The organism is Paenibacillus sp. FSL R10-2788, assembly GCF_038003885.1.
In the GTDB taxonomy this organism is placed as follows: Bacteria; Bacillota; Bacilli; order Paenibacillales; family Paenibacillaceae; genus Paenibacillus_AQ; species Paenibacillus_AQ odorifer.
In genome coordinates this window covers 5,823,258-5,880,928 of record NZ_JBBOQA010000001.1, presented here as the reverse complement: position 1 = coordinate 5,880,928, position 57,671 = coordinate 5,823,258, and the positions used below count along the sequence as shown (strand labels likewise).

At 44.6% G+C, this 57,671-nt stretch carries 58 protein-coding genes, 2 riboswitches and 1 other annotated feature (2 of these 61 cut by a window edge); of the genes, 38 read left to right on the top strand and 20 right to left on the bottom strand.

The window, feature by feature from the left end:
* The 3 genes from NSQ50_RS26155 to ylbJ form a co-directional block, all read right to left on the bottom strand.
* Positions 1-630: the 5' portion of a copper amine oxidase N-terminal domain-containing protein gene (locus NSQ50_RS26155; protein WP_076224542.1), read on the bottom strand. The gene continues 555 nt to the left of window position 1, outside the view; the window shows 630 of its 1,185 coding nt (coding positions 1-630); its start codon is at positions 628-630; the stop codon falls past the left edge of the window.
* A gap of 146 nt (positions 631-776) precedes the next feature.
* Positions 777-1,580, bottom strand: a complete 804-nt coding sequence (locus NSQ50_RS26150; RefSeq protein WP_076105311.1) for an NAD kinase — start codon at positions 1,578-1,580, stop codon at positions 777-779.
* 74 nt (positions 1,581-1,654) lie between these two features.
* Complete coding sequence (gene ylbJ, locus NSQ50_RS26145; protein ID WP_076224540.1) at positions 1,655-2,917, bottom strand: sporulation integral membrane protein YlbJ; 1,263 nt, start codon at positions 2,915-2,917, stop codon at positions 1,655-1,657.
* 412 nt (positions 2,918-3,329) lie between these two features.
* On the opposite strand from ylbJ, the gene NSQ50_RS26140 reads away from it, so the two are divergent.
* Positions 3,330-3,713, top strand: a complete 384-nt coding sequence (locus NSQ50_RS26140) for a globin domain-containing protein (RefSeq protein WP_038573207.1) — start codon at positions 3,330-3,332, stop codon at positions 3,711-3,713.
* A gap of 36 nt (positions 3,714-3,749) precedes the next feature.
* Positions 3,750-4,466 carry a DUF2225 domain-containing protein gene (locus tag NSQ50_RS26135; RefSeq protein ID WP_038573205.1) on the top strand — a complete coding sequence of 239 codons (717 nt, stop codon included), beginning with the start codon at positions 3,750-3,752 and terminating at the stop codon, positions 4,464-4,466.
* Between the two features lie 79 nt (positions 4,467-4,545).
* On the opposite strand, the gene NSQ50_RS26130 is transcribed toward NSQ50_RS26135, so the two are convergent.
* Both NSQ50_RS26130 and NSQ50_RS26125 read right to left on the bottom strand, forming a co-directional pair.
* Entirely contained in the window at positions 4,546-4,776 is a 231-nt protein-coding gene (locus tag NSQ50_RS26130; RefSeq protein WP_036685307.1) for a hypothetical protein, read from the bottom strand.
* Positions 4,773-4,964 carry a YycC family protein gene (locus tag NSQ50_RS26125; protein WP_038573204.1) on the bottom strand — a complete coding sequence of 64 codons (192 nt, stop codon included), beginning with the start codon at positions 4,962-4,964 and terminating at the stop codon, positions 4,773-4,775. Before NSQ50_RS26125 ends, NSQ50_RS26130 begins: the two co-directional genes overlap by 4 nt.
* Positions 4,965-5,082: 118 nt before the next feature.
* Between NSQ50_RS26125 and NSQ50_RS26120 the strand changes: the two genes are divergently transcribed.
* Positions 5,083-6,882 (top strand): M3 family oligoendopeptidase, encoded by a 1,800-nt coding sequence (locus NSQ50_RS26120; protein ID WP_038573202.1) that lies wholly within the window; start codon positions 5,083-5,085, stop codon positions 6,880-6,882.
* 613 nt (positions 6,883-7,495) lie between these two features.
* Positions 7,496-7,906 carry a hypothetical protein gene (locus NSQ50_RS26115; RefSeq protein WP_036685297.1) on the top strand — a complete coding sequence of 137 codons (411 nt, stop codon included), beginning with the start codon at positions 7,496-7,498 and terminating at the stop codon, positions 7,904-7,906.
* 153 nt (positions 7,907-8,059) lie between these two features.
* On the opposite strand, the gene NSQ50_RS26110 is transcribed toward NSQ50_RS26115, so the two are convergent.
* Together NSQ50_RS26110 and NSQ50_RS26105 are read right to left on the bottom strand one after the other, a co-directional pair.
* On the bottom strand, positions 8,060-8,290 hold the full coding sequence (locus tag NSQ50_RS26110; protein WP_036685295.1) for an alpha/beta-type small acid-soluble spore protein: 231 nt from the start codon (positions 8,288-8,290) through the stop codon (positions 8,060-8,062).
* A gap of 201 nt (positions 8,291-8,491) precedes the next feature.
* A complete protein-coding gene (locus NSQ50_RS26105; protein WP_038573199.1) occupies positions 8,492-9,466 on the bottom strand; it encodes an aldose 1-epimerase in 975 nt (324 codons plus the stop codon).
* Positions 9,467-9,600: 134 nt separating this feature from the next.
* Positions 9,601-9,840 (top strand) — a binding site (T-box leader).
* A 63-nt stretch (positions 9,841-9,903) separates the two neighbouring features.
* Here NSQ50_RS26105 and trpS point away from each other — a divergent pair.
* Complete coding sequence (gene trpS / locus NSQ50_RS26100; RefSeq protein WP_036685592.1) at positions 9,904-10,890, top strand: tryptophan--tRNA ligase; 987 nt, start codon at positions 9,904-9,906, stop codon at positions 10,888-10,890.
* A gap of 1 nt (position 10,891) precedes the next feature.
* Here trpS and NSQ50_RS26095 read toward each other — a convergent pair whose 3' ends face one another.
* Positions 10,892-11,080, bottom strand: a complete 189-nt coding sequence (locus tag NSQ50_RS26095; RefSeq protein ID WP_038573198.1) for a hypothetical protein — start codon at positions 11,078-11,080, stop codon at positions 10,892-10,894.
* A gap of 104 nt (positions 11,081-11,184) precedes the next feature.
* Positions 11,185-12,186 (bottom strand): metal-dependent hydrolase, encoded by a 1,002-nt coding sequence (locus NSQ50_RS26090; protein ID WP_076105306.1) that lies wholly within the window; start codon positions 12,184-12,186, stop codon positions 11,185-11,187.
* 232 nt (positions 12,187-12,418) lie between these two features.
* On the opposite strand from NSQ50_RS26090, the gene cyoE reads away from it, so the two are divergent.
* Together cyoE and NSQ50_RS26080 are read left to right on the top strand one after the other, a co-directional pair.
* The gene (gene cyoE, locus NSQ50_RS26085; protein WP_036685285.1) at positions 12,419-13,351 is read left to right on the top strand and encodes a heme o synthase; all 933 of its coding nucleotides are present in this window, start codon (positions 12,419-12,421) and stop codon (positions 13,349-13,351) included.
* A gap of 23 nt (positions 13,352-13,374) precedes the next feature.
* Complete coding sequence (locus tag NSQ50_RS26080) at positions 13,375-13,992, top strand: SCO family protein (RefSeq protein ID WP_094902247.1); 618 nt, start codon at positions 13,375-13,377, stop codon at positions 13,990-13,992.
* A gap of 96 nt (positions 13,993-14,088) precedes the next feature.
* On the opposite strand, the gene NSQ50_RS26075 is transcribed toward NSQ50_RS26080, so the two are convergent.
* Both NSQ50_RS26075 and NSQ50_RS26070 read right to left on the bottom strand, forming a co-directional pair.
* Positions 14,089-14,436 carry a DNA primase gene (locus tag NSQ50_RS26075; protein ID WP_076224560.1) on the bottom strand — a complete coding sequence of 116 codons (348 nt, stop codon included), beginning with the start codon at positions 14,434-14,436 and terminating at the stop codon, positions 14,089-14,091.
* 133 nt (positions 14,437-14,569) lie between these two features.
* The gene (locus NSQ50_RS26070) at positions 14,570-15,757 is read right to left on the bottom strand and encodes an MFS transporter (protein WP_038573195.1); all 1,188 of its coding nucleotides are present in this window, start codon (positions 15,755-15,757) and stop codon (positions 14,570-14,572) included.
* 270 nt (positions 15,758-16,027) lie between these two features.
* Between NSQ50_RS26070 and NSQ50_RS26065 the strand changes: the two genes are divergently transcribed.
* The 13 genes from NSQ50_RS26065 (at position 16,028) to NSQ50_RS26005 (ending at position 30,442) form a co-directional block, all read left to right on the top strand.
* Entirely contained in the window at positions 16,028-16,465 is a 438-nt protein-coding gene (locus NSQ50_RS26065) for a hypothetical protein (protein ID WP_036685280.1), read from the top strand.
* Between the two features lie 63 nt (positions 16,466-16,528).
* Positions 16,529-17,674 carry a transglutaminase domain-containing protein gene (locus NSQ50_RS26060; RefSeq protein WP_036685274.1) on the top strand — a complete coding sequence of 382 codons (1,146 nt, stop codon included), beginning with the start codon at positions 16,529-16,531 and terminating at the stop codon, positions 17,672-17,674.
* Between the two features lie 173 nt (positions 17,675-17,847).
* Positions 17,848-19,923, top strand: coding sequence for a peptidoglycan D,D-transpeptidase FtsI family protein (locus NSQ50_RS26055; protein WP_256717076.1), 2,076 nt, complete (start codon positions 17,848-17,850; stop codon positions 19,921-19,923).
* 31 nt (positions 19,924-19,954) lie between these two features.
* On the top strand, positions 19,955-22,060 hold the full coding sequence (locus NSQ50_RS26050; RefSeq protein ID WP_036685271.1) for a peptidoglycan D,D-transpeptidase FtsI family protein: 2,106 nt from the start codon (positions 19,955-19,957) through the stop codon (positions 22,058-22,060).
* A 76-nt stretch (positions 22,061-22,136) separates the two neighbouring features.
* Positions 22,137-22,904, top strand: a complete 768-nt coding sequence (locus NSQ50_RS26045; protein WP_036685270.1) for a Cof-type HAD-IIB family hydrolase — start codon at positions 22,137-22,139, stop codon at positions 22,902-22,904.
* A gap of 58 nt (positions 22,905-22,962) precedes the next feature.
* Positions 22,963-23,448: a DUF456 domain-containing protein gene (locus NSQ50_RS26040; RefSeq protein WP_038573189.1), complete on the top strand. Its 486-nt coding sequence runs from the start codon at positions 22,963-22,965 to the stop codon at positions 23,446-23,448.
* 26 nt (positions 23,449-23,474) lie between these two features.
* Positions 23,475-25,103, top strand: a complete 1,629-nt coding sequence (locus tag NSQ50_RS26035) for a putative polysaccharide biosynthesis protein (protein WP_038573188.1) — start codon at positions 23,475-23,477, stop codon at positions 25,101-25,103.
* Positions 25,104-25,181: 78 nt separating this feature from the next.
* Positions 25,182-25,526, top strand: coding sequence for a thioredoxin family protein (locus NSQ50_RS26030; RefSeq protein ID WP_036685265.1), 345 nt, complete (start codon positions 25,182-25,184; stop codon positions 25,524-25,526).
* A 102-nt stretch (positions 25,527-25,628) separates the two neighbouring features.
* Positions 25,629-26,612, top strand: coding sequence for a COX15/CtaA family protein (locus tag NSQ50_RS26025; RefSeq protein ID WP_076224536.1), 984 nt, complete (start codon positions 25,629-25,631; stop codon positions 26,610-26,612).
* 155 nt (positions 26,613-26,767) lie between these two features.
* Complete coding sequence (locus NSQ50_RS26020) at positions 26,768-27,502, top strand: Cthe_2314 family HEPN domain-containing protein (RefSeq protein ID WP_036685261.1); 735 nt, start codon at positions 26,768-26,770, stop codon at positions 27,500-27,502.
* Between the two features lie 102 nt (positions 27,503-27,604).
* Positions 27,605-27,740, top strand: a riboswitch (SAM riboswitch).
* Positions 27,741-27,842: 102 nt separating this feature from the next.
* Complete coding sequence (locus tag NSQ50_RS26015; protein ID WP_036685258.1) at positions 27,843-28,859, top strand: methionine ABC transporter ATP-binding protein; 1,017 nt, start codon at positions 27,843-27,845, stop codon at positions 28,857-28,859.
* Positions 28,860-28,888: 29 nt separating this feature from the next.
* Positions 28,889-29,518 carry a methionine ABC transporter permease gene (locus NSQ50_RS26010; RefSeq protein ID WP_370510610.1) on the top strand — a complete coding sequence of 210 codons (630 nt, stop codon included), beginning with the start codon at positions 28,889-28,891 and terminating at the stop codon, positions 29,516-29,518.
* Positions 29,519-29,575: 57 nt separating this feature from the next.
* Entirely contained in the window at positions 29,576-30,442 is an 867-nt protein-coding gene (locus NSQ50_RS26005; RefSeq protein ID WP_036685252.1) for a MetQ/NlpA family ABC transporter substrate-binding protein, read from the top strand.
* 158 nt (positions 30,443-30,600) lie between these two features.
* Here NSQ50_RS26005 and NSQ50_RS26000 read toward each other — a convergent pair whose 3' ends face one another.
* Positions 30,601-30,849 carry a NifU family protein gene (locus NSQ50_RS26000; protein WP_036685249.1) on the bottom strand — a complete coding sequence of 83 codons (249 nt, stop codon included), beginning with the start codon at positions 30,847-30,849 and terminating at the stop codon, positions 30,601-30,603.
* Positions 30,850-30,930: 81 nt separating this feature from the next.
* Here NSQ50_RS26000 and NSQ50_RS25995 point away from each other — a divergent pair, with 81 nt between their 5' ends.
* Positions 30,931-31,185: a YuzB family protein gene (locus NSQ50_RS25995; RefSeq protein ID WP_036685247.1), complete on the top strand. Its 255-nt coding sequence runs from the start codon at positions 30,931-30,933 to the stop codon at positions 31,183-31,185.
* 411 nt (positions 31,186-31,596) lie between these two features.
* Here NSQ50_RS25995 and NSQ50_RS25990 read toward each other — a convergent pair whose 3' ends face one another.
* Together NSQ50_RS25990 and mqnE are read right to left on the bottom strand one after the other, a co-directional pair.
* Positions 31,597-32,658 (bottom strand): NAD(P)/FAD-dependent oxidoreductase, encoded by a 1,062-nt coding sequence (locus NSQ50_RS25990; RefSeq protein WP_036685238.1) that lies wholly within the window; start codon positions 32,656-32,658, stop codon positions 31,597-31,599.
* A 51-nt stretch (positions 32,659-32,709) separates the two neighbouring features.
* Positions 32,710-33,816, bottom strand: a complete 1,107-nt coding sequence (gene mqnE, locus NSQ50_RS25985; protein WP_036685236.1) for an aminofutalosine synthase MqnE — start codon at positions 33,814-33,816, stop codon at positions 32,710-32,712.
* Between the two features lie 458 nt (positions 33,817-34,274).
* On the opposite strand from mqnE, the gene NSQ50_RS25980 reads away from it, so the two are divergent.
* Both NSQ50_RS25980 and NSQ50_RS25975 read left to right on the top strand, forming a co-directional pair.
* On the top strand, positions 34,275-34,634 hold the full coding sequence (locus tag NSQ50_RS25980; RefSeq protein ID WP_036685235.1) for a HesB/IscA family protein: 360 nt from the start codon (positions 34,275-34,277) through the stop codon (positions 34,632-34,634).
* Positions 34,635-34,735: 101 nt separating this feature from the next.
* Positions 34,736-35,188 carry a GNAT family N-acetyltransferase gene (locus tag NSQ50_RS25975; protein ID WP_036685234.1) on the top strand — a complete coding sequence of 151 codons (453 nt, stop codon included), beginning with the start codon at positions 34,736-34,738 and terminating at the stop codon, positions 35,186-35,188.
* A 451-nt stretch (positions 35,189-35,639) separates the two neighbouring features.
* Here the strand turns inward: NSQ50_RS25975 and NSQ50_RS25970 are convergent, their stop codons facing one another.
* Entirely contained in the window at positions 35,640-35,849 is a 210-nt protein-coding gene (locus NSQ50_RS25970) for a hypothetical protein (protein ID WP_036685233.1), read from the bottom strand.
* Between the two features lie 333 nt (positions 35,850-36,182).
* Between NSQ50_RS25970 and NSQ50_RS25965 the strand changes: the two genes are divergently transcribed.
* Together NSQ50_RS25965 and NSQ50_RS25960 are read left to right on the top strand one after the other, a co-directional pair.
* Positions 36,183-36,845, top strand: coding sequence for a YheC/YheD family protein (locus NSQ50_RS25965; RefSeq protein ID WP_036685231.1), 663 nt, complete (start codon positions 36,183-36,185; stop codon positions 36,843-36,845).
* A 315-nt stretch (positions 36,846-37,160) separates the two neighbouring features.
* On the top strand, positions 37,161-37,304 hold the full coding sequence (locus tag NSQ50_RS25960; protein WP_036685584.1) for a sporulation histidine kinase inhibitor Sda: 144 nt from the start codon (positions 37,161-37,163) through the stop codon (positions 37,302-37,304).
* 132 nt (positions 37,305-37,436) lie between these two features.
* Here NSQ50_RS25960 and NSQ50_RS25955 read toward each other — a convergent pair whose 3' ends face one another.
* A complete protein-coding gene (locus tag NSQ50_RS25955; RefSeq protein WP_036685581.1) occupies positions 37,437-38,411 on the bottom strand; it encodes an NAD(P)/FAD-dependent oxidoreductase in 975 nt (324 codons plus the stop codon).
* A 331-nt stretch (positions 38,412-38,742) separates the two neighbouring features.
* Between NSQ50_RS25955 and NSQ50_RS25950 the strand changes: the two genes are divergently transcribed.
* Both NSQ50_RS25950 and NSQ50_RS25945 read left to right on the top strand, forming a co-directional pair.
* Positions 38,743-39,936: an NAD(P)/FAD-dependent oxidoreductase gene (locus NSQ50_RS25950; protein ID WP_036685230.1), complete on the top strand. Its 1,194-nt coding sequence runs from the start codon at positions 38,743-38,745 to the stop codon at positions 39,934-39,936.
* 1 nt (position 39,937) lies between these two features.
* On the top strand, positions 39,938-40,216 hold the full coding sequence (locus NSQ50_RS25945; RefSeq protein ID WP_036685228.1) for a hypothetical protein: 279 nt from the start codon (positions 39,938-39,940) through the stop codon (positions 40,214-40,216).
* 65 nt (positions 40,217-40,281) lie between these two features.
* On the opposite strand, the gene hemQ is transcribed toward NSQ50_RS25945, so the two are convergent.
* Positions 40,282-41,040 (bottom strand): hydrogen peroxide-dependent heme synthase, encoded by a 759-nt coding sequence (gene hemQ, locus NSQ50_RS25940; protein ID WP_036685226.1) that lies wholly within the window; start codon positions 41,038-41,040, stop codon positions 40,282-40,284.
* Positions 41,041-41,413: 373 nt separating this feature from the next.
* Here hemQ and NSQ50_RS25935 point away from each other — a divergent pair, with 373 nt between their 5' ends.
* The 3 genes from NSQ50_RS25935 (at position 41,414) to dnaI (ending at position 44,464) form a co-directional block, all read left to right on the top strand.
* On the top strand, positions 41,414-41,710 hold the full coding sequence (locus NSQ50_RS25935; protein ID WP_036685224.1) for a YuiB family protein: 297 nt from the start codon (positions 41,414-41,416) through the stop codon (positions 41,708-41,710).
* Positions 41,711-41,950: 240 nt separating this feature from the next.
* The gene (locus tag NSQ50_RS25930; RefSeq protein WP_036685221.1) at positions 41,951-43,489 is read left to right on the top strand and encodes a DnaD domain protein; all 1,539 of its coding nucleotides are present in this window, start codon (positions 41,951-41,953) and stop codon (positions 43,487-43,489) included.
* Positions 43,490-43,507: 18 nt separating this feature from the next.
* The gene (gene dnaI, locus NSQ50_RS25925; protein WP_036685219.1) at positions 43,508-44,464 is read left to right on the top strand and encodes a primosomal protein DnaI; all 957 of its coding nucleotides are present in this window, start codon (positions 43,508-43,510) and stop codon (positions 44,462-44,464) included.
* A gap of 474 nt (positions 44,465-44,938) precedes the next feature.
* Here dnaI and NSQ50_RS25920 read toward each other — a convergent pair whose 3' ends face one another.
* Positions 44,939-45,097 (bottom strand): YqzM family protein, encoded by a 159-nt coding sequence (locus tag NSQ50_RS25920; RefSeq protein ID WP_094902239.1) that lies wholly within the window; start codon positions 45,095-45,097, stop codon positions 44,939-44,941.
* A gap of 354 nt (positions 45,098-45,451) precedes the next feature.
* Here NSQ50_RS25920 and trxA point away from each other — a divergent pair, with 354 nt between their 5' ends.
* Together trxA and uvrC are read left to right on the top strand one after the other, a co-directional pair.
* Positions 45,452-45,769 carry a thioredoxin gene (trxA, locus tag NSQ50_RS25915; RefSeq protein ID WP_036679814.1) on the top strand — a complete coding sequence of 106 codons (318 nt, stop codon included), beginning with the start codon at positions 45,452-45,454 and terminating at the stop codon, positions 45,767-45,769.
* Positions 45,770-45,890: 121 nt separating this feature from the next.
* On the top strand, positions 45,891-47,843 hold the full coding sequence (gene uvrC, locus NSQ50_RS25910) for an excinuclease ABC subunit UvrC (protein ID WP_306068397.1): 1,953 nt from the start codon (positions 45,891-45,893) through the stop codon (positions 47,841-47,843).
* A 98-nt stretch (positions 47,844-47,941) separates the two neighbouring features.
* Here uvrC and NSQ50_RS25905 read toward each other — a convergent pair whose 3' ends face one another.
* On the bottom strand, positions 47,942-49,618 hold the full coding sequence (locus tag NSQ50_RS25905; protein WP_076224534.1) for a CPBP family intramembrane glutamic endopeptidase: 1,677 nt from the start codon (positions 49,616-49,618) through the stop codon (positions 47,942-47,944).
* Positions 49,619-49,938: 320 nt separating this feature from the next.
* Positions 49,939-50,116, top strand: a riboswitch (cyclic di-AMP (ydaO/yuaA leader).
* Positions 50,117-50,178: 62 nt separating this feature from the next.
* Here NSQ50_RS25905 and NSQ50_RS25900 point away from each other — a divergent pair.
* Both NSQ50_RS25900 and NSQ50_RS25895 read left to right on the top strand, forming a co-directional pair.
* Positions 50,179-51,537, top strand: a complete 1,359-nt coding sequence (locus tag NSQ50_RS25900; protein WP_235219432.1) for a TrkH family potassium uptake protein — start codon at positions 50,179-50,181, stop codon at positions 51,535-51,537.
* A gap of 13 nt (positions 51,538-51,550) precedes the next feature.
* Positions 51,551-52,222, top strand: coding sequence for a potassium channel family protein (locus tag NSQ50_RS25895; protein ID WP_036679808.1), 672 nt, complete (start codon positions 51,551-51,553; stop codon positions 52,220-52,222).
* A gap of 523 nt (positions 52,223-52,745) precedes the next feature.
* On the opposite strand, the gene NSQ50_RS25890 is transcribed toward NSQ50_RS25895, so the two are convergent.
* The gene (locus NSQ50_RS25890; protein ID WP_036679806.1) at positions 52,746-53,648 is read right to left on the bottom strand and encodes a LysR family transcriptional regulator; all 903 of its coding nucleotides are present in this window, start codon (positions 53,646-53,648) and stop codon (positions 52,746-52,748) included.
* Between the two features lie 402 nt (positions 53,649-54,050).
* Between NSQ50_RS25890 and NSQ50_RS25885 the strand changes: the two genes are divergently transcribed.
* The 4 genes from NSQ50_RS25885 to NSQ50_RS25870 form a co-directional block, all read left to right on the top strand.
* Entirely contained in the window at positions 54,051-54,716 is a 666-nt protein-coding gene (locus tag NSQ50_RS25885) for a succinate dehydrogenase cytochrome b558 subunit (protein WP_036679804.1), read from the top strand.
* A gap of 45 nt (positions 54,717-54,761) precedes the next feature.
* Positions 54,762-56,504, top strand: a complete 1,743-nt coding sequence (gene sdhA, locus NSQ50_RS25880; protein ID WP_036679802.1) for a succinate dehydrogenase flavoprotein subunit — start codon at positions 54,762-54,764, stop codon at positions 56,502-56,504.
* Positions 56,505-56,579: 75 nt separating this feature from the next.
* Positions 56,580-57,344, top strand: coding sequence for a succinate dehydrogenase iron-sulfur subunit (gene sdhB / locus NSQ50_RS25875; RefSeq protein ID WP_036679800.1), 765 nt, complete (start codon positions 56,580-56,582; stop codon positions 57,342-57,344).
* A 210-nt stretch (positions 57,345-57,554) separates the two neighbouring features.
* A protein-coding gene (locus NSQ50_RS25870; RefSeq protein WP_051491089.1) for a DUF3891 family protein crosses the window boundary here: on the top strand, positions 57,555-57,671 show its 5' end (the start). Its footprint extends 675 nt past the window's final position; the window shows 117 of its 792 coding nt (coding positions 1-117); its start codon is at positions 57,555-57,557; its stop codon lies off the right edge, out of view.

Here is a 57,671-nt window from a genome sequence, read left to right as displayed (position 1 = left end):
TGAAATATCAATGATTTCCAAACTCTCAATAGTATTTTTTATATCAAAAATCTCAAAGGATGCATTGAGATCCGCCACTGACTCCGCATTAGAGGATTCTGAATCCATAAGGGAATAGAAGCTAATTGCTTTTTCTTCATTAAAATACTTATTAGACAAACGGATTAATGCTGTAATCGCTGCTTCGTCCTTATCTTTGGATACTGGGGTGGTAATTTGCACGCTTCTGCTGGTTGAATTCCAGACGGCTGTGCCTCCGGTTGCCTCTGCGATAAAACGTAAAGGAATGTATGTAGTGCCAGCTGAGGAGACTGGTGCGGTGGTCAGTTTTTTCACGGTTCCGTTAACGGTTGCACGGTTGCTGCCAATTTTCAGGCTGATCGCCAGATTTGAACTTTTACCTGTTACTGTTCCAGTCTTGGCATCCCAAAGCACCTGCAGTCCAGGCTTTTCGAAGATGACCCGGAAAGGGACAAGTACAGAATTGTTCGCTAAGTAAGGGGTTCCTGCGGTAAAGGAAACCTTACTGCCGTTGATATAAACATCAATCGGTTTTGAAGCAGCAAAAGCCGGGACCGCCAGTATCAGGGCCAGAAGACTTATGCTCAAGAGGGATAATAATTTTTTCAACAGTACTCTCTCCTTTTATGTAACTCTTTGTAAAATAGCCTCATTATACCATTTGATTTCTCTCTATGTCTATCAATTGGTGTTAGTTTTGTCACACCAAAAAGAGCCGGAGATATTGAAATCTCCAGCTTTTTGATCCCCTGATCTCAGACTAAGAAAGCTTCACGGACACGGTTCCAGAACGGAAACGGACGATATCTTGCGAAGCTGACTTTTTTGTCTGAAACTTGACAGCGTACTGAAATCAGGTCATCAACAGGAATGTTGTTATGATCTACGGTGAGCAGCAAACGCTGGTCTTTACATGAAAAAATGTCACAATGATGATGCTTTGGCAGTAGTAGCGGCGAGCCCATTGTCCGGAATACACGGTTGTTAATAGACGCGATTTCGGCAATCTGCAGCGCTTCTATTGAAGGGTGAACCATAGCGCCCCCTAGGCTTTTGTTATAAGCTGTACTGCCAGAGGGAGTTGAAATACAAAGTCCATCGCCCCGGAACATTTCGAAGGTGACATCGTTGATGTCGATTTGGATCATTATAGTTCCATCCACCCCTTTAAGGGTAAATTCGTTGAGGGCAATGTGAGACGAAGATCCCGATTTTTTGTGAATCTCCAGCTCTATTAATGGATATTTCACAATACGCGGTTTCTGCGGCTCAGATTCACCGGTTCCGCACATATAATCGATTAAGGTGGGCAGCTCTTCTGCTTGCCAGTCCGCATAGAAGCCGAGGTGTCCTGTGTGCACACCTACAAAGGCTAAGTTGGGAATCTGGTCGATAAAGGTATGAAAAGCGTGCAGCATTGTGCCGTCTCCACCTATCGAGATGACGATTTCCGGAGACTCGGCATCCAGTTGCAAATCCCGCTCCGCCGCCAGCTTGTGAAATTGCTCGGCAAGTTTGATTGACAGCTCATCACCGCGGTCCAGAACATAATATCTCAAGATGTACAAGCTCCTTTATATAATTCCGTCATACACCGATCATAATCAATCTTGCCCCGGAACACAATATGTAATCAACTTCGGCGCATCAATCGGAGCATTGCCATAAAGGCAGGGATAAGCAGTGACACTAGAAGAGCAGCGGCTAGTATAAGACTCAGTAGAGCTAGACTGGCAGTGACACCTGAGGCTGAAGGTGTAAAGGCAGTGGAGGCAGGCAGAGAGACCCAGGCAGAAGACAATCCTGATCCCATCACAGGCTTCCATAGCAGCACCACGAGACCTGCTGCGAGTATGGCATGTATTAGTCGTGCAGTTAAGAACGGCAGATAACGCAGCCCGGTACCGTTCAAAATACTGGCGACTTGGGCATGTACAGATAATCCGCCCCAAGAGAGAATAAAGGCAGCTGCTGCGACCTTGAATTGAAGCGGGATGGAAGAAGCGGCTTCACCAGCAGAACGAGCACCTATGGTGACCTCGAACAATCCGCTGATCAAGGCCTGAGCTAATTCGGGAGGCCCTCCAACAAGGGAGACGAGAGATCCGGCCAGGCTAAATAGTGAGGGCAGGATTCCGGCACGGGCAAGCAGCTCCATTAGCACGTTGAAGAATACAACCAGACCCCCTACGACAATAATAAGCTGTAGCGAGGATTGGATCGCTCCTTTTAACAGTTCCCCGAAGCTCCGTCCATCCTTGCGCCGGGCTTCGGACATCGCAAGGAGTGCGGCATGTATTCTGCCGAATCCTTGTTTTGCTGGAGCAGAGGGGGCGTCAGAACTACTTTTTGTTGGGTCTTGGGTGGGAGTCTTTTGTTCCTTACGTCCATGAAATGACATTAGGAGACCAACCATTAAGCCACTTCCGTAGTGGGCTAGTGCCAATATTAGCCCCAAAGAAGCATCGCGAAAGAACCCAACGGATACCGCCCCTAGTAGAAAAATAGGATCGGAGGAGGTTGTAAATGCTACAAGGCGTTCACCTTGGATTCTGCTGATCAGCTTCTGCTCCCGCAGCTTAGCGGTTAATTTGGCTCCAACGGGATATCCTGATACATATCCCATGGCCGCGACAAAACCACCGCTGCCAGGTATACCGAAGAGGGGGCGCATCAGTGGATCAAGTAAAGCGCCGAAGAGATGGACAATGCCTAAGCCTAGCATGATTTCAGAAATGACGAAGAAGGGAAACAGTGAAGGGAAGAGCACGTCCCACCAGATGGCCAGGCCACGTAAGGCTGCGGCAAGAGATGCTTCAGGATGAAGTAACATCAGCAGCATACAACCAGCCAATATGAATCCCAGCAGCGGGCCGCCAATCTTTTTAAAAGTCATAATTAACGCCTCCTGGTCTATGGTTAGATGTATGCAAAAAGAGGGACAAAAAGCACAAAAAAATGGAGAAAGCGGTTACAATTATCTGTGCTTTTTCGCAGGAATTATGATATTATGTAATAAATAAATGCACCCTCTGTTACACGATTAAATGGGATGGAGTGATGGCGATGAGCGTTATAGCCGGAGTTCTCGTTTGTGCTTTTGTATATGTAATCCGGGTCTCTCTCGTCCCTCCTGGTGATGAGGAATTTAGGACCTACTAACCTTACTCTTCAGGCGCTGAACTATAGTTTAGCGCCTTTTTTCTGTAGTTTAGAGAGCACTTTCGACGGATATCCGTGTTATGCTTATCTTTGGTATAATAAAATAAGTAACGTTTCATTAATATGGAAGAAGGCTGGTAACCTCAATGAATCCAAATGAGAGTATATATGACAATCTAGGGGGGGCTGAAGCACTACATCGGTTGGTGGAAGTGTTCTATGCCAAGGTACAGCTTCATCCGCAGCTGGGACCCTTGTTCCCTGAAGATATTACTCCAGTTCTGGAGAAGCAATATCAATTCCTGACACAGTTTTTTGGCGGGGGTCCGCTTTATTCGGAATTACATGGACATCCCATGATGAGAGCAAGGCATATGCATATTCCTATTACACCAGAACGTGCTGATGAGTGGCTACAATGTATGAAAGAGGCACTGGTGGAGACTGGAGTCGAAGAACCACTGCGTTCATTCGTGCTTAGCCGCCTTGCAGGTCCTGCACATCATTTTGTTAACATGCCCCAGGAATAACAAGGGACAGGTTGATCCTGAAAGGAATGAGAGTACTTGACAGAGTTAATACCCCTATATTCTATTAAGGTCAAGTGTTGCAACTGTGAAAATGAATTTTCAACCTCGCGGGTACGTCCTAGTCTAAAAAAGGCTATTCGGCGTGATGCTGATTTCTGCGCGTATTATAAAAATGAGAATCCGGATTATTATGTTGTACGGGTCTGCCCCAATTGCGGGTTTGCCTCCACAGAAAATTCGGCTGACAAGCTGACGGAACGTCAGCGTAAGGCATTTAATGAGCAGGTAGGGAAACGCTGGAAGAGCCGTGACTTTGGGGAGAAAAGAGACTGGGAAACTGCGCTCGAGACCTATAAGCTGGCGCTTTTATGTGCTCAGAGTATTAACGATAAAGATCGGATTATTGCAAGTCTGCTGCATCACATTGCTTGGCTCTATCGCTACCAAGGGGAGACTGAGCAGGAGAAGCGTTTTTTACGTTATTCTTTGGACGAGTATGTTAAGGTCTATGAAAAAGATGGCATTGCCGGCAATGATGCCCGGCTCATGTACCTGATCGGCGAACTTAATCGGCGCATCGGAGAATACTCAGTGGCTGTGATGTGGTTCTCCCGTCTGATTAATGATCAGAAGATTATGGATGCGGCGATGATTCGAGCGGCACGTGAGCAGTGGGTTATTTTACGGGAGCAAATGCGTGCTGAGGCTGTAGAGGTTGAGGTTGATGTCGAAGGCTTGTCTTCAAGTTCATAACGATTTGCGAACAACAAAAAGCGCAGAAGAGAATTTAATTCTCCTCTGCGCTTTGTAGAAAGAAAATGTTAGGATTTGCTTATCTGACAGCTCGATCGAACAAAAGGTAATCGCCGTCATTATCTATAACTGTAGGACTGGCGCTGCAGCAGGGGAAGACAAGCAGTTTTTTCTTGCCGTCACGAACGATTTGTAATTCTTTTGGCTTCATAGGCAGAAGCACATTCTCTGAGTTGCAGAATGGACAGTATTGCACATACATATCGCCTAGAATGATGTCATAAGGCCAGGTATGACTAAAAGGAATCATTGTGAGTCCTTCCCAGAAGGAGTCTGTTCATTTTCGCCCTCAGTTTGTGGGGGATTTTGTTTTTTGGATAGCTCCGCTATTTTTTGTAGTAAAATATGTTGGGGCATATGCATCAAGTGTTCCAAAGGAACGCCTAGTTGCTTGGATAACGTAATGGCTGTTTCCGGTGAAATTTGTAGTGGCTTCATATGAATGCCCTCCTAAAGTTTATCGGCTATAAATGTTCAGATATCGTTATTCACTTTACCATGGTGTTAAGACAATTACAAAGAAAGTCAAATGAAAGCAAAGGAATGGTGAGTACAAATGAAACAACCGTTATCACTGACTTGGGAACTGGATACTATTTTTCCGGGGGGGTCTTCGTCTGCAGAACTAGAAGGTTTCTTGAGCAAGCTTGAAAAAGATATTTTATCCTTACAGGGCTTTGTGAAGGATGCTGTGGCACCAACGGATGTTGCGTCTACAAAAGCATTGGATGAGGTTATAGCATTGCTTCAGAGCTGTTCAGGAAGACTTGTGGAGGTCACTTCCTTCGCAGACTGTCTAGGCGCTCAGAATCAGATGGACAAGGGTGCGGTAAGACTGGCAGCCAAAGTGACAAGCATGCGCGCCGGATTCGAAGGGATCAGCTCGCAATTTAGCAATGTACTGCGTCAGACTACGGACAAGGTATGGGCTGAGTGGATGGCTCGTCCAGAGATTGCTCCTTTAACGTTCGTACTGAGCGAGAGCCGTGATTTGGCCCGTGAGAAGATGAGCCCTGAGCTGGAAAGCTTAGCGTTGGAATTAGCTGTTGACGGATATCATGGATGGAGCGGACACTATGATACGATTGTAAGCTCAATCAAGATCCCATTTGAGGATGAAGAAGGAACAAAGCTGCTTTCTGCAGGTCAAGCTTTTAATAAGCTGGATGATCCAGATCCAAAAGTGCGTCAAGCGATGTTCCATAAATGGGAAGAGGCTTGGACTGAAGCGGCAGATAATTGCGCAGATACTTTAAATCACTTAGCAGGCTTCCGCCTGAAGCTCTATAAGGGCAGAGGCTGGGACGATGTTCTAAAAGATCCGCTCAGCATCAATCGTATGACACAGGACACCTTAAATACGATGTGGGACGTAATTACGAAGAGCAAACCTGTACTCGTGTCCTACCTTCAGCGCAAAGCCAAGCTGCTGGGGTTGGATTCCCTCTCATGGGTCGATGTCGAAGCTCCTGTAGGCAAATCCTCCGGCAAAATCCCTTATGATCAAGCTGCGAAGGATATCGTCACACAGTTCCGTAAATTTAGTCCTAAGATGGCTGAGTTTGCAGAGCGTGCCTTTGATAATAACTGGATCGAGGTTGAGGATCGTAATGGCAAACGTCCTGGTGGATTCTGTACTTCCTTCCCTGAGAGCAAAGAATCACGGATATTCATGACTTACAGCGGCACACCTTCCAATGTTTCAACATTGGCCCATGAGCTGGGACATGCCTATCATTCCTACTTGCTTGATGATCAACCTGTATTTAATCAGAATTATGCAATGAACGTTGCAGAGACCGCTTCAACCTTTGCAGAAGTGATTGTATCTGATGCTCAGGTTAAAGCTGCGGGCAATGCAGAGGAGAAGCTGGCACTGCTTGAAACGAAGATACAGAACAGTGTGGCATTCTTTATGAACATTCACGCTCGATTCTTGTTCGAGACTCGCTTTTATGAAAAACGTAAGGAAGGCCTTGTAAATGCTGAGGAACTGTCTGCTCTGATGGTGGAAGCACAGAAAGAAGCTTTCTGTGGTGTGCTTTCTGAATACCATCCTCACTTCTGGGCGTCGAAGCTGCATTTCTATATCACAGATGTACCTTTCTATAATTTCCCGTACACTGTTGGTTATATGTTCAGTACAGGCTTATATCGTCTGGCATTACAAGAGGGAGCTTCCTTTGCAGACAAATATGATAGCTTGTTGCAGGATACCGGCGTGATGACATTGGAGGATTTGGTGCTCAAACATTTGGGTGTGGATCTGACTAAGCCAGATTTCTGGCAAGGGGCTACAGATTTGATCGTGGCTGATATCAACGAGTTCTTGGAGATGACTGAGCATTTAGCATGAAATGTCTAAAATAAGACAAATTTCAGTGCGCTAAAAATAACGGAATTTCAGTGTGAACACGCAAAGACCCCGGTTAAGGGGTCTTTTTTTAATGGTTAAATGTCGAAAACTCCCGTTTTATAAAAATTAATATACGAATGATCTATGAATTTTGCGCATTACTAGGGATAATAACCCAATTTTGTAGAATAATGTTGTTTGGCGTATTTAAGGGGTCTATAATGAGCCTTGAGCCTTATATAAGGCTTGCAAGGAAGACTAATGAGCTTAGCTCAAAAAGCTTAAGTAAGCGCATACTAAGCCGATTTGTACGAAGTAAACTCGAAGTAGCTAAGCTCACAAACAATATAAATCGAACCAGAAACTTGGGAAAAGGGGAAGGAGTGGCGGAGGGGAATTTTGGAACTGTAAGAGCGGGAGCGACCGCCTTTGTCTCCGAATTTCACCCGCTGTACGCGTAAGAATTCAAGAAATTTGGAGACAACAGCGGCTGGAAGTCCAAACATTCCCCGCAGTAGCGACGGATCCTTAGCCTAAATATTTAGGGTTCGATTTATAAAAGACGAAGTGAACTCGAAGAAGCTAAGCTCACAAAACTTTTAGGAGGAAAGATATGCTTAAGACAGAACAGCTATCCTTAGCAAGACAGATGGATTTGGTGTTTAGGGAACTGCAAGAGGAATTATCGGGACTATCTTCCGGTACGGTATTTGTGCAAATACGAAATAATACCATTGGCAAATTCGGCATACGTCATCACCCTCTAGCCGGTCGGGGTGGTGGATTCACAGAAGTAAAGGAAGGAATAACGGAGAGTCAGCAGTCTTCTTTTCGTCTAATGGCACTGGAGAGTCTGAAATACAAACGGCGCTGGACTCATGGTGAGATCAGCTATGAATTCGCTATAAGACAGGGGAAGCTAATCGTAGATGCTACGCTGGAGTCCAATTATAATATGGCAAATCTGATGATTCGATCTCCCCGTAATGCTTACGCCGAGAGTGCTGATCAATTTTTAAGTTAAACGTTTTACATAAAGATTGCATGCAGCTCGGATTATAGGGTATAAATTAGAAAAACCTCCCACAGCTTCTGGAAGAAGTGTGAGAGGTTTGAAAGCTAGTCGGCAATGGGCTTTTTAAGACCTCAGCCGGATAAAACACTTAAGATAACGATGTTACTGACGACCGGACAGTTGTTGTTCTGCCAGTTGTACTAGACGTTTAGTGATGTAACCTCCCAAAGAACCAGTTTCGCGGGAAGTGTAGTTCCCGTAATAACCGTCAGCTGGGATCGTTACTCCAAGCTCTTGTGCTGCTTCATATTTCAATTGTTGCAACGCTGCATTTGCTTGAGGAACTACAAGGTTATTGGAACGGCTGCTACGACCTTGACCTGCTTGACCCATGTGTGTCACCTCCTTCGCCCGTTGTGAAGATAGTATGAGCGCTAAGAGGCTAATTCATGCATGCTATCGAAAGGTTTTAAGGATGGTAATTATTAGTCGATTAAAAGTAAGGGTAGGAAAGCCTAAATAACTAAGCTCGCACAAAAAATCGGCCTTCTCTTACGTAAACGCAAGGGAAGACCGATATAATGTATATCTGCTTTAATTCTCGGGATAGATCATTTCCAGCATAGTGGACAGCTCAAGGCTTTGACCTGGTTCTACCTTCAGCAAGCCAGTGAAGGAAGGATCGTCGGAAACGTTAGGAGCATCCGGGAGCCAGGTATAAGGTTCGATGCACAGAAATTGATCGGCTGGTCCTTTGGTATACAGGACCCAGTGGCGAAAAAGATTCTCGTCGGCCGTATAACGAAGACCATAACCATCATCGCGTAATAACAATGCTTCTACGGGCTGCTTGTCACCAATACGCAGAGCGGTATCAAAATTAGTTCCCTGTAGGTTAATTCCAGAATTTAGAGAATCTAGATCACCGAGTGGAATTAGATTGCCGCTAGGGAGCAATTCATCGTTTAGTTCATAAATGCTGTTTACGGGCAATTTGAGATTCCAGCGTTCAGGTTCTCCATCGATCATAAACCAGGTGTGATAACCGATCCCAAAGGGAATACGATGATCGCCGAGATTTGTAACCTTTAAAGTCTGGCTGAGCCGGGCATCCTGAAGCCTGAATGTCATTTCGAATTTGAGTGGAATGGGAAATTGCTCCATCCAGTGTGGATCATCTTCAGTAAGGAATTCAGTAGTGACTGCACAACCGTCCTCGTCTTCTTCAATATCGCTGACACACCAGGATTGAGTCCGGTGTAGACCATGGATATGATTGTCACCAGCGGTATTCTGGTCAAATTGATAACTTGTACCCTCGAATTGAAATTTTCCTTTACGAATTCTTCCGGGTGGAATTAAGAGCGGGATGCCAAAATGGTAAGGTTTTTGCATAAAGAAAGCTTGATCGCTTTCATCAGGCCGCCGCAGAATTTCCCGTTGTTCCTTTACATCAAACAATGAAATCACGTTGTTTCCTAGTCGCGGCAAAAGCGTGACTTCCAGTTCGCGGCTGTGCAAAATATAAGTATCATAACCGCCCCACTGCCCTTTGGTCACCTGTTTCATGAGATATGCTCCTTTATCGTAACTGTAATCGAATAGAACATGGATAACCTTATCATAACAGATTTATACGGAAGTGGTTAAGTGATTTGACAACTTCTCTTTATGGTTCTATGATGAAGGCATTAAATTATGATGAGAATGTGATGACGGGGACAAGTAGGCAGGAAATGTACCTTCAGAAAGCCGGTGGTTGATGCGAACCGGTAGGACACTCTTGATGAATGGACCCCTGAGCGCCGCGCTTGAACGGGAGCAAGATACCCTAGTAGACCGGCCGGATCTTCCCCGTTAACGGAAGACTAAGGCTGTTTCCTTTTGACTATACAAAGGTTTAGCAGCGAATAAGGGTGGCACCACGGTCTCACGTCCCTTGCGGATGAGGCTTTTTTTGCGTTCTCGGAAATTGGAAATCACATCTAACGGAGGTCTATATTATGTTGAAAAAAGTAATGTCAGGCATACAACCGAGCGGTTCTCTAACTTTGGGTAACTATATCGGAGCGCTGAAAAATTTTGTGAAGCTGCAAGACGATCATCAATGTTTCTTTATGGTTGTCGATATGCATGCGATCACCGTTGCTCAAGATCCTGCGGCACTGCGTGAGCAGTCTGAAGCTGTAGCTGCACTCTTTATCGCGGCAGGAATTGATCCTGTGCGTTCGAATGTATATATGCAGTCCCATGTGCCTCAGCATGCGGAATTGGGTTGGATCATGACTACGCTAACGGCAATGGGCGAGCTTGAGCGTATGACACAGTTCAAAGATAAATCATCAGGTAAGGATTCGGTTGGCGCGGGCCTATTCGTATATCCTTCTTTAATGGCAGCAGATATTCTTGTTTATAATGCGGATCTTGTGCCAGTAGGTGAAGATCAGAAGCAGCACTTGGAGTTGACCCGTGATTTAGCTGGCCGATTCAATAACCGTTTTGGCGAATTCTTTACGATTCCTGAACCGTATATCCCTGAAGTGGGCGCACGCATTATGTCTCTGGATGATGGCACTAAAAAAATGAGCAAGAGCAGCCCAAATGCAGGCAGCTATATTGCCCTGTTGGATTCGCCGGATGTGATCCGTAAAAAAATCAGCCGCGCAACGACTGATTCTGGACGTGAAGTTATCTTTGATCCGGCTAATAAGCCAGAGATTAGTAACTTGATGAGTATTTACTCGGAATGTTCTGGAATGTCCCTCCAGCAAATTGCCGATCGTTATGAGGGACAAATGTATGGTGGCTTTAAGAAGGATCTTGGGGAAGTGGTTGTGTCCACACTTGAGCCTTTGCAACAAAGATATCATGAAATTCGCAGTTCAGGTGCGATCACTGATATTCTTGCCGAAGGTGCTGAACGCGCACGTATTGTTGCAGCTGAGACATTGAATGGCGTAAAAGAGCGGATGGGCTTTCTGCCAGCTCGTTAATCTAATCAGAGCTTAAACTTTCCTGTTTGCGTCTAATTCTGGCTTTGAGGATAAATCCCCAGCCAATATTCAATACGCAGAGAAAACCAAGCAGAAGTGCTAGCCAGAAGCTATAGCTGATCGCGATTGAAGCGGCAGTGAGAATAAGAATAGAAGAACAAGCGAACCAAAGTGAGAGTCCTTTACCCATTAAGAGCCTTCCTTTCCGTGTCTGCTAAAATGAATCCCGGAGTATTATAAATACTCCGGGATTTTTTGTGATTATAGAATAGTTCTCTCAGTAAGTCTACAGTTTCATCGTAAAGAACCAGGGTCGATGGAAAATCGTTTGTCGAGCTTATCGCTGCTAAGCCAGCCTACATAAGTATTTAAAGGTTTATATTGGTTATCCATAACTAATACAGCCACAAAAGGGTATTGTTTGCGGTGTAAATAACGAACGTCTCCCCAGCGCACCATATATCCTGAAGGAAGCTCCTCCACTTCGGCCACCGCATAAGAGGTGAAATATAAAAAGGACTGAATATCTGGATGCGACTTGGATATTTCCACAGCGGGATGATTCGAGCAGACCGCATGTTTGAACCATTCCAGACGGTTGTTCAGTAGCTGCCCAACGTCATAGCTGCCGTCTTTTTTCACTTTAACTACGTTCCAGCGTTTAAGTGAAATTGTAGGGATTACAATATAACGTTCGCCAGCAGTATGGTGTATATCTTTAAGCTTGATGTTTCGTGTAAGGCGGGCATGAACAATCGTTCTCCAAATATAATAAAGAATGGTACAGGCATAAAGCGTAATAAATAAAGGTTTAGGCGGAACAATCCCAGTGATCCAGAGCAGAATAGCTGCGATATGGCTGCCAAAAATAAATGGATCGAAAATGTGGATGATATTCCAGGCGATCCATTTCTCAGTGAATGGACGGGCCGCCTGAGTTCCATAGGTGTTAAACAGATCAGAGAAGACGTGCACGCCTACACCTATGAAACCCCAGAGTGCAACATGGCTTAAAGCTGCCAAATCAGTAAACCCAAACAGAGGCCCTAAGACTAGGGCAATCAGAGCGGGCCACAAAATTAGAAAAGGCAAGGAGTGTGTGATTCCACGGTGATTACGAATATATATTGCATTGTCCTTTAGTCGTAATGCGGTATCGGCATCAGGAGCCTGTGAGCCTAAAATCGTTGCCAGCATAACGGCCCCGGCCAGTTTAGGGTCAGAAGCAACGACGGGATCGACGAAAGAAAGTCCGGCTAACCCTATGCCCATAACTAAATGTGTAGCGGTGTCCATTGGTCAGTTCTCCTTTGTTGTTCGGAAGTACATTATTAATAATTACCCAAATACGGCTTAGGTTATTAAGGGGCTGAAAATAAATATTGTCACGTAATTGTCAAATTCATGAACATACTGTGCCATGACTGTCAAAGTCTCCTCGGGTTTGATATGATAAAGTTAACAGCGAAGTCTATTTAGTGCTTCGGCTAGAACGTTAGAAGTTTGTTTAGAAGGAGGATCATTTGGTGTGGATAATCATATAACATTTCAAGCTTCTTCCGATTCTGCAGCTATGTCTGCAAAATCTCCACCGGAAGGTGCAAGTTGGCGTGATTTCATTACCGTAACAAAACCCGGTATTATCCGATCTAACCTCATCGCTGCCTTTGCAGGATATTGGCTGGCTTCAGGTTGGGATGTTCAATACGGCAGATTAGTTCTGACTCTGCTCGGTACAATGCTGGTTATGGCTTCGGCCTGTGTTTTTAATAACTATTTCGACCGTGATCTGGATATGAAGATGGAAAGAACGCGCGATCGTGGGCTTCCTACAGGACGATTGAAACCCAAAACCGTATTGCTGTATGCTATTGGGCTTGGGATTGCGGGTTTGATTGTGCTGTTTGCTTTTTCCGGAGTTTTAGCCGGTCTGTTCGGGATTGTAGGGATGTTCGTTTACGTTGTAGTATACACCCTTTGGTTGAAACGGACATCAACATGGAGCACTTCAGTAGGTGCGATCTCTGGAGCTATGCCACCGGTAATTGGCTACGTTGCAGTTACGGGAACAGTTGATCTAGGGGCTTGGCTGATGTTTGCGATGTTGTTTCTGTGGCAACCTCCCCATTTCTGGGCGCTCGGGATTAGACGTAAAGAAGAATATAGAGCCGCAGGTTTCCCACTGCTGCCTGTAGTCAAAGGAACACGTCGTACGAAGTTTCAAATGATTCCTTATGTAGCACTGTTACTGCCTATTCCAGTGTTAATGTACGCCTACGATTATGCAGGCATTTTTTATCTGGTGATTTCAACAGCGCTGTCCCTGGCTTGGTTAATCATAACCTTGATGGGCTTTGCAGCAAAAGATGACGAAGTCTGGGCGAAGAAGAACTTCCTCTTCTCCATTAACTACCTAACGGTAAGTTTGATCGTACTTGTATTAAATACGATTCACGGTTAAGAAGAGGGAGGGTATTATTGTCCGTGCAGACCTTTAAGCGTTATAAATGGACCTGGATTCTACTATTGCTTGCTTTGGTAATGGCTGGTTATCTGGCAGTTAATTCTTTGAATTTAGGAAAAGAAAAACTGCCGGTAATCGGAGAAGTGCAGGACTTTTCACTTGAAAATGTGGATGGAGACCAGATTACTCTGGCTGATACACAAGGTAAGGCACGGCTGGTATACTTTTTTTTCACGCAATGTCCGGATGTATGTCCTATAACTACGTTCCTGTTATCCCAGACACAGAAGATTCTGGTCGACGAGGGCAGCTTTGGAAAAGATACGGCGTTCGTCTCCATTTCTTTTGATCCAGAGAATGATACACGTGAAGCCATTAAGACCTTTGCGGACCGTTTCCAGGCAGATTATAAGGGTTGGTACTTCTTACGGGGGGATCAGGAAGTGATTCGTAAGCTGGCAACTGATTCTTTTAAAGTACTAATTGCAGGGAATAGTAAAGAAAATTTCGTACATGCCAATCGCATAGCATTGGTTGATCGGGACAATCGTCTCCGTGCATTGTATGACGCAGGAGATACGGATAACGTAACGCCTGAATTTCTTGCCGATAGGCTGAATGAATTGGCTCGTGAATAGAACATAACCGCATAACAGAAACGCCTTTTTCGAATCCCGTTTATTGAAGGGATAACGAAAAAGGCGTTTTTAATTTCTTAGGCAATATATCGCGAATCAAAAAGGAATGGGTTCAGGGTAAATGATGAACTCTTCCAGACCCGCTTTTTCAAGCTGATTAATATTGTATTCATCTGGAGTGCCCTCCACTCCGGCATAACCCCGGCGCGTATAGATGTGACCAGCATCGGGAAAGGCATCGCGGAGAATCCCGCGTATTTTTTTGCCTGAACTGTCGTTATCCATATAAAGATATACTTCTCCATCTCCTACTTTTTGTCGCAGGGACTCGAGTTTGAGCGTATTTAATGTACCAAAGGTACAGAGGATTTCGACTTCCGGTACCAGCACGCGTCGTAATCTGCTGTGATCGTTTTTGCCTTCGACAATAATCGTAATGGACATTTGCTGACAATCACCTCCGGAAATGAAGCCTGAACTTTCAGACTCATTATAGTTTACCGAAGGAGGAGCAGTTTTAACAACTGTTTCTACAGGAAAATCTTCATTCCCCGGGAAATGTCGTAAAAACAATAAATCATGCGGCCCGCCCATTCCATTTGGAAGAGTAGGTGGACAGCTTGGCTGAATTTTTTGGCGGAAGCAGTAATAGTGCAACCATCAGCAATAGAAAGGCAATGAAATAAGGCGAAACAACGTCTCTTAGTTGTCCTGCGGCCACAGGCCCTGCGAATGCACCTAGTGACATGGCTATCGACTGCATGGAGAAGGTGCGTCCCATACGTCCTGGTCCACCTAGACTAATAAAGAGCGAAGCCATTGCAGGAAATAATATTCCTTTGGCTGCACCCAGCATAAAGAGAATAACGGAAGCGGGAATGCTGTGAAGTGAGGCGAGCGCAAAAAAACAAAGGGCCATTCCTAGCAAGGCCACGGCTATTCTTCCTCCTGGGGAAAAGCGGTTCAGGAAGAACAAACTGAGTGTTACCAAAGCCCCTAAGCTAAGGAGCGATAAAAGAATACCTGTGGAAACAATGCTATTACTTCCGGTCTGAGATAGAGGAAGCTCAAAGAACAGAACCCCTTGTGAACAAGAAACGAAAAAAGGCAGCAGATAATAACGTTTGGAAACTGGATTGGGATCGGATATAGGGACCGAAGGAAGATCCTGATTTTTTAAAGGAGGTGCTGCTGAGTTTACAGGGCGTACTAAACGCCGGGCAGGCGCCGGTACACTGAAAAAAGCCATGATTCCTGTAGCGATAAGCAGCCATCCCAATGTGGTGAAGGTGCCGGAATAGCCAGCTTTAGCTACGATAAAGGCACCCGCTGCTGGGGATACCACTGAAGCTAAGGTATGAACGATACCATGTCCGGACATATATTTCCCCTGCTCAGTGGCATCAGATGATAATGAAGCCAGCAAGGTCATGCACGCCGGAGAGAGGAAGGCGAGCGCGAACCCGCTTGCTGCTCGTAGCATCAGCAAATGCCACGGAAGCTGAGCGTGAGCCTGCAGCAATAGAATGGCTCCCGCAGTAACAAGGCTAAAGACGATGTAGCGGCGGCTGCCATTACGATCGACGAGTACGCCTGCGAGCAAATTGCCAGGAAGATGGGTCAACGAATACATGCCCATCATCCAGCCAATAAAGGCGGGTCCCGCACCAAGAGAGATGGCAAAGGGCGTTAGAATAGGATACTGTGCATGTAAATCAAAAAACGCCAGAAAAAGAAACAGGTACAGCCATAGCGCAGTTTTCACAGGGAAACACCTCCGAGAGCCATCTACAATAAAGGTTAATGCAGGAAGGCGTATTTTAAGAAGATCAAATTTAAGCAACTACTTGTACTTTACGTGGGACAGAGAGGGCTTATACCGCTTTTTTAATTCCTGTAAGCAGGTATACCTTTCTCTGACTGTGGAACCATGAATTATGATGGGCATTCATGTATAATAATTAATATTGGCGTCATGTCTATGGAGGAGATAATCCTTAGGACGAAACTAGGCGATAGGGGTGTTGTGAGGTTGATGGATCCAGAGGTGTGGTCACAGTTTATTAGAGAGAATTGGTTAGTTATTGTTATTGCGCTTGTTCTGTTGTTCGCGGTTGTTAATTTGGTCAAAACGATGTTGAAATGGGCGATTGTCATTATTATCGTTGTAGGTCTATTCATCTATAGTGGTGTGACAATGGACCAAATTGGTAACGCTGTGAATAAGGTGGCAGATGGAACGGTAAGCACGCTGAAGAAGGAAGCACAAGAGGTCATGCTTAAAGAGGCGCAGGATGCGAAGTACACTTCAAATGGTGACGGAACATTTACGATCACAACTCCGAATATTGAAGTGAAAGGTACTACTGGTGAAGATAAGGTAGAGGTTACTTTCCGCGGAGTTAGTCTTGGGAAGTGGAGTATTACAGATACCACACAAACATTTATCGAGGAAGCTCGGAAACATCAATAAACGGCCTCAGTTTAAATGATTATCAAAAACAAGCAAGCGGGCGGCTGAAAGGGGAGATTGGATATGATAAACGGTTGGTTGACTAGTCTGAGTGATGCAAATATCATCTCCATCGCCCTCCTGCTGGTAGTAGTCTTTTCACTATTGCAAGGCTGGAGCAGAGGGTTCTCAAGTGCTACCGGAAGATTATTCGGTCTGCTGGGAACAGGACTGTTTACAATAGCTTCTTTGGTGCTGGCCATTCCTGCTGCGGCGTATCTCAATCCTCATGTTCAGACTTGGGCAGCAGGAATAAGTCTGCCTGATAAACAGCTGACCCAGTGGCAGCAAATTTATTATACGGCTGTGTCTGTGCTGGCGGAATCGCCGCTGGTGCGGTTTCTATTGTTGTTATTGCTCTCTTATATCTTAATTCGCATGCTTCTGGGATTGTTGTCTATGCTGCTTCCATTCCACCAGCTACGGCGCACCAAGACATTTAAGGACAGAAAGATTACGCAAGTAAGCCGTATGGGTGGAGCTATCATAGGATTAATTATAGGCTTGACTCGTGGTTTAATTATTGTGCTCGCTCTCTTCATTTGTGTTGGCCTAAATCCAGAAAGTCAATTTAGCCGATATGTGGAATCTTCTCCGATCTACAGTCAAAGCGCTGCCGCTGTATTTGAACCCTTTGTTGGGGAGACAGTGCAGAAAAAGCTGCCTATTCTGACGAAGACCGTTGCAGCTGAGATGAATGATATTCTGCGCAGAAAATATGAAGTTATCGATCATGACATTCCACAAGATATTGTGGGAGCTGCTGAAGATATTATTGGACAAGCGCAAGGAGACGAGAAGAAAGCCAGACTACTGTATGATTGGGTAGGAACACGAGTAACTTATGATTACGCCAAAGCGGAAAATTATGAAAAAAATAGAATTTGGCATGAACAGACCCCGCAGGATACCTTCGACACACGCATAGGGGTATGTATTGATTATGCCCGTCTTTACGCTGTTATGGCCCGCTCTCAAGGGTTACAGGTGCGCGTTGTAACGGGGCAAGGCTATGATGGTCGAGGCGGGTATGGCGCACATGCCTGGAATGAAGTTTATATAAGTGACCGGCAAGCTTGGATTCCATTGGATCCCACTTGGGCGAGCAGCGGAGATTGGTTTAATCCGAAGGATTTTGACGATACGCATATTAGGGAGAACGCACTCTGAGTGAGGGCGCTGCACTCCTTCCGTGTGGTACAATAAACTCATACCAACTGCTCTAACATAAATGCGAGTGCAATGCTCACAATCAGCTTCTTAGAAATCACCTTCATTATAAGAGCAATGTCGCTGGCTAAGGCAATTCAGACATTATTTTTATATAGAAGGGAAGAAAGCTGGTGAGCTTTGGGAAGCAGCTCCCGCCTACGGACGGGAAATCTTCGAAACATTCTGTAGGTCTGAGATTGAATCTGTTTTTCTTTGGCACCTTTTTTATTTTTTGTATCATTATTGTGCGTCTTGCAGGTTTGCAGTTTACTGAGGGAGCTTTGCTGACAGAAGAAGAGATTAAACGGGATACGAAGTTTGTTCCGCTGGCAGCCATGCGAGGGATTATTTTTGCTGCCGGGGGTGAGCAGATAGCCTATTCTACACCTGTTGAGTCGCTCTATCTTACCCTAAATAAGGAATATACAGCTAAAACTACCGATAAAGTAACGGGTGAAACCTCACTAACGGAAAAAGCGAAAAATAAGTCTAATGACCTTGCAGCAAGATTAGTAGCGGAGTTTGAGAAATATGGAAGTGCAGATGCCCCCAAGTTAACGCAGCAGGACGTGCTGGATTTACTTGATCTGGACTTTAAAAAGTATCTGGGTTATGTACCGCGTCGTATAAAAGCAGGGCTAACTTCAGAAGAAATAGCTTATTTCATGGAACATAAGGATGAATATCCAGGTATTACCATTGTGGAAGAAAGTATACGCCACTACGATAAAGATACGGTAGCTGTGCAGACGGTGGGTTTTGGCAAACCTTTTAAATCAACCGAAGACATAGCGATGTACAAAAATATTCGTAGTGCAATGAAAGACAATTCTTCACCGGGACTTATGTATAAAACGGAAGAATATGTGGGGTTTGATGGTCTGGAAATGCAGTATCAACGCGAACTGCGCGGAGAAAATGGTTATCAGGTCATTTCGGTCACTCCTCAAAATATGGCGGAGAAGGTAGAACAGACCGTTCCCCCTGTAAAAGGCAATAACATTTGGATGACTATTAATAAGAATGTTCAGATGAAGACTGAACAGGCCATATTAGATCAGATTAAATGGCTGCACACCAATGCTGTGCAAGGCGAAACTCATCCAGATGCTTTAACAGGTTATGCAGTAGCAATGGAAGTAGAGACTGGTAATATTGTCGCTATGGCGAGTATGCCGGATTACGATTCGAATGTATGGACAAAGGACTCGTTGCCTACATCCGTCTGGAATAAAATTATGAACAATCATCTGAATGGTACAATTACCTCGAATTCTTCCGGGAGATCGGGTCATGATTTTAGCTCTCTTGTATTCATGGGATCGACCATCAAACCGTTAAGTGTATTAATTGGTCTAAATGAAGGTTTTTTTAGCACCTCGAGCACCTATCCAGATGTGGGGATTACCTATTTCGGTAAGGATGATAAATCATCGGTTAGAAATTCATCAGGTCACGTCTATGGAAAACTGTATCCGGCTGATGCTATCAAGCAATCCTCTAACGTATTTATGGTGGATATGGTCGGAAAGCAACTTTATAAGAAATACCTGGGGGATAAAGGCGTAGAGGTCTGGGACCAATATATGAAAAAGTTCGGACTGGGTGTGTCAACACAAAGTGGTCTTCCCGGTGAATCACCAGGTCAGATTAACTATACAGATTTCAAGGCTGCAGGGAGCTCGCAGGCCGCGCTCGTCTACGCATCTTTTGGCCAGCAAGGCAGTTATACTACGTTACAGCTTGCCCAGTATGCTACTACACTTGCAAATGAAGGTGTGCGAATTAAACCACAGCTTATAAGTAAGATTACGGATGCGCAAGGTAAGGTGGTTAAGGAATTTAAAAAAGAAGTGCTTAATAAAGTAACCTTTGATAAATCGTTCTGGAGAGAAATCAAACAGGGAATGAGCAGTAAAGTTAGTGCTTTTGACGATTTTCCTTATGATTTTGCCCGTAAGACAGGAACCTCTGAAAAAACGGACAGAAAAAATATAAACCGTGATAACGGGGTTTTTATTGCCTTTGCTCCACGTGAGAATCCGAAGCTGGCTGTAGCGGTTGTGATTCCGGAGGGCGGCTTTGGCTCAAATAGTGCAGCTCCGGTTGCCCGTAAGATTTTTGATGCTTATGATTGGGAATATGGGCTGGATGGGGTTCCAAAGAAGAATATTCCTCCTGTGGCAGATCCCGTTCAAGAACAATAAGCTTAAATTAGAGAAAAAGGAGAGACAAACTGTGAGTTTTTTCCGTAAGCAGGCCTCACCTCCTGACGAGACCAGCAGCAAAAGTTCCATCGGCCTGCGACTCAACGTGTTTTTCTTTAGCACGTTCGTTATATTTTGCGTAATCATCATCCGACTAGCTGTTCTGCAATTCGTGGAAGGTCCAACTTTAACTGAGGTAGAGACGAGTAGAGATACTAAAAATGTACCGTTAGCTTCCATGAGAGGGGTTATATACGCTGCAGGCGGTGAGAAGCTAGCTTATTCCACTCCTGTTCAATCGCTGTATATCACACTCAATAAAGAGTATACGGCTAAGGAAACAGATAAAGACACCGGTAAAACAACGCTGACCCCAGAGGCTAAGGTCAAGTCTGATGCCTTGGCAGCCAAGCTGGTAGCTGATTTCAATAAATATGGTGATCCAAATGCAGAGAAGATGACGGAGAAAGATGTAATTGATGCGTTGGATTTATATTTTCGTAAATCACTTGGCTTTATGGCACGGCGAATTAAGGCTGATCTGACTACTGAAGAAGTAGCTTATTTCATGGAACATAAAGGAGAATATCCGGGGCTTGAGATTGTCGAGGAGAGCATTCGTCATTACGATAAAGATACGGTTGCTGTACAGACGATTGGATATATCAAACCCTTCAAATCCGCGAACAGTCTTAATATTTATAAAAACATTCTTAGTGCTATGAAAAACAATCCGGAGCCAGGGCTAACGTATAAGGATGATGAATTTGTTGGATTCGATGGGCTGGAGCTGAAATATCAGCGTGAGCTTCGCGGGCAAAACGGATATCAGGAAATTTCCGTCAATCCACAGAATATGGCGGAGAAAATTGAGCGTGTCGTTCCGCCTGTCAAAGGAAATGACATCTGGACAACGATTAATAAGAATGTTCAGATGAAGACAGAACAGGCGATAACAGATCAGCTCAAATGGTTGCACTCTAATACCGTACAAGGCAGAACGCATCCGAATGCTTTAACGGGATATGCAGTAGCGATGGAAGTAGATACTGGTAATATTGTCGCTATGGCGAGTATGCCTGATTATGATACGAATGTTTGGACATCAGGTTCTTTGTCTTCAGATGTCTGGAACAGTATTATGGATAATTATCAGAACGGAACGATCACTCCTATTTCTTCGGGAACCTCAGGGAACGGACTAAGATCTGTACTGCTTCTAGGTTCAACGATTAAACCTTTGAGTGTACTCGTGGGTCTGAATGAAGGGTTGTTTTCAACTTCTTCTTATTATCAGGATAAAGGTTTTGCGACTTTTGGTAAGTCTGGGCATGAAACGAAGGTAAGAAACTCTTCTAACCACGTATATGGTTCTTTGGATCCTGCTAGAGCCATTGAGAAATCCTCGAATGCATTTATGGTCGATATGGTCGGTAAAAGATTGTATGACAAATATAAAAGCAAGGGGATAGACATCTGGGATGTCTATATGAAAGAGTTCGGCCTTGGTGTATCTACGGGAATTGACCTGCCTAATGAATTCTTGGGTCAAAGAAACTATACCAATATAGAAGCTGCTGGTAGTGCGCAGTCCGCACTGGTCTATGCCTCTTTCGGACAACAAGGAAGTTATACAGTAATGCAGCTTGCACAGTATGTTACTACACTTGCTAATGAAGGACAGCGGATTAAACCTCAACTGGTTAGCAAGATTACTGACGCAGATGGAAATATAATCAAAGAGTTTAAACGTGAGGTGCTTGATGAAGTAACAAACTTCGATAAGTCCTACTGGAATGAAATTAAGCAGGGGATGCGAAGTGAAGTTAGTGCTTTTTCTGATTTCCCTTATGACTTTGCACGTAAGACGGGAACCTCTCAGCAAGTAGCTAAGGGTGAAATTCGCGATAATGGGGTATTTATTGCATATGCTCCACGTAATAATCCTAAGTTGGCTGTGGCGGTTGTAATCCCTGAAGGTGGCTTTGGTTCACAAAGTGCGGCACCAGTCGCACGTAAAATATTTGATGCCTATGATTGGGAATATGGGCTTGATGGAGTTCCAAAGAAAAGTCTCCAGTCTGGCAATAATACTAATGATAATGCGAAGGAGGGAGAGACTACAGGTACCGAGTAACTCTGACCCTATGGCTAAGATTTAAAAAAATAAACAGCTTCTCAATAGAGAGCATACAAGAATGGAGGGGTGGCAAATGATTGCCAAATACCGCCTGCTTGCATTGGATATGGATGGAACCCTACTGAATGATGAACAGATAATTACACCCACAACGGTGGAATGGATTCAAAAGGCGGTCAACGCAGGCGTTCATGTCTGTCTGTCGACAGGCCGGGCATTTGTAAGTGCCTTACCCTATGCAGAGCAGCTAGGTTTAGAGACACCGATGATCACTGTGAACGGCAGTGAGGTGTGGAGAGCGCCACATGAAATATACCGGAGATCGCTAATGGATCCCAAGCTGGTACAAGAAATGTATGATCTTGCAAAAGCAGATGACATCTGGTTCTGGGCTTATTCTCTGGACGAAGTTCTCAAACAGGATAACTGGGATGGGGATGTAACGGGTAGAGAATGGCTTAAGTTCGGTTATCACACTGAAGATGATGAGCTTCGCCATAAGCTGTTGCTTCGTCTTCAAGATATGGGTGGACTGGAGATTACGAACTCTTCTCCGCACAATCTGGAGATTAATCCTCTAGGCGTGAATAAGGCAGCAGGAATAAAGGAAGTCTGCAAGCTGCTGGGAATAGAAATGTCGCAAGTTGTAGCTGTGGGCGACAGCCTTAACGATCTGGCGGCGATCCAGCAGGCTGGACTTGGGGTTGCCATGGGCAACGCGCAAAAGACGGTTAAACAAGAGGCTGATGTTGTGGTGGCGACCAATAATCAAGACGGGATTGCCGAGGTCATCCAAAAGTATATCTTTACCGAAGCTGCAGCCTCTGTAGGCAGCAAATAATAAAAGCAGTACTGCGAAGTGAATCCATGGAGCATTATGCTAGTAGGAGGTTAAGGAATTGACGATCCTGGGTTGGATTCTTATCATTGTTTTGTTTGCTGTAGGATTGGCAGGGGCTGTGTATCCCATACTGCCGGGTGCGTTAGCGATCTATCTTGCCTTTTTTGTATACGGCTGGTTCTTTTCTTTTGAGCCCTTTGGGGTTTGGTTCTGGATTATTCAAACACTGATTGTTGTAGTTCTTTTTGTTGCTGATTATGTTGTAGGAGCGTGGGGTGTCAAAAAATTTGGCGGCTCACGTTCATCGATTATCGGGAGCACGATCGGGCTGATCTTGGGACCTTTTGTTATCCCGGCTTTTGGTCTTATCATTGGGCCATTTCTAGGGGCTTTTATTGGAGAATTGATCGTGGGATCTTCACCTTCTAAAGCTGCTAAGGTAAGTGTTGGCTCCATACTCGGCTTATTTAGCAGCACCTTGGTCAAAATCGTGTTGCAGGTAATTATGGTCGTCCTCTTTTTTATATGGGTCGCCCGGTTTTAATTTAACAGTGAAGAAGGGGAAAGAGTTTGTCCAAGAAAGAGTCTTTTGTTAAAGGCACGCTTATCCTTGCTGCTGCAGCTTTGGTGGCAAGGGTACTCGGGCTTGTCCAGCGGGTGCCGCTGGACCATATCTTTGACGGTGTGGGGAGAGCATCGTTCGGAGTTTCTAACAATATCTATTTAATGCTTCTAACCGTAGCCACCGCTGGGATTCCAAGTACACTCAGCAAAATGGTCTCTGAACGATACGCCTTGAATCGTCCTGAAGAGGCGAGACAAGTGTATCATGCTGCACTGCTGTTTTCAGTGGCTGCAGGGGTGTTTATGACTGTCTTGCTGTACATAGGGGCTCCATTTTATGCAACTCATATTGCTGATGTCCCTGAATCGGCGATGGCGATAAAAGCTATTGCGCCTGCGCTGCTGCTTTTTCCGGCAATAGCGATGATGCGTGGATATTTTCAAGGCCGCAACAATATGATGGCAGGTGGGATTTCTCAGATCGTGGAGCAATTCGCTCGCGTACTGACCGCTATTTTGCTGGCTTATATTTTATTACATCAAGGTTATAGCAACACTACAATTGCTGCGGGAGCATCCTTTGGTAGCGTGATCGGTAGTATCGCGGCGTTTGGCGTAATGATTTATTTTGCAGTCAAACTTCGCCGTGAGGACAAGCAATTAGGATTGAATTATGATACTGCTCAAAAATTACCGATTTGGGGTATCTACAAGGATATTTTTACACTGTCTATTCCCATTGTGCTGTCTTCCCTTACGATTCCGGTTGTGAATGTAATTGACACTTCTCTTACGGTACGATTATTGATTGATCAGATAGGTAGGGATAGTGCCACTTCAGCGCTAGGTATTTTATCCAATCGTGCTCAGAGTGTAGCGGGCATTCCACCTGTTCTAGCTATCGCACTTGGAACTTCATTGATTCCGATCATTTCGGCTGCCTATGCCCGCCGTGATGAGGGGCATTTGAAAAAGCAGATAACGCTTGCTCTGCGGATTTCTATTTTGACAGGGATGCCGATTGTATTGGCGCTTGTAGCAGCTGCTTATTCTGTAAATGGATTATTGTTCGCCAGTTTAGATGGCAGTGGTATCGTAGCCATGCTTACTTTAGGAACGATCTTTCAGATTACGATGATGACAACGAACTCTATTTTGTTAGGTATGGGCAAATCGCGAATTTCCATGTATTATGTGTTAGCGGGTATTATTGTAAAATTAGTGGCAAGCTTATTACTTAGTAAGGTATTTGGCATCTACGGAATCATCGGTGCAACAGCACTTTGTTTCGTGGTCATTACTTTGCTTAACTTACGTATGCTGAAATCGATCGTGCCTTTTGAAATTATGGGCAAACGTTGGGGCGGTTTCGCGATTGCGGTACTTGTGTCCGGCGGGATTGGTTATGGCTTGAATGAGGCTGGGATTCTGTTAACAGATCTGATGCCGGCACGTTTGGCGTTTCTGATCACTTGTCTTGTTGTAGGAGCAGCAGTTGTTGTTATTTATCTAGTACTGCTTATTGTGCTGGGCGTGCTGACTAAACAGGAAATCTCCAGTTATCCGCGGGCGCTCCAAAAATTATTGAATCCGCTGATGAAGTTACAGCCTGCACGTGTTCGTATGAGAGAATAGGTTTGACTTCTACCCTGCATTTTGCTTCACTTAAAGAGTAGAAAATAGACAGATATTGAAGAAGGGACTGAGTAAATCATGGACAAAATTAGTTCTCCTGCTGAATTTCAGGTAGCCATTCAATCACCTCGATTAACAGTGGCCATCTTCAAGGCTGACTGGTGCTCGGATTGCAAATTTATCGATCCTTTTATCCCAGAGGTAGAGCAGGCTTATGCAGACCGCCTTACACTGGTTGAGGTAGATGTTGATGCCGTGGGCGATGTTAGCCAAGAACAAAATATTATGGGTATTCCAAGCTTCGTCGCATATTCGGATGGACGGGAATTGGTTAGATTCGTTAATAAATTGCGCAAATCCCGTGAAGAGATTGAAAATTTCCTTGATAAAGCGGTCCAAGTGCATCAAAGCCTTCAAAAGTAATTCCTAAGGAACCACCGCTTTCGCCTGTTTGTGCAAAAGCGGTGGTTTTTTGAAATATAAGTCTGGCTGCTTCTTCATTACTAAAAACTGCGGGTGATATTTTTGACGACAAATCAGTTGAAATGGCTTAGTTATCTTACTTGCCTTATCATGTTCCTCGCTGTACTCGGAGGAGCGGTAGTGACGAAGACTGGATCGGGCTTGGAATGCGGAAATGAATGGCCGCTCTGTCATGGGAAATTAATTCCGGCTTATACTATAGGCTCGATGATTGAATACACCCATCGCTTGTTTAGCGGTTTGGCAGGGTTATTCTCACTTGCCTCGATGTTTGCTTTTTGGCGTTATGCCCGTACTCGGCGCGATTTGCTGGGCTATGCATTTATGACTTTATTATTCGTCATCGTTCAAGGTGGTATGGGAGCGCTTGCAGTAATTAAATCTCAATCTGCTGCTGTAATGGCGCTGCATATGGGTTTTTCTTTGATCGCCTTTTCGAGCGCTATGATGTTGGCTCTTGGAACCAAGAGATGGCATGATTCGCGCGAATATGATCATACATTGGAAGCTCAAAAGAAACCCGTAAGTAAGGCTTTTCGCAATTTAACTTGTTTTACTGCCATCTATTCTTATATTGTCGTGTATATTGGAGCCTTTGTAAGTCATACGGATTCACAGGGCGGGTGTTCGGGTTGGCCGCTTTGTAATGGAGAATGGGTTCCGGAGCTTTCCGGAGGTGTAGGTGTTGTTTTTACGCATCGGATTGCGGCTTTGCTCTTATTCATGCTTACTGCGCTGCTTGGGCATTTAGCATTTTGGAAGCATAAGGATTATCCAGAGCTTAGAGCGCTAGGTGTAGCTGCAGTGCTGTTATGCTTGATGCAGGTGTTTAGTGGGGCGGCTGTGGTTTTCACCCTAGATAATGAAAGATTGTACATATTTGCCGCTTTGGCTCATATTTTGCTGATTGCCAGTTTGTTTGGTGTCTTATGTTATATGAGTGTAAGAGTCTGGCAGCTAAATCGTGCGGGTAGTGTCGTGTCTGGAAAAAATGTAACGAACCCAATGATTCCACCGCCTTGGTAGAACATTCCCTCCGTGGATAGAGGCGCTTCACCCGCGGAATAATAAAGTGGAAATCGGTATATCGTGGAGCTGATTGGCCGATGCTTACGTCGCGAGTTTTGTACGAAGCAGTCCATGGAAGCAGACGCTGAACAAAACTTTAGGAGGACTGGGATATGCTGCGGGTATTACTTGGAGAGCCGCCTCGAAAGAACAGTGGTGTGTTGGCTGATGCGATGGAGAATATGGCCACTTTTGCAGCACTGCTGCGCAAGGAAATGAGTGCCCATGAGGATAATGACCATGAATACCGCAAGCTGGAGATTTGGACACGTGGACTGATTTCCTCTCTGGATGAACTGGAGCAAAGTTGGTTCGCGGCCGCTTTTTACCGGAAATTAGTGATCGCGGGTTATATGGATGATATGACACCGGTGGAACAGGGCGATTATGCACGTTATGTTTATTTTTATAAAGATGGCTTTATCCGGGTTTTCTCTCTTCTGGACAAGCTTGGGACGGTACTGAATCATTTTTATGATCTCAAAACATCCAAATTAAAAACGCACTTTTCTTACTTTACAGTGCTGCGTCAGCTCCAATTATTGAATGTACATCCTGCATTAGCGGATCAACTGGAACAGATCAAGAACTCCTACCGCGATCCATTGGAGAATTTACGCAAGCGCAGAAATGCTGAAATTCATTATATGAATTCTGAAATGCAGGATGATTTGTGGCAGCGGCACCAAGGTCTGCATGACAAAATTCAGCTCGAGGATTTGGACAGCCATCTTGAGGATTTAAAACAATCGCTCGAAATGAACTGTAAGACATTAATCGCGGCATTCAGCTACAGCAATGAACAGCTGCGTAAGGAAATAAGCAAGGCAAAGAGCATAAAATCGTAATCGTTCAATATATTTCCTTTTGACAAAAATCGATAAACTCACTATACTTATGCTTGCATTAAAGTATGTACGATTTCAGAAAAAATATAATTTCATAACTTTATCTTATCGAGAGCGGCGGAGGGATAGGCCCGATGAAGCCCGGCAACCGATTTGTATCCAGCGCGGGAAGCGTTGTACAAATGTCATGGTGCTAATTCCTACAATGGCGCAGGTTGCGGTCGTTGGCAGATGAGAAGGCATTGTCTTAATAAACCCACAGAGCCTCTTGCGATCTGCATCGATCGTTGGAGGTTTTTTTGTATAGAATAAGTGAAATATAAAGGGGGGGCGACGAGAGTTGATTAATCTAAAAGGGATAACAAAGGTTTATGGAAAAGGGAGTAATGCGGCAACAGCGCTTTCTGGATTGAATCTGTCCATCGAGAAAGGTGAAATATTCGGAGTCATCGGCCACTCTGGAGCGGGGAAAAGTACATTGATCCGTTGCATTAATCTGTTGGAACGTCCGACAGAAGGTGAGGTCTGGGTAGACGGTGTTGAACTAACTAGCCTTAACCAAGGTCAATTACAGGAACAGCGGCGCAAGATTGGGATGATTTTTCAACATTTCAATTTGCTTTCTTCGGCGACTGTGTATGATAATATTGCCTTTCCACTGCGACTTGCAGGTACATCTAGAACAGCTATTGATACAAAAGTGAAAGATCTGCTCGCTCTAGTTGGGCTTGAAGAACATACAGATAAGTATCCTTCTCAGTTATCTGGAGGACAAAAGCAGCGGGTCGGCATCGCCCGGGCACTAGCCAGTGACCCTGATGTACTGCTGTGTGACGAGGCCACTTCTGCGCTTGATCCCCAGACAACGGACTCCATTCTTAAGCTGCTGCTCGATATTAATAAAAGATTCCATTTGACCATTGTGCTGATCACACATGAAATGCATGTAATCCAGAGCATCTGCGACCGTGTCGCGGTCATACATGGTGGTGGGATTGTTGAACAAGGCAAAGTTACAGAGGTATTTCTCAAGCCGCAGCATGAGGTTACACGCGATTTCATCCGCAGTGAGACACAGAATGAAGGGCCTCTTCGAGTGGCGCTTGATGCTGCTGCCGGGGATAACTCTCAAGCTGTCAAAATTACTTTTTTCGGAGAAAAAACTTACGGCTCGGCACTATCCGATGTCGTGCGTGATACGGGTGTGAGCTTTGCAATCTTACATGGTACCATCTCAACGATTAAAGATGTGCCTTATGGACAGATGATTGTGCGGTTCGAAGGGCCAGCTGAGGCGATTGCTGTAACGATCTCCAGACTAATTGCTCAAGGCCTTGATGTGGAGGTGATTTCGTAATGAATTTTGCAGATCTAAATTGGCAAGAAATGATCGATGCTACGGTTGCTACTATAAAAATGATATTTTTTTCCGGATTGTTCACAATTATTCTTGGTTTACCACTCGGAATTCTATTGTATTTATGGGGGAAATCGAATAGTATAGTAATCAGAGTAACTTACTCGGTCTTATCATTACTTGTAAATATCCTACGTTCCGTACCCTTTATCATTTTGATGGTGGCTCTAATTCCTTTCAGCAAAGCCGTTGTTGGAACCTCCATTGGTGTACTCGGTACGATTCCACCTCTGGTGATTGGTGCAGCTCCGTTTTTTGCCCGCTTGGTAGAGACGTCGTTAAGAGAGGTAGACCGCGGAGTCATCGAAGCCGCACAAGGTATGGGAGCATCGACGAACCAAATCGTTATGCGTGTTCTTTTGCCAGAAGCTCGTCCAGGTCTGCTAGCTGGAGTTACGATCACACTGGTTACACTGGTCTCCTATACAGCAATGGCTGGTATGGTTGGGGGCGGCGGATTAGGTGACTTGGCGATTCGTTACGGCTACCACCGCTATGAGACGGAGATTATGATTGTTTCTATATTATTTATTGTCGTACTGGTGCAATTGCTACAAATGGCCGGTGACCGACTCGTAAAACATTACACACGGAAATAAGGTACATCCATATATATCCTTATTCAATACAAAATATAGATTAGAGGGGGATTTACAATGAAAAAAGTACTACTTACATTTTTTAGCCTGACACTGGTTGCGGTGCTTGCGGCTTGCGGTAACAACAATGCATCTAATAATGCTGGGAGCTCGGCTGCTACAACAGCACCAAATGCAGAAGCAACAAGTGAACCTACTAAAGATCCTGTGAAACTGGTTATTGGTGCCTCACCTGTGCCTCATGCTGAAATTTTGAAGGCTATTGCTCCATTGCTTGAAAAAGATGGAATTACCCTTGAAATTAAAGAATTCACTGACTATATTCAACCTAACGTGCAGCTTGATGAGAAGGAGTTAGACGCTAACTTTTTCCAACACCAACCGTATCTGGATGACCAAAACAAAAATAATAAAACAGATCTGGTCTCCGTTGCATCCGTTCACGTTGAGCCTTTTGGAGCTTATTCCAAAAAAATCAAATCGATCGATGAGTTGGCTGATGGTGCAAAAGTTGCCATTCCGAACGATGCTACTAACGGTGGCCGTGCACTAATCCTACTTGCAAAAAATGGTCTGATTACCTTGAAAGATGATACAAACATTGCTGCAACGAAAGCAGATATCACTGAAAACAAGAAAAACCTCGACATCATTGAGTTGGAAGCGGCTATGCTCCCACGTCAACTGGATGAGGTAGACCTTGCTTTGATCAACACGAACTTTGCACTAGACGCTGGTCTTGTGCCAACTAAAGATGCGCTGTTCATCGAGGGTGTAGATTCCCCTTATGCTAACATTTTGGTAACCCGTCAAGACAATAAAGATTCCGAAGCCATCAAAAAGCTGGTTGCTGCCCTGAATTCTCCAGAAGCTAAAGCTTTCATTGAAGAAAAGTACGAAGGTGCGATCATTCCAGCGTTTTAAGGAATTAAGCTAAATTTGTCTATAGTCATAACAAGAACCCGCAGCCAAGTTGGCTTGCGGGTTTGGTGTTCTAAGGTTGTGAGAGAATGTTAAATCCTCTATAATAAGAAAATCCCGATCTCCTTTACAGGAGAATCGGGAGGGTTATTGAACGGGATTTAGAATACTTGAACTACTTCTTCAACGCCTTCTACTTCTTCAAGGAGGGCGCGTTCAATCCCGGCTTTCAAGGTGATCGTGGAGCTTGGGCAGCTGCCGCAGGCACCCATAAGTTTCAACTTAACGATGCCGTCTTCCACATCGACCAGTTCTACGTCACCGCCATCGCGCTGCAGGAACGGACGAAGCTTATCCAGCACTTCTAGTACTTCATCATACATCTCGGTGCTTTGTGCATTCTCACTCATTTCTCAATCACTCCTTTCGTAAGTTCATTATAGTACAAAAAGTTAAAAAATAAAATGGTTAGGCGGAATAGGGAGATCATCATGAGACCAATTATTGAATTTTGTTCCAGCAACATGGGTCACGGAACAGACAAGCTAATGCATAAGCTGGAGGAAAATCCAGATTATGATGTCATTGAATACGGATGTCTGAACAATTGTGGAGAGTGTTATTTAATGCCTTTCGCCATGGTTGAAGGTGACATTATTGCAGCAGACACTGTTGCAGAGCTAGAAGAGAAAATTGAGGCCAAGATCAAAGAGCTTGAGGCTTGGTTTAATATAGATCTTGACTAAATTTCTCGAGAAAAAAAGAGGGAGCACTTCATAATCTAAATTATGGAGTGCTCCCTCTTTTTGGAACCTTACTTGAACAAAATCCACCAATTTGATCGATTAGGCAACATATTGGAGAGTGCAGGTGCTACCGTGAAGGTGCCACCGGACTCAGGCGACCTTATATTGAGTATTTTCCTACATTTGGATTGCTATCGGACCCCATAGTCACTATTCACCTGAAAAACAGCATAAATGAACCTCATTATAAGCAATAACTTCACTGGAGTCCGAAACTCTCCTCCAAAGGCTAAAAATTTGCGAATAAGGTCATCTGAGTCCGCAGGGTATACGCACCAATAACGTAAGAAAAGCTACTCTCGCGTTTATCTGAGAGTAGCTACCTTGAATACTTATGAACCAGCCTTAGGCTTATCCTAAAGTGCGTTTCGACATCCAGAGCACTCCGCTCTTGAGGATGCGGGGAACCCGTCCTTTGACGGAGCGTTGTCCCATAAGTCCGAATCCTGCTTTTTTGCCTAGTGATCCTAAAGTACCCTTCAGGCGAATAGGATGAAGCTTAGGAGTCTCTCCGCGCCAGTTCGCTTGAATAACCTGAGCTACCTGCTCACCCTGTGCTCCAGCGGCTTGTGCGCTTGGTGCGAATGGCAGACTGGCACAGTCACCAATCACATATACCTCAGGATAATCCGGTATACGATAATACTCATCCAGCATAATCCGTCCACCGCGGTCCTTCGACACATTCAAATCTTGAACTACTTTTACAGGTTGAATCCCTGCGGTCCATACTGTCACATCTGAAAGGATTTCCTCGGTACCGTTAAAAATCGAATCCTTCTCTACATGAGATACAGAGATTCGTCCCAGCGTTTGCACCTGATGGTGATGAAACCATTCCTCTACGTACTGTGACAGCTTTGCCGGAAAGGCAGATAAAACACGTTCACCGCGATCCAGAATAGCGATGTTAAGATCTGGACGGCTCTCCCGAAGCTCTGCGGCTAATTCAACACCGCTTAATCCTCCACCTACGATGTTTATCGTTCCGTAAGGCTTCACATCATTTAAACGGCGGTAGGTTTCCCGAGTACCAGCAAAGGTCTGGATGCTGCAGGTATATTGATCAGCACCAGGGATGTTGTGGTAATTATCGGTACAGCCAAGAGCAATGGCTAGGAGATCATAAGATACAATCTCACCGGATTCCATACTGACTATTTTGCTCTCCAAATCAATGGAATTCACTTCACCGTACCGGACAGTAAGCCGGGGGTGAACCGGAAAATGAATGCGCAGGTGATAATCAGTTACGGTACCTGCGGCGAGCGCATAATATTCCGTTTTGATTCCTTGATAAGGCATTCGGTCAATTAAGATAATTTCAACATCATGAGGAAGATGATTATTGAGTAATTCTTGAATTAAGGCTAGGCCGCCGTAGCCACCGCCAAGAACGAGTATTGTTCTCATGCTGACCGAACTTCCTTTCCAATATGGGATAACAAATCTCAGGTAGTTTTCTTATTCGTATACCTTAACCTCATTATAGAAAGTGTCACGTTCAACAGGAATTCGTCCAGCACCTTTCACTAGCCAGATCAATTCGTCGCGAGTCAGACCTTCCGGTGTTAAGGCGCCAGCCGCGTGGCTGATACGTTCTTTTAGAATTGTGCCATGCACGTCTGATGCACCGAAGTTCAGCGCAACTTGAGTAAGCTGAGGGCCAATGTTAATGAAGTACGCTTTGATGTGATCGAAATTGTCCAACATCAATCTGCTGATCGCAATGGTCTTCAGATCCTCATAAGCAGAGTTGCGGCGCATGATGCCAGCGTTTTTATTCTTAGGCTGCATTGACAATGGAATGAATACCATAAAGCCATTGGTTTCGTCCTGCAAATCACGGATTTGCATCATATGGCGGATACGGTCTTCGTGAGATTCAATGGAGCCGTACAGCATAGTGGTATGGGTCTTCATCCCAAGCTGATGTGCTGTCCGATGGACTTCCAGATATTCTTCCACATTAGCTTTGTCTACACGCATTTTTTTACGATATTGGTCGGATAATATCTCTGCGCCACCACCGGTGAGTGTTTTAAGTCCAGCAGCACGCAATTGTTCCAGTACCTCACGAATACTCAAACCGCTAATACGGGTAAAGAAATCAATCTCAGCGGCAGTGTAGGCTTTTAAGGTAACCTCAGGGAAACGTTCGTTCAAAGCCTTTAAAGAATCCACATAATATTGGAAGGGAACCTTGTCGTTATGGCCACCAACAATGTGGAATTCGCGTACGCCCGGGTGGATATGCTGTTCGACATATTGCACCATTTCCTGACCGGAAAGGGTATAGGCTCCCTCTTCTCCATCATCTTTGCGGAAATTGCAGAATGCACAGTGCGATTCGCAAACATTGGTGAAATATAGACTCATGTTTTCGATAAAATATACCCGGTTGTGATTCTTGGCGATATTGACTTCATTCGCTAGCTGGCCAATGGTAAGTAAATCGTTGCTTTGATATAAATAAACGCCATCTTCCAAATTCAATCTTTCGCCGCTGCGAACCTTATCAATAATGTTCGCCATTCGGGCATCCGTGTGGGGGGTAAAAAGAGTAGACATATTATGATTTCCTCCTGAAAGTTTACGAGCAGATTGCTCGAAGATAAATTCCAGACGTACCCAAGTGGTAGCTGTTCATTCTAAAAAAGAAAGAGGCGAGCTTGCCTCCGTGACAAATTTCCGAATTTTTACTTAGAGTGCCTTCCTTATTATAAACCTACTCTCCTAAGGGTATCAACAGCTTGATATTGATGGTGTTTTTTGCTGTGAAGGGTCATGCCTAAGGCAGTTGTGACTTGAGGGTAACGGAATAGTCGGTTATACTGAATTTATCAAGCATAAACGTCATTGGCATCCTTATAAAGGTGATAAGCGTTTGAGCGAGAAATATAAGACATAAAGAATAGGTGCAACACTTATACTTTCTTATATTTTTAAGAAATAACTTTTGGCCGGAAGGCCTCTTAAACATAAGTTTCCGCTTATGAAGTGAGACGAATTTGTAGGAGGATGAGATCATGATTAATATTAGTGAAAAGGCAGCAGAACAATTAAAGGCGATGCTTGCTGAACAAGAAGTACCGAACATGTTCCTCCGTATTGGAGTAACGCCCGGCGGTTGCAGTGGATTCTCGTACGCTATGGGCTTTGATGATAATGAAACTGATCAGGACGTATATATGGACATTCAAGACATGAAAGTGGTTGTGGAGAAGGAGAACCTTCGTTACCTGGACGGTCTCGAAATCGACTTTGAAGAATCCGGCATGACGGGTGGCTTCACCATCAACAACCCTAATGCTACTGCAACCTGTGGCTGCGGCTCAAGCTTCCGTACAGCTACGGATGCAGGGAAACCTAACGAAGAGCCTTGCTAATAGCAGCAATCACGGCTCCAAGCCCCGTGTTGGATTCTAACAACACAGGCTTGGAGTTTTTTTTATTCTCAATGACAAAAATCATCACAAGGAGTTCGGAAATGGAAATCAGAAAATTAAAAGCTGGTGAACAGCCTCCATTAGAATTACTTCTATTAGCAGATCCTTCGGAGAGCTTAGTTAACGGATATTTACGAAGAGGGTTATGTTGTGTGGCTGAGGTAGATAACAGCATCATCGGAGTCTACGTTGTGCTGCAGACAAGACCGGAGACTGTAGAGATTGTTAATATCGCCGTCGACGAAAATAAACACGGACAAGGTATAGGAAAACAGCTGCTGAACCATGCGATTCAGAATGCCAAGCTGCTTGGGGCAAAAACCATTGAAATTGGCACAGGAAATTCGAGCGTTGGACAATTGGCACTTTATCAGAAATGCGGATTCAGAATCACCGGAATTGATAGAGACTTTTTTATTAGGCATTACAGCGAAGAGATCTTTGAAAATGGGATTCAAGTCATAGATATGATACGCCTGTCGCTAGATTTATGAGTAAAAGGGGAGTTTCTCAGAAGCCATTTAATGTGCGCTGGGGTAGCTCTTTATTCTTTTACATAGGAAGCAAACCATGTATCGCGAACCATGTATCGCGAACCTTGTATCGGACACAGATGACCCTAAACGCCGCATTTCCCCATATTTGTGGTGCCAACGGACCGCATTGCTGCTATTGCTATGAAATCAGTAAATATGAAGCTCTTTTTAAGCAATAGTGTCACTGGAGTCCGAAACCACGCCTAAAAGGTTGAAAATCTGCAAATAACGTCATATGGGTCCGAAATGCTCATGGGTTAAAGACGCTGTTGAAGCAGATAGCTATTGTTTAAAAACACAGAGCAGCGATTATCCACATAACTGGAGAATCGCTGCTCTGTTGTTTTTTTGCGATGGTCGGACCGTCTGTTCATAGAAATAAGCTGCTTATAGGCAGTCCCTGCGTACATTAGGCTGGAATAATAAACTTGTAATTAATCATAAATACGATGAGCGCTGCAGCTCCAAGGGAGAAGGCGATACAGCCCGTACCCAGTGCTCTGCGTTTGTCTTTAATAAATTTAAAGCCGATGGCGCAGATCAGTATAGTCGTTCCAGCCAATACAATGGACATCCCAAGCATAGCCACCCAATATAAAACCTCAAAAAACTGTGCCATTCTGAGCCCTCCCCGCGCTGTGCTTTTTAGTGATTCTGTTAGTACTCACTATAATAGTAGAAATTGAAAATGTAACCGCTATTAATAATACAACGATTTTGAAGATTATTCTAGTTATAGTGAACTCATCCATTAAGATAATGATGTCGAATTTCTTGAGAACTGAATCTACAAAATCCGCGGTTGTACCCTGTCGCTGTCGACTGATGCTGTGCTAAACACTAAGCCCTTTTTGCTAAGAGCGGCATCTTACACGGACAATCATACAAGAGGGCGAGACCTTCTCTGAGTAATGTATAGGGTAGGCTGGATTGTGAAGGGAGGGAAAGGACGATGGCAGGAAGACAATTGGCCAGTAAGTGGCTGAAGACAGAGGCGTTGCTGACCGATGCTCGGGTTGCACCCTATATCCCAATGACGAGGGGGTACAGGGCAGAAACGCTCCTGGCAATGCTTCGTAAATATGGAAATGTTGTCATTAAACCTATTGTGGGTGGCGGAGGTTACGGTGTAATCAAAGTTTTTCGGGATAGTCGCGGTTATGGATTCACCTATATGGACAGAACTCGAATTTACAAGGATTTTGGATCCATGAGACGTGCGCTTAATACTGTGAAAGCAAGACGCAGATATTTGATTCAACAAGGGATTTCCCTGGCGAGAATCGGCGGGCGGCCTATTGATTATCGGGTCAAAGTAGTTAAAAATGGTGATGTTTGGGAATTTCGCTCCATGGTAGGTAGATTGGCTCGGCCAGGTCTGTTCGTGACCAATCTTTGTAAAGGGGGAACGATGCTATCATGTCGTGAAGGACTTCGTAGATCGTTGCCGCGGATTAAAGCTTCAGCGAAGAAAGCAGAAATGCGGAGACTAACCCATGTATGTATCGGAATTATGGAACGGCATTTTCCGGGAATAGGTGAGCTGGGCTTTGATTATGCTGTAGATTATTCGGGGAAAATATGGATTCTGGAGGTTAATACAAGACCTCAATAAATTAACAATTATTTTAAGAATTGACGATAATAGAGTAGTAAGATAAAATTGCGTTTAGTTGCGTTCTTTTGGGGTAAATAACATTGTAATTTATTTACAATAAAAATATATTTTTAGCTGTATACAAGTGGTTCAATCCTGTGTATAACTATTATCCCCATAGTCCACTGTGTAGCTAGTACCTTTATAACGCTTACACACATTTTATACACAGGATTTCCACATGTACTTGTGGATAACGCGAACGCTTGTTCGAAAAATGATAGTTTGATATGATAGATTCAGATCCAAATAAAGGAAAGGTAGATGAATTTTATGGTTGAATTGTCGGATGAGATGCTGCTTGACTCTTACCATAGAGCAATAGAGCTGCAACTAGAGCATGATTTCATCGCTCTTCTACTCGTTGAAATTCGCAAACGAAACTTACACTCTCCAGTACATGCGGTTCTTCATTAAAAAGCGCAAAGGATAACTTTGTAGCAGGCTACATATATAAAACCGCGAGGCACAAACAAACATAAAAGGGTATCCTCACAGGCTGTTATCAACAGGCCTGTAAGAATACCCTTTTTTATTGTGTTAATAGATTTAGAGTTTCATATTACTGCTGTGACCCGGTGAAAGCTTGGCTTCTGGATCAATGTACACCTTAGCATTATTCACAGCCGTTGGAGCTTCGCCAAATCCTACAGCAATCAGCTTCAGCTTACCAGGATAAGTTGTGATATCGCCGGCAGCAAATATGCCTGGAATACTTGTTTCCATACGCGAGTCAACAACAATGGAGTTCCCCTCAATCTCAATACCCCATTCGGCAATAGGACCTAGGGAAGAGATGAATCCGAAGTTAACAATAACGCTGTCCACTTCAATTTCTTGAGTTTCTTTGGTCTTGATATTTGACAATGTAACCTTAGTAATGAACTCTTCACCATGCAGCTCTGTAATTTCAGTAGGGGTAACTACGTTAACCTTGGAAGCCATCAGGTTCTCAACGCTATGTTCATGCGCACGGAATTTATCCCGGCGGTGAATCAGGGTTACCTGTTCAGCGATGGGTTCCAGCATGAGTGCCCAGTCAACTGCAGAGTCACCGCCACCGCTGATCAGAACTTTTTTATCTTTAAAGGCATTTAGATCATTTACAAAATAATGGAGGTTTGCTTTTTCAAAACGTCCAGCGTTGGGTAATTCCAAACGACGAGGTTCAAATGCACCTACACCAGCTGTAATGATGATCGCCTTACTGTGGTATTCGGCTACATCGGTTGTAACCACAAAATGACGTTCGTCCCGTTTTTGAACAGAAATCACTTTCTCCTCCAGCCGGATATTGGATTGGAACATATCCATTTGCCGAGACAGGTTGTCGACCAATTCTTGTGCTGTTACTTTTGGAAAACCTGCCACATCATAAATGTATTTTTCTGGATAAAGGGCAGCAAGTTGTCCCCCCAATTGGGGCATACTTTCAATAAGGGTTACTGATGCCTGACGCATTCCGCCGTAAAATGCGGCAAACATGCCAGCTGGCCCGCCACCTATGATTAAAAGGTCGCTCATAGGAACGCTGGATTGCTCTTGGGTCACGGGATATTACACCTCCGAGTTGATATATTCATTTTGCCATACTTGTGTACCTACTTATTATAATCATTGTGACACATACCTGCAAAGAAAGACTTTAGAAGTCAATAAAAGTGTGACGTTTTTTAGTATTTTAATGTTTGATTAATGCTACACTAAGGTTTACAATGGATATGGTCAATTTAGAAATGCTTCAAGTTTGATTGGAATTTCTTCTAAATATAAGTGTATAAATTCACAAAAAGGACCGTACATTGTTTCAATAAAAAATACAAAGACAGATTTACCTCTTGGAAGGAGCCGGAACATGAGTAGTATTCCCAAAATCGTTATCTTAGGCGCGGGCTATGGGGGTATTTTGACCGCACAGCGCTTGCAGAAGGCTTTGAATTATAATGAAGCGGATGTCACGCTTGTAAACCGTCACGAGTACCACTATTTTACTACCCATCTACATATGCCTGCCGCGGGTACGGACAGTATTGAACACACTCGGGTGTCCATTTCGAAACTAATCGATGAATTCAAGATCGACCTCGTGAAGTCATCTGTTCAGGAAATTCGTACTCAGCAGAAAAAGATTATTTTGGAGGATGGTACCCTATCGTACGATTATCTTGTCATTGCTTTAGGTGGAGAGCCTGAAACATTTGGTATTCCTGGACTTGATAAATACGCACTGACAATCCGGAGCATCAATTCCGTTCGTTTAATTCGCGAGCATATTGAATATCAATTCGCTAAGTACAAGAACGAGAACAATGCTCAGGAGCATATTAATTTTGTTGTCGGTGGTGCCGGCTTTAGCGGTATCGAATTTGTAGCTGAATTAGCTGACCGTATCCCTGGACTGTGTAAAGAATATGACGTTGATCCAAGTATGGTTAATATATATAACGTAGAGGCTGCTCCGACAGCACTGCCTGGTTTTGCTCCTGAGCTTGTTGAGTATGCGATGGACTTGCTCACCAAAAAGGGAGTTACCTTCAAGATGGGGGTTGCGATCAAGGAGTGTCTGCCAAACGGGGTGATTCTGGCATCAGGCGAAGAAATCAAAGCCTCCACAATTATTTGGACAGGCGGAATCCGTGGCAATCGTCTTATTGAGGCTGCCGGATTTGAAGCTATGCGTGGGCGCGTGAAGGTAGATGAATATCTACGTGCACCGGGCCAAGAGAATATCTTCATTATTGGTGATGGCTCCCTTATGATTAATCCGGAAGGACGCCCTTACCCGCCAACCGCTCAAATTGCTATGCAGCAGGGTGAATGTTGTGCGCATAATTTGGTGGCAGCAATCCGCAATCAACAGCCGAAGAAATTCGCATTCAGCAATAAAGGAACCGTAGCTTCCCTAGGCAAAGGCCAAGGAATCGCTGTAGTAGGCAGCAAAACTTACAAGGGCTGGACTGCAGCTCAGTTGAAAAAAGTTGTAGATATGCGCTACTTGTTCATTATCGGCGGAATTCCGCTGGTTCTGAAAAAAGGAAGATTCTTATAAGATGCGCCATTGCAGCGTACAGGTACGCGGACTGCTGACTCGGGAAGAATTGGACCGTTATAACGGACTGATAGAGGTTGGATCTTATCTGGAGGATCAGAACCAGTATGATCTGGCTTATATCGTTCAGAAGGAAATTGATCTGCTCATTCTCCCTGGTATCGAACGCCTGAAGGATAAAGGGCGCGCTCGGGATCGGGCCACGGCTGAATATCTGGAAAGTTTACGTGAAGATGATGAGGATAACGAAGATGAGGATTCAGGAACTTCGGTGTCTTAATCTAATAATATGGCAATAAAAAGGGTGTGTCTCCATACGAACTGGAGACACACCCTTTTTTGTTATTACAGCTTGAGCATTTCTTCAAAAGATTCTTCAGTCAGCAGATTGCCGACATAAAAAGGTCCGAATTCGCCGTAACGAGCACTTACTTCGTCAAAACGCATTTCGTATACCAGCTTTTTGAATTGCAGTGCATCTTCAGCGAACAGAGTCACGCCCCATTCCCAGTCATCAAAACCGACGGAGCCGGTGATAATTTGCTTCACTTTGCCTGCATATGAACGTCCAATTAACCCGTGTGAAGCCATGAGTTCCCGGCGTTTGTCCATATCAAGCATGTACCAGTTATCGGCAAGCTCGCGTTTTTTGTTCATAGGATAGAAACAGATGTGTTTCGCTTGCGGTAAAATAGGCTTTAGCCGTGCGGCAACATGCGGATTCTGCATTGGATCGCTGCCGTCGCTGCCACTGCCACCAGCAGCGTAGTTGCTTAATTCAACAATACTTACATATGAATAAGCTTTGGTTGTATATTGAGCAAAAGCGATTTTGTTAAAGGCGGTCTCAAGTTGGTTCAAAGCTTCTAGGCTTTCGCGCAAAAACATCATTACAAAATCGGCCTTTTGGCCCACTATGGAGTATACTGCGGTGCTGCCTTCTTTAGCTTCCTCAACAGGGCTCCATTCCTGCATAAAAGCATGTAGTTCTTCCAGGGCAACGGCACGTTCTTCATCATCTGCTGCCGTCCAAGCGGTCCAGTTCAGAGAGCGGAAGTCATGCAGTGCATACCAGCCTTCCAGTGTCAAAGCGGCTTCGATCATGATCTCACTCCTTAAAAGTTTTACGAAGCATAAGCCTCGTTGAAATAACATCGCGTAAAACTTGCTCCGAAAGCATACGCTTAGTTTTACGAAGCATAAGCCTCGCCCAAAATAACATCGCGTAAAACTCGCAATTGAAGCATAAACTTAGTCTTACGAAGCATCTGCTTCATAGGCTATGTATGATCTGGTTAATCTACTTGCATTGTATCGCAATCAAGCCGCCAAGAGCAAACGGAGGCATCCTGTAAGTGTGCGAATTAGTGCGTGAATTTGAATAAAGTTCATTGCTTCGTGACATTTTTTCTAGTAAACTTACTACTAGCTTGTAAAAGATGTGCGCTTCTTTATAGAAAGGGGTGGAGACGGTAAGATGGGATTTATTCCAGTGTTTATCCTAGCCGTTTTATTCTTTGTGATGATGTTTGGTATCGGCTTTATTCTTAACATGTTAATGAAGACAACCTGGTTCCCCGCTTATCTATTCGTACTTATTATTCTACCCGTCGTAATCTATTCTATTTGGGATAGAAACGCGATGTCGCTCTGGGAGCATCTCTCCAGTTTCCACTTTGTTGATTATCTTACAGGTGTCGCTGGTCTTGCAGGTGCTATACTTAGTGGATGGACCATTCAAAAGCTGCGCTTTGGCGGTTACAAGATGTTTTAAAGATTCGAAAGAGCCTATGTTATGAATCAGTCTTATATTTCTGCGAGAAACGGGATACCTTCCTCTTTAGAGGACGGCGAAGCCGTTTCTTCTTGTTTAATAGAGGTAGATATTCGTAAGAAGAAGTTGATTATATTGCGAAAAGAGTCGAAATTGGGATTTTATTTACATTTTCGCTATGTTAATTTGTGATAGAATAGAATCCTGTATGAATTCGTGTAAACAAGGGGGTATCCGTAGATGCGGATGAGTAACTTACATCATTTCACCGAACATCATCGGTACTGCGTTTCCCGCGAATTTGGTCTTAGTGTTATAGATGGACGTATGCTTAGCTCTGTATATCAACCTATGGTGGGAGCCTTTGCAATCAGTTTCTATCGCTTGCTGGTTGAACATGTGCCAGCAGATAGCATTGGCTATTCTGGAGTGGAGCAACAGCGCAGGCTATTTATGACTTTGGGTGTTGAACCCAATGAGAAAGGCCGCAAATATTTAATTGATCAGGCTTCCCGGTTAGAAGCAGTGGGTCTGTTGCAGACCTGTCGAATCTATGTGCCGGAAACAGATGATTATTTATATGAATATGAGCTAATGCCGCCGCTATCGCCAGCCGACTTTTTTGCCACTCAGCATTTAACCTTGCTGTTACGTGATAAGATAGGCAAATTTGCTGTGCTGTCCTTACGGGAACAGTTCTGGAATCGCGAGCCGGAAGAGTGGAGTCGCAGATCTATAGGCAAAGAGAATATTTCCGTGCCTTTTTATGATATTTTTCAACTTAATACACATGTCATTGATTATGAGCTGGAGCAAGCTTTGGCGGAGGTAGCCTCTGTTCGACAGCCCGGCACGCTTGAATCCGGAGAGCAGGCAATCGGATATAGTGACATTATTTTGCGTTTTCCACGGGAGTCTGTGAATCGGGCTCATGTAGAAAAACTGCGCTTTGACCATACTCAAATGGGTGTAATTAACTATGTTGCTCATAAATACGAACTGAGTCCGCAGGATTTATGTCGTTTGCTGGATGAGGATGGAGTGTTCTCACCGGAGGGCGAGGTAATGCTGGATGCGTTGCAATATAAAGCGAGCCAACATTTCAGGCAAGATATGAAACGACAGGAAAAACGTGAAATTGCAGCTGCGAAAGTTGTTTCTATCCGGACCAGTGCGACCGAAGAGAATGATGATTCTATAGCACCACCAGAGCAATCTGTTGAGATGGAGTATTATGTAGAAGTACCGCCACAATTTTTGTCCAAATGCGACATTCACCAATATAATATGATGCTGCGTAACGAACCTTATACAAGACTGCTACAAACCTTTTTCCCGGGTGCAGTGCCCAGCCATCTGATGGATATGTTCGAGAAAATAGATCTGAACTATAAGCTGAGCGGTGAAGTAATTAATGTACTCATTCATTATTTAATGACTATGGTAGCTTCGGGTGGAGAACAGCGGATGAACCGCAATTTTGTAGAGGCTATCGCCTCCAATATGCTGGTTAAACAAGTGAACACCTATGAGAAGGCTGTAAGATATATTAGAGATCAGTCCAAAGTGAAGGGCAAGGGGACAACGCCTAATACTGCTGGAGGAACACGATCACGTTCTTATGCCAAAAATACAGGCCGATCCAATAAACCGGAAATTCCGATTGTGCTGGATGATGGAAGTGCCGGAACAGTATCGGAAGAGGAATTCGCGGCGATGATGAAGAAAGCGGCAGAAATTAAGGCTAGTAAGAAAAAAGGCGTATCGCAAACGCCTTAACGAAAGAGAGGTGGAACAATGGAGTCTATGGGCGATGTACTTCGTTCGATCAACAATCCAACTCTACGGCAGCGTCAACGCGATCTTGAACAGGGGTTATTCAATCATCCACTTGTGAAGGCATTACAGTCCGAACATCCTGAGCTGGACGAATCACGACTGCGGCTTCATATGAGTCGCCTGTATCAATATGTAGAGGAAAGCCGAAACTGTGCGAACTGCCCAGGACTAGAGAAGTGTCCAAATGATTTTCCTGGCCATTATAGTAAACTAACGGTAGAAACTGTGAATGGTTCAGTGGATCTATATGAACGCAAGACGGCATGCCGACTTAAAGTGGCACAAGATAATCAGGATAATATCCGCAAACGTATTCGTAGCTTTTATGTGGACGAGCGTGTACTTAACGGCGGTTATGATGAGATAGATATTATGGGCAAAGACCCGCGCCGGGTCTCGGCTGTGAATAAAATATTTGATTATATCACCAGTGTTAAAGAGGAAGGCCTGACTTCACGCGGCATTTATTTACATGGCTCTTTCGGAACAGGCAAAACTTTTTTGATGTGTTATTTGCTGCATGAGCTTGCTGTTGCTGGATATACCGGAGTGATCGTATACATGCCAGACTTTATAGAGGACTTGAAATCGATCATGATGGATGGCCAGAAAATGAAGGAAACTGTCGATACGATGAAAAACTGTGATTTGCTTATTTTTGATGACATTGGTGCGGAAAATTTGAATCCTTGGGCTCGTGATCATGTACTTGGGGCGATCTTGAATTATCGGATGAACCGCAAACCAACCTTCTATACCTCGAATTATCCATTGGATGGCTTGGAGAAACATCTTAGCTTTACGAGCAAAGATGGTGAAGAGGTCTATAAAGGCCAACGACTAATGGATCGCATTGCTCCTTTTGTGGATGTGCTTCCACTGCATGGGGAGAATCAGCGAGGGGCCAATAGATAAGCTGGAATATTCATAATGTAAAATTTAAAAGAGCAGTGATTCCCCTTTTATTGGAGGATCGCTGCTCTTCGTTTTTTTAGTTATTCGAACTCAAACGCCGCTTTTTCCATGCTGCGAAGCAGGATCGCCGGAAGTCTTGAGTGTACTTTAATTGTCCAAACACACTTTCCGGTTGCAACATCTGGCGGGCATACTCACTCTGATCGATAATTAGGGAATACCTCCCTAAAATTTAGAGGTTTCTGCTCATTAGACTACTAATTAGGGAATATCTCCCTAAAAATGAACTGATTCGTCAGCGAAAATAGATATTCTCCCGATTATTAGGGAGGAATTCCCTGATTCTGTTCATTTATAGCAATTATCGGCTATAATCAGGGAGGTTTTCCCTCATTATTCTCAAAAAAAGAAGCCGTCCCATAAGTAGCATTCACTACTTTTGAGACAGCTTCTTTTTATTGTGCGATGATTCCTTTACTCCGAGAGAATGAATTTAAGGATGACCATTCCGAAAAAGACAACCGTCATAAACGTGGTCATTCCGAAAAATCCGGTCATTAAATCCCCAAGATCATTGCGGGGTTCTTCGTTGATATGTTCTCGTGGGTCCCGTACTTGCGCGTTAACATCCATAGTTTCTGCCTCCTTACAGGGACAAGCCCTGTATTGTTAGATGCAAATTGACATTAGTTTTATGAAATAAGTCATTGACAATTAATGCGCTTTCTTTAAGTATACCGAAATGCTGGGGAGGTTGTAAAGAAAAGAGTACGTAAAAAAAATACATTGAAGGCAATATAATTGCGAGTGATATTTCACATATCGCATAAAGATATGTTATACTTGTAATGTGTCGGTAAGTGGTAATTTGGTTATCATATTACATGAAACAATTTATTAACTCATATTTCGGAGCAGCTTCCATGAACTAAGCTTTGGCTTAAGATGTGCGTAATGCTTCGCAAAACTTAAAGGAGGAACAATATCATGGCTATCGTGAACGTGTCTGACCAATCCTTCAGTAACGAAGTGGAAGGTCAAGGTACTGTAGTAGTAGACTTCTGGGCTCCTTGGTGTGGTCCTTGTAAAATGCTCGCTCCAATCTTGGATGAATTGTCCACAGAGCTGGGAGACGACGTGAAAATTGCAAAATTGAATGTGGATGAGAATCCGGAAACGGCTTCCCGTTTTGGTGTTATGAGTATCCCAACTCTGATCTTCTTCAAAGATGGTCAACCGGTAGATAAAGTTGTGGGACTGAACTCCAAAGAATCCCTGAAAAATATCGTAGCAAAACATCAATAATTGATAGATGCTACTGTTCGGGCCTCGGCCCTGCCACTCAGCGCCTTCGGTTCATTCCGGAGGCGTTTTGTGTGCTGAATGCCAACTAATCATGGGTCCAATTTAGCTGGAGGGGATCATCTTGGACAATATCCGCAATAAACTGGCACTACTACCCGATCTGCCTGGCTGCTATCTGATGAAGAATCAGGAAGGCACTATTATTTATGTGGGCAAAGCGAAGGTACTCAAGAATCGGGTGCGGTCTTATTTTACAGGCAGTCATAATGGTAAAACGCAGCGGCTTGTCGCTAATATTGCTGATTTCGAATACATCGTTACGTCCAGTAACATGGAAGCGCTCATTCTAGAGTGTAATCTGATTAAGAAACATATGCCGCGTTATAATGTGCTTTTGAAAGACGACAAGACGTTTCCTTATATAAAAATAACGAATGAAACTCACCCGCGCCTTGAGGTTACACGCCGGGTGATTAAAGATAAAGCAAAATATTTTGGCCCTTATCCTAATGCTTATGCTGCTCAGCAGACAAAAAAGCTCCTAGATCGTATGTACCCGCTTCGTAAATGCGGTGTGATGCCAAAGGAGGTCTGTCTTTACTATCACATGGGCCAGTGTCTGGCACCGTGTGAGAAGGAGGTTCAGAAATCCGAGTATGAGCAGATTACGCAGGATATCGCTGCTTTTCTAGGCGGAGGTCATGAGGCGGTTAAAAAGGATTTACAGCAAAAAATGCAGGAAGCTGCTGAGGAGTTATATTTTGAGCGGGCGAAGGAACTGCGGGATCAGATTATCCATATCGATGCATTGATGGAGAAGCAGAAGATCAACACTACAGATACTAAGGACCGGGATGTATTTGGTTATGCTGTAGACAAGGGATGGATGTGTGTACAGATTCTGTACATGAGACAAGGGAAGATGATTCAGCGCCATTCCTCCGTGTTCCCGTTCTATGGTGAAGCCTACAGTGACTTTATGTCTTATGTGACGCAGTATTATAGTGATAATCCCGCTTTGCCGCAGGAGATTCTGCTGCCGGATGTGCTCGATGAGGAGTCTCTGGCTAATAAAGAGACTAAACCCGAGATCGCCATAGCTGCTCCAGCAGAAGCGGATTTACAACAGGGTGAAGATACTCCTGAATCGGCTGAAGAGGCTGAGGCACGTGCGACGGCGGCGGAGGAAGCTGCGGCAGCAGGGATCGTGGATGCCGCTGGCGGTGCTTCCATTCTGCAGGAGTGGCTGGGCATTAAGGTGCTTGTGCCACAACGCGGTCTTAAGAAGCAGATGGTTGGCATGGCTTGTCAAAATGCAAGAGTGGCTATCGACGAGAAATTCCGGCTGATTGAACGGGATGAAGAGCGTACCTCTGGAGCAGCGATCAGCTTAGGCGAGAGCTTGGGGCTTGAACGCTTGAGCCGTATTGAGGCGTTTGATAACTCGAACATTCAGGGGACTAACCCGGTCTCTGCGATGGTTGTCTTCATTGATGGCAAGCCTGCACGAAAAGAGTATCGTAAATATAAGGTTCGTACGGTAGTGGGTGCGGATGATTATGGAACGATGCGCGAGGTCATTCGGCGGCGATATGAACGGGTGTTGAAGGAGAATCTTCCGATACCGGATCTTATCGTGGTCGATGGAGGGAAAGGGCAAATCTCCTCTGCTATTGATATTCTGGAGAATGAGCTGGGATTATTCATTCCGGTCTGCGGCCTTGTTAAGGATGATAAGCATAAGACGGCTCAGCTTTTGGTTGGAGATCCGCCAGAGCCTGTCGCGCTAGCCCGGGACAGTCAGGAATTTTACCTTTTGCAACGGATTCAGGATGAGGTCCATAGGTTCGCGATCACCTTCCACCGTGAACAGCGCGGGAAGTCCATGGTTACCTCCAAGCTGGATTCTATACCTGGTATAGGTGAGAAGCGCCGTAAAGCGCTGCTTAAGCATTTCGGATCGCTTAAGAAAATTAAAGAAGCCTCCGTGGATGATTTCCGTACACTTTCTATTGGAGAAAAGCTGGCAAGACAAATTCTTGATGCGCTCAAGGACGAAGAGCCAACCTCATAGCAATGATGACAAAAGAAAAAGGGTATCACAGCAGCGACTAAAGCTGCTATGATGCCCTTTTTTTAATTTGGTTATAGGATGTACACTATTTTATTTTCTTAAATCAAAGAAGAAGGCTCCACCGGCTTAGGTTTCTGTGGTGGATTAAATCGATAGACGATGTAAGCGACTATGAACGGCATAATAATCGCGAAGATACCCGCGCCTACATTTACGCTCTCCTTCATAAAGATCAGCGTAGCGCCCATCAGGATGCTGTCAAACACGACGTGGCTGAACATGACAGCAATAAATCCGTAACGAAGGAAAATATAACTGAACAGCAGCCCGATTACGGTCAGCTCAATCGGACGGGAGCTGATGGGATAGATCGGATATAACGTATGGCCAAACGCCCAAACCAGCGTGGTGATCAAGCAAGCGACGAAAGTGTTCCGGAACACCTTTTTCAGCATAGGGATTCCGAAAAAGCGATAAATGGCTTCCTCAGATAAACCAGCGAGCCATGCGACGATAGGCAGAAGCCAAGCATATCTCATGTTATAAGGAGACTGGGTGGCGTCTGTAGTAGACCAATTGTGCAAGGTAAACGATAATATGATGAACATAACCGTCTGCACCCCTAGCAGAACGAAAGCCCACATGTATCCAGCCCGGATACTATCCAACACATATTGTCCATAGCCGGGCTCTTTGGCGCGGGGCCAAGGGTTCATGCCTCCCTCTTTTCGCCATAGGCCATTGCCGCCCACTAAAGAGAAGTAAAGCAAGGAGGACATCAGCAGGCTGTATAAAGCATAAATGATAAACATAATGACAGAGGTAATCTGTGCTTCTAGCCCTTCGCCTGTTGATTCAGGCAGCATATTATAGGTGCTGATCATCATGATTACAAAATAGGCTGAGCTTAGGAATACCCCACGTTTAAAGGAAGTATGCTCTCTTCTAAGAATACTGTAGACGAGTGCCAGAATTCCTAAAATCAGTGTGGGTATACCGTAACCGAATAATGTCAGCTTTTCCGCTAAAGAGGTCTGTCCTTGTACGTAGGAGGTATGCCAAGCCGGTGCAGTGAATCCGGCATTAAAGCTGGAGACCTGCTCTCCACTGAAATCAAAATAATAGTGCAATAAGGATTCGCCGACCTGAACAGTGCTATCCGTATACACCAGCCCATGGCTTCCTGTATTCGATTCAATTTGTAGCTTGGCAGGATTTACTTCCCATTCCTGAAGCCAAGGACGAGCAAGATTCTCCTTCTGCGCTAGAGTGAGGTCAGCTCCCTTGTCCTCTTTTGCACCAACGGAAGCAATGCCAGCCCCCTCTTCGGAGGCAACTTTTGCAGCCTTTGAGAAAGCGACAATCTCGCCGGTATACATATTGAGGTCAACAATGATTTGCGGCTCTTGATCCGCTGACGGAGTAAGCGTTGCACGAAAGACATCAAAAGGATATTTTTGATCCAATTTTTTCTTGGTATAGTCCTCCACAAGCTTCTCGCGAGACATATAACCATAAAAGGAAGAGTCCGTCTCGTAAAGTACATTCCATTGATCGTTTGGTGCTTCGGTGTAATTGAGCTTTTGTTCTGCGAATAATACGGCTTGGTCACGGGCTTCTGCCTTGCTAATGACGGTGGTATCTTCCCCTGTAGAGCTGCTTAGCAGCGAAGGGGAAATCTGAAACATAATAAATAGAATAAGACCGATAATGCCCGAGATGATGAGCCTCTTGGAGAGGGCACGTTGCTGTAGGGGCTGGCCGACGGGATTCATGTAACGCCTCCTTGTTATGTACTGACAATATTATGTTCCATTATAGTATTAGTGCCTGGCTGGTTACAAAAAACATTATATGTTCTTTTTATGGGTAATAGAGATAGTATAGAATAGTCATGTGAATTTATACCATGAATTTTATCGTGTTCATTTGTGTACGAATGGTGAGAATCGGTGTAATTGCAGGGAAAACACGGAAAAGTGATGAGAAAAGGTACTCCATTTGATGCAGTCTCTTTAAACCGCATTTTTTCATGTGAATGAGCATTAATTGTGTCTTTGTGAATTCACTAAATAACGTATATAATTTGTATGCAATTGTATAGTAGCCGAATTTCTGGTGAAAACGGGGGAACCATAAGAAGTGATGAAAAGTGGAGTGTACAAGATAAATGGCACTTTCATCAGGGGTGAATTTCGTTCTAGGAACGAATAGGGCAGCCTGCACAGTCCGAATCCGACAGCTAACCTCGTAGGCTAATTTACTGCAGGAACCAAGTCAGCATTGGTTTTCCAGTGCTTTTTTTGTTGGAATTTTTGATAAGAAGGTGAGCAAAGTGGCTTCACAGTTTCGCAGGATTTCTGAATTTAAGTTTCTGAAGCTCTCGCCGCCGCAGATACTGGTGCTTGGTTTTGCATCGATTATTCTGATAGGGGCCTTGCTGCTTATGCTGCCCATCTCAAGCACAAGCGGGAATTCCGTAGAATTTATTGATGCATTATTTACTTCAACTTCGGCAACCTGTGTAACAGGGCTTGTTGTGCTGGATACCGGAACTTCGTTCACGATTTTTGGGAAAACCGTAATTATGATCCTGATCCAGATCGGCGGCTTAGGTTTTATGACCATGGCCACTCTATTTTCACTGGTGTTAAAGCGTAAAATATCTTTGCGGGACAGGCTAATCCTACAGGAAGCCATGAATCAAGGCTCTATGGAAGGAATTGTGCGGCTGATCCGAAGAGTCCTTATATATTCTCTTGTCATAGAAGGCTGTGCCGCTTTGCTGCTGTCTATTCGCTGGGCTTTTGATATGCCACTTGGAAAAGCGATTTATTTTGGCGTATTTCATGCGGTGTCTATGTTTAATAATGCGGGGTTCGATATTTTTGGGGATTTTCGCAGTTTAACTGATTATGTATATGATCCGCTTGTGAATATTATTGTGATGTTTCTGATTGTCTCCGGCGGGATTGGTTTTATTGTAATGTCAGATCTGGTGGAGTTTCGGGTAACCCGCAGGCTGTCTCTACATAGTAAAGTTGTCCTGTCCACCAGCACAGGGCTGATTCTGATCGGAGCTTTGGTTATTTTTATATTCGAGTTTACTAACACTCGTACCCTGGGTTCACTGAATTTTGGCGGTAAAATATTATCAGCCTTCTTTCAATCCGTGTCTCCCCGTACGGCTGGCGCGAACACAGTTGATATTGCTGGACTTCGGCAGGCTACACAATTTTTTATAGTGATTCTTATGTTTATTGGTGCTTCTCCAGGCTCAACGGGCGGCGGGATCAAGACAACAACCTTTACGATGATGATTGGTGCTGTTATTGCTATGCTGCGTGGACGGGAAGATGTTGTGTTGTTCCGTTATCGGCTGGCTCAAGAGCGCATCTACAAGGCATTAACGATCACACTGCTGGCTTTGTTGTTAATCGCCTCTGTGTCGATGATACTCTCCACAACTGAAGACAGTAATTTCTTGGCAATCTTGTTTGAGACGACCTCCGCCTTTGCTACGGTAGGACTGACTATGGGGCTAACTCCGGAACTGTCAGCGATCGGTAAGATTCTACTCTGTCTGACGATGTTTGCAGGTCGGCTAGGTCCACTAACCTTAGCGTATGCACTCGGTCCCAAACAGGGTAAACCATTGTATAAGTATCCGGAAGGTAAAATAATTATTGGATAGGAGTTAATTAGAAATGAAAGCACAGCAATTTGTAGTAATCGGCTTAGGTCGCTTCGGTTCAAGCCTGGCGCTTGAGCTGATGGAAATGGGCTACGAGGTGCTCGGCATTGACCACCATGAAGAACGCGTGGAGGAAATGAGCGATCAGCTGACGCATACGGTAGTAGCAGATGCTACAGATGAGGGAATTATGCGCTCGCTTGGTGTACGGAACTTTGATTGTGGGATTGTTGCGATTGGTGACAATATGGAGAGAAGCATTCTGGCGGCCATTTTGTTAAAGGAGATTGGAGTCAAGCAAGTGGTGGCTAAGGCAATCTCCATCCTTCATGGCCGCGCATTGTCGCGGCTGGGGGTTGATCGGGTTATTTTTCCGGAGCGGGATATGGGGATTCGTGTGGCACACCAGCTGGTGACGCCCAATTTGCTGGATTATATTGAACTGTCCAAGGATTATAAAATTGTCGAGCTGACCGTGCCATCCTGCATGAACGGCAGAAGCTTGTCCGATTTAAATACAAGAGCTAAATATGGCTGCAGCATTGTTGCCCTAAATAGGGAAAGCGGAATAATCGTCGCTCCAACTGCCCATGATTATTTAAGTGAAGGCGATGTTATGGTACTCATTGGTCCTAATGAAAGTATTGACCGTTTTGAGAGTGAAGTTGTGAACCAAGAATCATAGGAAAAGAAGCTGACTCAAAAGTAGTGAATTCTACTTGGGGGCAGCTTCTTTTTTATGGAGTAAAGAGTAGGAAAAGTAATGGATTTCACTATGCCATATGGCTATAGACCACGCGTAGTGTTCTAATATATTGGTTTGTGCGGTTGACGAGTTGTTAGGTGTGATATTCGTACGGCTGTAGTAGATGATTTGTGGTATCTGTGACGGTGGACTATGGGCGATATGCGTTCTTTGTTTGTACGATGTACAGAGTGGGTGTGAACTAATTAGGGAAAACTTCCCTGAAAACAGCCGCTATTCGCTCTAAATGAACGAAATTAGGGAATTTCTCCCTAATAATTAGAGGGATTCCTTATTAGCTACTGAATCGGCCAAAAATTAGGGAAGTTTTCCCTAATTATAAGTCTTATGAACAAAAATCTCTGAATTTTAGGGAGAAATCCCCTAATTTTTCGATAAGTGCTTCACTTATTGCCTCATTTGGAGATCAATAGGTGCGCCCCTTGATTCATTTGGTCCGGCTTTACTGCTCACGTTCTGTCAGAAACATCTCTTCGGTTACTTGCACCAGACTGCGAGCCGCCGTGCTCATGCTTCCATCGTCACGGTAAATCAGGCAGGTGGTCCGTTGAGTCTGCTCCAGCTCCTTGATATGTAAGGACACCAGTCCGCCGCCGTTCAGCAGCTCTGGACGCAGATAAGACTTTGGCAGCAACGCAGCCGCTTTGACAGTCGGAAGCAGCCGCACGATGGCTTCGAAGGAGTCAATCTCCATGCGCACATCGGGATCAATCCCGCAGCGCTGGAATAGATCGTCCGTCAGGCGCCGGTACCAGGTACCCTTTGAGAAGAGAATCATAGGCAGCCGGGATAGATTATCCATGGTTAGCTTGGAGGATAAATTTAAAGGATGCTGCTCTGAGACGACCAGTCGCAATTGATCCTCAAACAGAGAAATGCAGCGTAACCCAGGTTCTTGAATAGAGGAAGCGATCAGACCTACATCTGATTTCCCCTCACTAACTGAGGATACGATCTCATGCGTTCGGCCTGTAATCAGCTTCAGCTCTGCGGTCGGATATTTGTCCATATAAGCGTTAACCAGCGGCGGAAGCGTGGTCTGCAGTGAGGTAAGACTAGCCCCCAAGGTGACAAGCCTTGGCTCCCCCTCTTTGAATTTAGAAAGGGCTTCCAGAAACTTGGAACGCTGCTGCCGTTGTTCAAGCGCATAGGAATAAGTGAGACGCCCAACCTCGGTTAACTCCAGTCGTTTGCCATAACGATTAAACAGTGCGACCCCCAGACGTTCCTCGAGTTTAGAAATTTTGCGAGACAAGGCGGGCTGGGATAGATTGAGCTGGCGTGAGGCCCGGTTTAAGCTGGAATGTTCCACAACTGCTGCAAAAACATCTAAATCGTCAAACATAATTGAGTTCCTCTCCTAATGCGATGTACGATCAGTAGTGATGAAATTCATAGCCGTAAGAGTAACTGTTCTTATTACATAAGGAAAATCAGGTTATGTCGGAAAATGTTGTTTCGCTAAATGAGAATTATTATCATATAAAATCTATTCTTATGCGTTTATTGTATAACGTTTAATAATTAGATTGCAATTCCCTTATAAGCGAAAAAAGAGTAACATGAAAAGTGACACAAGATATTCACATTTTGTGAAAAATAAAACTTAGTCCGGTAAACTCTAGGATAACGGTAAATTAAGGAATTATGTCATTGGATTGTCAACGTTATCCTGTGTCAAATGTAGTTCCGGCGGTGAATACCCATTAATGAAAACGCTGTTTTAATCGGAAAGGGGTTACTTTGTATGAAAGGATTTTATTCCAGAAAGATTCATTCCTTGCTAGGCGTTATCCCACTTGGAGCCTTCTTCATTGAGCACATGATGACGAATTTTGCGGCTGTAGAGGGTGGCGCTTCCGGTTTCACTGACAGCGTGTTATGGCTGAACAGCTTACCGCTCGTCTTCTTCCTGGAATTGTTCGGTATATGGCTTCCTCTGCTGTACCATGGGGTATACGGACTTTATATTGCGTATCAATCCAAGCCGAACTTGAACCGTTTCAACATTGAAAGAAACTGGCGTTATACCCTGCAACGGATTACAGGTATTGTTACCTTTATCTTTATCGTCTGGCACTTGTTCCAAACACGGGTTCAGGTGGCAGTGGGTAATGTGGAGCACGAAGAATTAGGCGGTCTCATGCACGATATCGTGACTCAGCCACTTCTGCTGACACTGTATATTATCGGTATCGTTGCTGCATGCTTCCACTTCTCGAACGGTCTCTGGTCTTTCTTAATCAGCTGGGGAATTACCGTCGGTCCTCGTGCACAGCGGGTATCTTCTTACCTCTGTCTTGGCATATTTGTCTTAGTAACGTTCATGTTCCTGATTTCGCTGGTTACTTTCCGTGACAGTGAATTTCAAACTGCAGCAACTATTGCCCAGTCCATAAAGACCTTCATTTAATTTAAGAATCCTTTCTGATATTTTCGATAAAAGGAGTGAACTATCATGGCAACATCCGATATCATTATCGTGGGCGGCGGTCTGGCCGGGTTGATGGCTACCATCAAGGCAGCGGAAGCTGGTGCGCATGTCCATTTATTCTCATTAGTTCCTGTAAAAAGATCACACTCCGTATGCGCGCAAGGCGGCATCAATGGCGCGGTAAATACAAAAGGTGAGGGCGACTCCCCTTGGGAGCATTTTGACGACACTGTCTATGGCGGTGACTTTTTGGCGAATCAGCCGCCGGTTAAGGCGATGTGTGAAGCTGCGCCAGGTATCATTCACCTTATGGACCGGATGGGCGTTATGTTCAACCGCACACCGGAAGGTCTGCTCGATTTCCGTCGTTTCGGCGGAACGAAGCGGCACCGTACAGCTTTTGCCGGCGCGACAACAGGCCAACAGCTGCTGTACGCGTTGGATGAGCAGGTGCGCCGCTGGGAATCTGAAGGTCTCGTAACTAAACGCGAGAACTGGGAGTTCCTTTCGGCTATCATCGACGACGAAGGTGTATGCCGCGGCATCAGTGCCCAGAATCTTAAGACGATGGAGATTGAGACTTTTCCTGCGGATGCTGTTATTTTGGCAAGCGGCGGGCCGGGTATTATTTTTGGCAAAACAACGAACTCCGTTATTAATACAGGGACAGCTGCAAGTGCGGTGTACCAACAGGGCGTACATTATGCCAACGGAGAATTTATCCAGATTCACCCAACCGCTATTCCGGGAGATGACAAGCTCCGCCTGATGTCGGAATCGGCACGTGGCGAGGGCGGCCGTATCTGGACTTATAAAGACGGGAAACCGTGGTATTTCCTCGAAGAAAAATATCCGTCCTACGGTAACTTGGTGCCGCGCGATATTGCTACACGTGAGATTTTTAATGTGTGTGTGGATCAAGGGCTGGGCATTAATGGCGAGAACATGGTGTATTTGGACCTCTCTCATAAGGATCCGAAAGAGCTGGACGTGAAGCTTGGCGGGATTATTGAAATTTACGAAAAATTCATGGGGGATGATCCCCGTAAAATACCAATGAAGATCTTCCCGGCTGTACACTATTCTATGGGCGGCATGTGGGTTGATTACAATCAAATGACGAACGTTCCTGGTCTTTTTGCAGCCGGAGAATGTGAATATCAATATCATGGAGCGAACCGTCTAGGCGCCAACTCACTGGTATCTGCTATTTACGGCGGTATGGTCGCAGGACCAAAGGCTGTTGAATACATTAAAGGCCTGAAGAAATCATCGCAGGATATCTCTTCTTCCGTATTCGATAGCTTCCACAAAAAGCAAACGGACAAATATGAATCTCTGTTAGCGATGTCAGGTACAGAGAATGCTTATGTGATTCACAAGGAACTGGGCGAATGGATGACCGCCAATATGACCGTGGTGCGGCACAATCCGAAGCTGGAAGCGACCATTGGCAAAATCAAAGAGCTTAAGGAGCGTTATCGCAAGATCAATATGAATGATGCATCGCGCTGGAATAACCAAGGTGTGGCCTTCACTCGCCAGCTCTGGAATATGCTGGAGCTGTCCGAAGCGATGACACTTGGAGCGCTTATGCGCAATGAGAGCCGTGGTGCACATTACAAACCAGAATTCCCAAATCGTAATGATGAGGAGTTCTTGAAGACCACAAAAGCAGCCTGGACTGCAGAGGGTCCACAAATCTCCTACGATGAAGTGGATGTCTCGCTGATTCCTCCACGGGTACGCGATTATTCGAAGGATTAATGCTTTCCAGTAACAGAATAGCTTGCGAGGCAAGCTTCATGAAATAAAATCAGGCAATTTGAGGAGGGAACCATTATGGCGGAAACAGCTGCAGCTCCCAAAAACGTAAAGTTTATCATCACCCGCCAGGACGATCCACAAAGTTCATCGTATGTCGAGGAATTTGAACTTCCTTATCGTCCAGGTATGAATGTGATCAGTGCTTTGATGGAAATTCAGCGTAACCCTGTGAATGCCAAAGGTGACAGCACAGTTCCCGTATGCTGGGATTCCAACTGTTTAGAAGAAGTGTGCGGAGCTTGCTCCATGGTGATTAATGGCAAACCCCGCCAAGCCTGCGCTGCACTTATAGACAATCTGGAGCAGCCTGTACGCATTGAGCCTATGAAGACATTTCCGGTGGTGCGTGACTTAGTCATTGACCGTACCCGGATGTTCAATGCGCTAAAAAGGGTGAAAGCATGGATTCCGATTGACGGTACGTACGATCTTGGACCGGGACCGCGGATGCCGGAGAAAAAACGGCAGTGGGCCTATGAATTATCCAAATGTATGACCTGTGGCGTATGTTTGGAGGCTTGTCCGAATGTCAACGAAAAGACGGATTTCATCGGACCGGCAGCCATTTCTCAAGTACGTCTGTTCAATGCTCACCCTACAGGTGAAATGAACGCTGACGAAAGATTGGACGCTCTTATGGAGGATGGCGGGATCGATGGCTGTGGTAACTCACAGAACTGTGTACGCGCTTGTCCAAAGGGGATTCCTCTTACGACATCTATTGCAGAAATAAACAAGCAAACAACGAAGCATATGTTCAAACGTTGGTTAGGTGTGTAATTAATAGTACCGCCAAATGTTTATCTATTGAGCTATCCTCAAAGTGGATTCCATTCGCTGGGGGTAGCTTTTTTTATGTTGTTAAGACTCTCTTATCTGCTTGAGGCGGGAAAGTCTTGCAGGGCTGGAGCAAGTTCAGAATATTGACCAATTTATGCTATAATATCCATTGTTAACGTAATGTTAGCTGTGGAACAAGGAGGAATAATCGTGATTTGTCGGGAGCAAGATGGAGCAATTGTAATGGTTAAGCAGCATGATCACGGGAAACTTGCCGGAGAGCTGGCCATTGGGTTCAAAGAGCAGCATGTGCCAACTGAAGGACGC

Excerpts from the sequence above, each read along its gene's own strand:
- ylbJ (WP_076224540.1), bottom strand. The coding sequence starts at position 2,917 with ATGACTTTTAAAAAGATTGGCGGCCCGCTGCTGGGATTCATATTGGCT.
- NSQ50_RS26140 (WP_038573207.1), top strand. The coding sequence starts at position 3,330 with ATGAATCCAAATGAGAGTATATATGACAATCTAGGGGGGGCTGAAGCA.
- NSQ50_RS26130 (WP_036685307.1), bottom strand. The coding sequence starts at position 4,776 with ATGATTCCTTTTAGTCATACCTGGCCTTATGACATCATTCTAGGCGAT.
- NSQ50_RS26125 (WP_038573204.1), bottom strand. The coding sequence starts at position 4,964 with ATGAAGCCACTACAAATTTCACCGGAAACAGCCATTACGTTATCCAAG.
- NSQ50_RS26120 (WP_038573202.1), top strand. The coding sequence starts at position 5,083 with ATGAAACAACCGTTATCACTGACTTGGGAACTGGATACTATTTTTCCG.
- NSQ50_RS26115 (WP_036685297.1), top strand. The coding sequence starts at position 7,496 with ATGCTTAAGACAGAACAGCTATCCTTAGCAAGACAGATGGATTTGGTG.
- NSQ50_RS26110 (WP_036685295.1), bottom strand. The coding sequence starts at position 8,290 with ATGGGTCAAGCAGGTCAAGGTCGTAGCAGCCGTTCCAATAACCTTGTA.
- NSQ50_RS26105 (WP_038573199.1), bottom strand. The coding sequence starts at position 9,466 with ATGAAACAGGTGACCAAAGGGCAGTGGGGCGGTTATGATACTTATATT.
- NSQ50_RS26095 (WP_038573198.1), bottom strand. The coding sequence starts at position 11,080 with ATGGGTAAAGGACTCTCACTTTGGTTCGCTTGTTCTTCTATTCTTATT.
- NSQ50_RS26090 (WP_076105306.1), bottom strand. The coding sequence starts at position 12,186 with ATGGACACCGCTACACATTTAGTTATGGGCATAGGGTTAGCCGGACTT.
- NSQ50_RS26075 (WP_076224560.1), bottom strand. The coding sequence starts at position 14,436 with ATGTCCATTACGATTATTGTCGAAGGCAAAAACGATCACAGCAGATTA.
- NSQ50_RS26065 (WP_036685280.1), top strand. The coding sequence starts at position 16,028 with ATGGATCCAGAGGTGTGGTCACAGTTTATTAGAGAGAATTGGTTAGTT.
- NSQ50_RS26060 (WP_036685274.1), top strand. The coding sequence starts at position 16,529 with ATGATAAACGGTTGGTTGACTAGTCTGAGTGATGCAAATATCATCTCC.
- NSQ50_RS26045 (WP_036685270.1), top strand. The coding sequence starts at position 22,137 with ATGATTGCCAAATACCGCCTGCTTGCATTGGATATGGATGGAACCCTA.
- NSQ50_RS26030 (WP_036685265.1), top strand. The coding sequence starts at position 25,182 with ATGGACAAAATTAGTTCTCCTGCTGAATTTCAGGTAGCCATTCAATCA.
- NSQ50_RS26020 (WP_036685261.1), top strand. The coding sequence starts at position 26,768 with ATGCTGCGGGTATTACTTGGAGAGCCGCCTCGAAAGAACAGTGGTGTG.
- NSQ50_RS26010 (WP_370510610.1), top strand. The coding sequence starts at position 28,889 with ATGATCGATGCTACGGTTGCTACTATAAAAATGATATTTTTTTCCGGA.
- NSQ50_RS26005 (WP_036685252.1), top strand. The coding sequence starts at position 29,576 with ATGAAAAAAGTACTACTTACATTTTTTAGCCTGACACTGGTTGCGGTG.
- NSQ50_RS26000 (WP_036685249.1), bottom strand. The coding sequence starts at position 30,849 with ATGAGTGAGAATGCACAAAGCACCGAGATGTATGATGAAGTACTAGAA.
- NSQ50_RS25995 (WP_036685247.1), top strand. The coding sequence starts at position 30,931 with ATGAGACCAATTATTGAATTTTGTTCCAGCAACATGGGTCACGGAACA.
- NSQ50_RS25990 (WP_036685238.1), bottom strand. The coding sequence starts at position 32,658 with ATGAGAACAATACTCGTTCTTGGCGGTGGCTACGGCGGCCTAGCCTTA.
- mqnE (WP_036685236.1), bottom strand. The coding sequence starts at position 33,816 with ATGTCTACTCTTTTTACCCCCCACACGGATGCCCGAATGGCGAACATT.
- NSQ50_RS25980 (WP_036685235.1), top strand. The coding sequence starts at position 34,275 with ATGATTAATATTAGTGAAAAGGCAGCAGAACAATTAAAGGCGATGCTT.
- NSQ50_RS25975 (WP_036685234.1), top strand. The coding sequence starts at position 34,736 with ATGGAAATCAGAAAATTAAAAGCTGGTGAACAGCCTCCATTAGAATTA.
- NSQ50_RS25970 (WP_036685233.1), bottom strand. The coding sequence starts at position 35,849 with ATGGCACAGTTTTTTGAGGTTTTATATTGGGTGGCTATGCTTGGGATG.
- NSQ50_RS25965 (WP_036685231.1), top strand. The coding sequence starts at position 36,183 with ATGGCAGGAAGACAATTGGCCAGTAAGTGGCTGAAGACAGAGGCGTTG.
- NSQ50_RS25960 (WP_036685584.1), top strand. The coding sequence starts at position 37,161 with ATGGTTGAATTGTCGGATGAGATGCTGCTTGACTCTTACCATAGAGCA.
- NSQ50_RS25955 (WP_036685581.1), bottom strand. The coding sequence starts at position 38,411 with ATGAGCGACCTTTTAATCATAGGTGGCGGGCCAGCTGGCATGTTTGCC.
- NSQ50_RS25950 (WP_036685230.1), top strand. The coding sequence starts at position 38,743 with ATGAGTAGTATTCCCAAAATCGTTATCTTAGGCGCGGGCTATGGGGGT.
- NSQ50_RS25945 (WP_036685228.1), top strand. The coding sequence starts at position 39,938 with ATGCGCCATTGCAGCGTACAGGTACGCGGACTGCTGACTCGGGAAGAA.
- hemQ (WP_036685226.1), bottom strand. The coding sequence starts at position 41,040 with ATGATCGAAGCCGCTTTGACACTGGAAGGCTGGTATGCACTGCATGAC.
- NSQ50_RS25935 (WP_036685224.1), top strand. The coding sequence starts at position 41,414 with ATGGGATTTATTCCAGTGTTTATCCTAGCCGTTTTATTCTTTGTGATG.
- NSQ50_RS25930 (WP_036685221.1), top strand. The coding sequence starts at position 41,951 with ATGCGGATGAGTAACTTACATCATTTCACCGAACATCATCGGTACTGC.
- dnaI (WP_036685219.1), top strand. The coding sequence starts at position 43,508 with ATGGAGTCTATGGGCGATGTACTTCGTTCGATCAACAATCCAACTCTA.
- NSQ50_RS25920 (WP_094902239.1), bottom strand. The coding sequence starts at position 45,097 with ATGGATGTTAACGCGCAAGTACGGGACCCACGAGAACATATCAACGAA.
- trxA (WP_036679814.1), top strand. The coding sequence starts at position 45,452 with ATGGCTATCGTGAACGTGTCTGACCAATCCTTCAGTAACGAAGTGGAA.
- NSQ50_RS25905 (WP_076224534.1), bottom strand. The coding sequence starts at position 49,618 with ATGAATCCCGTCGGCCAGCCCCTACAGCAACGTGCCCTCTCCAAGAGG.
- NSQ50_RS25895 (WP_036679808.1), top strand. The coding sequence starts at position 51,551 with ATGAAAGCACAGCAATTTGTAGTAATCGGCTTAGGTCGCTTCGGTTCA.
- NSQ50_RS25890 (WP_036679806.1), bottom strand. The coding sequence starts at position 53,648 with ATGTTTGACGATTTAGATGTTTTTGCAGCAGTTGTGGAACATTCCAGC.
- NSQ50_RS25885 (WP_036679804.1), top strand. The coding sequence starts at position 54,051 with ATGAAAGGATTTTATTCCAGAAAGATTCATTCCTTGCTAGGCGTTATC.
- sdhA (WP_036679802.1), top strand. The coding sequence starts at position 54,762 with ATGGCAACATCCGATATCATTATCGTGGGCGGCGGTCTGGCCGGGTTG.
- sdhB (WP_036679800.1), top strand. The coding sequence starts at position 56,580 with ATGGCGGAAACAGCTGCAGCTCCCAAAAACGTAAAGTTTATCATCACC.